Origin of the sequence: Actinomyces sp. zg328 (genome assembly GCF_009829635.1) — a bacterium.
GTDB classification, from domain to species: Bacteria; Actinomycetota; Actinomycetes; order Actinomycetales; family Actinomycetaceae; genus Actinomyces; species Actinomyces marmotae.
In genome coordinates this window covers 1-46,896 of record NZ_VWPE01000019.1, presented here as the reverse complement: position 1 = coordinate 46,896, position 46,896 = coordinate 1, and the positions used below count along the sequence as shown (strand labels likewise).

General features: G+C 72.5%; 43 protein-coding genes and 1 pseudogene. 8 read left to right on the top strand and 36 right to left on the bottom strand.

Going from position 1 to position 46,896, the window contains the following annotated elements; genetic code table 11:
• The 4 genes and pseudogenes from GVV75_RS08385 to rimP all read right to left on the bottom strand — a co-directional run.
• A pseudogene (locus GVV75_RS08385) lies at positions 1-432 on the bottom strand (translation initiation factor IF-2 N-terminal domain-containing protein); the annotation flags it as partial.
• A gap of 92 nt (positions 433-524) precedes the next feature.
• On the bottom strand, positions 525-860 hold the full coding sequence (locus tag GVV75_RS08380) for a YlxR family protein (RefSeq protein ID WP_159524256.1): 336 nt from the start codon (positions 858-860) through the stop codon (positions 525-527).
• Positions 861-971: 111 nt separating this feature from the next.
• The gene (nusA, locus tag GVV75_RS08375; RefSeq protein WP_159524257.1) at positions 972-2,018 is read right to left on the bottom strand and encodes a transcription termination factor NusA; all 1,047 of its coding nucleotides are present in this window, start codon (positions 2,016-2,018) and stop codon (positions 972-974) included.
• A gap of 61 nt (positions 2,019-2,079) precedes the next feature.
• On the bottom strand, positions 2,080-2,550 hold the full coding sequence (gene rimP, locus GVV75_RS08370) for a ribosome maturation factor RimP (protein WP_159626270.1): 471 nt from the start codon (positions 2,548-2,550) through the stop codon (positions 2,080-2,082).
• Positions 2,551-2,892: 342 nt separating this feature from the next.
• Between rimP and GVV75_RS08365 the strand changes: the two genes are divergently transcribed.
• On the top strand, positions 2,893-3,729 hold the full coding sequence (locus tag GVV75_RS08365) for a Tat pathway signal protein (RefSeq protein ID WP_159814310.1): 837 nt from the start codon (positions 2,893-2,895) through the stop codon (positions 3,727-3,729).
• 54 nt (positions 3,730-3,783) lie between these two features.
• Here the strand turns inward: GVV75_RS08365 and GVV75_RS08360 are convergent, their stop codons facing one another.
• The 11 genes from GVV75_RS08360 to pyrH form a co-directional block, all read right to left on the bottom strand.
• A complete protein-coding gene (locus tag GVV75_RS08360) occupies positions 3,784-5,595 on the bottom strand; it encodes a proline--tRNA ligase (protein WP_442858387.1) in 1,812 nt (603 codons plus the stop codon).
• Positions 5,596-5,702: 107 nt separating this feature from the next.
• Complete coding sequence (locus GVV75_RS08355; protein ID WP_159626276.1) at positions 5,703-6,659, bottom strand: GNAT family N-acetyltransferase; 957 nt, start codon at positions 6,657-6,659, stop codon at positions 5,703-5,705.
• 39 nt (positions 6,660-6,698) lie between these two features.
• On the bottom strand, positions 6,699-7,877 hold the full coding sequence (gene ispG / locus GVV75_RS08350; RefSeq protein WP_159524262.1) for a flavodoxin-dependent (E)-4-hydroxy-3-methylbut-2-enyl-diphosphate synthase: 1,179 nt from the start codon (positions 7,875-7,877) through the stop codon (positions 6,699-6,701).
• Between the two features lie 78 nt (positions 7,878-7,955).
• The gene (locus GVV75_RS08345; RefSeq protein WP_159814306.1) at positions 7,956-8,213 is read right to left on the bottom strand and encodes a hypothetical protein; all 258 of its coding nucleotides are present in this window, start codon (positions 8,211-8,213) and stop codon (positions 7,956-7,958) included.
• A 58-nt stretch (positions 8,214-8,271) separates the two neighbouring features.
• Entirely contained in the window at positions 8,272-9,597 is a 1,326-nt protein-coding gene (locus GVV75_RS08340; protein ID WP_159626280.1) for a M50 family metallopeptidase, read from the bottom strand.
• On the bottom strand, positions 9,594-10,871 hold the full coding sequence (dxr, locus tag GVV75_RS08335) for a 1-deoxy-D-xylulose-5-phosphate reductoisomerase (protein WP_159814318.1): 1,278 nt from the start codon (positions 10,869-10,871) through the stop codon (positions 9,594-9,596). Before dxr ends, GVV75_RS08340 begins: the two co-directional genes overlap by 4 nt.
• Positions 10,872-10,914: 43 nt before the next feature.
• Complete coding sequence (locus tag GVV75_RS08330) at positions 10,915-11,457, bottom strand: DivIVA domain-containing protein (protein WP_413227756.1); 543 nt, start codon at positions 11,455-11,457, stop codon at positions 10,915-10,917.
• A complete protein-coding gene (gene rlmN, locus GVV75_RS08325) occupies positions 11,454-12,626 on the bottom strand; it encodes a 23S rRNA (adenine(2503)-C(2))-methyltransferase RlmN (RefSeq protein WP_413227758.1) in 1,173 nt (390 codons plus the stop codon). The genes GVV75_RS08330 and rlmN overlap by 4 nt, the downstream gene beginning before the upstream one ends.
• A 158-nt stretch (positions 12,627-12,784) precedes the next feature.
• Complete coding sequence (locus tag GVV75_RS08320) at positions 12,785-13,723, bottom strand: phosphatidate cytidylyltransferase (protein ID WP_175994019.1); 939 nt, start codon at positions 13,721-13,723, stop codon at positions 12,785-12,787.
• Between the two features lie 67 nt (positions 13,724-13,790).
• Positions 13,791-14,348, bottom strand: coding sequence for a ribosome recycling factor (frr, locus tag GVV75_RS08315; RefSeq protein ID WP_159524267.1), 558 nt, complete (start codon positions 14,346-14,348; stop codon positions 13,791-13,793).
• 96 nt (positions 14,349-14,444) lie between these two features.
• Positions 14,445-15,203, bottom strand: coding sequence for a UMP kinase (gene pyrH, locus GVV75_RS08310; protein WP_159524268.1), 759 nt, complete (start codon positions 15,201-15,203; stop codon positions 14,445-14,447).
• A gap of 285 nt (positions 15,204-15,488) precedes the next feature.
• On the opposite strand from pyrH, the gene GVV75_RS08305 reads away from it, so the two are divergent.
• Together GVV75_RS08305 and GVV75_RS08300 are read left to right on the top strand one after the other, a co-directional pair.
• Entirely contained in the window at positions 15,489-17,237 is a 1,749-nt protein-coding gene (locus GVV75_RS08305; protein WP_159626282.1) for a sodium:solute symporter family protein, read from the top strand.
• A gap of 12 nt (positions 17,238-17,249) precedes the next feature.
• Positions 17,250-17,522 carry a hypothetical protein gene (locus tag GVV75_RS08300; RefSeq protein ID WP_159626284.1) on the top strand — a complete coding sequence of 91 codons (273 nt, stop codon included), beginning with the start codon at positions 17,250-17,252 and terminating at the stop codon, positions 17,520-17,522.
• Positions 17,523-17,694: 172 nt separating this feature from the next.
• Here the strand turns inward: GVV75_RS08300 and tsf are convergent, their stop codons facing one another.
• Together tsf and rpsB are read right to left on the bottom strand one after the other, a co-directional pair.
• The gene (tsf, locus tag GVV75_RS08295) at positions 17,695-18,534 is read right to left on the bottom strand and encodes a translation elongation factor Ts (protein WP_159524271.1); all 840 of its coding nucleotides are present in this window, start codon (positions 18,532-18,534) and stop codon (positions 17,695-17,697) included.
• 44 nt (positions 18,535-18,578) lie between these two features.
• Positions 18,579-19,448: a 30S ribosomal protein S2 gene (rpsB, locus tag GVV75_RS08290; RefSeq protein WP_159626286.1), complete on the bottom strand. Its 870-nt coding sequence runs from the start codon at positions 19,446-19,448 to the stop codon at positions 18,579-18,581.
• A 557-nt stretch (positions 19,449-20,005) separates the two neighbouring features.
• Here rpsB and GVV75_RS08285 point away from each other — a divergent pair.
• Positions 20,006-20,755, top strand: a complete 750-nt coding sequence (locus tag GVV75_RS08285; protein WP_236266111.1) for a M23 family metallopeptidase — start codon at positions 20,006-20,008, stop codon at positions 20,753-20,755.
• A 52-nt stretch (positions 20,756-20,807) separates the two neighbouring features.
• Here the strand turns inward: GVV75_RS08285 and GVV75_RS08280 are convergent, their stop codons facing one another.
• The 15 genes from GVV75_RS08280 to GVV75_RS08210 form a co-directional block, all read right to left on the bottom strand.
• On the bottom strand, positions 20,808-21,779 hold the full coding sequence (locus GVV75_RS08280; protein WP_201288742.1) for a tyrosine recombinase XerC: 972 nt from the start codon (positions 21,777-21,779) through the stop codon (positions 20,808-20,810).
• 38 nt (positions 21,780-21,817) lie between these two features.
• Positions 21,818-23,209: a DNA-processing protein DprA gene (locus GVV75_RS08275; protein ID WP_159814304.1), complete on the bottom strand. Its 1,392-nt coding sequence runs from the start codon at positions 23,207-23,209 to the stop codon at positions 21,818-21,820.
• Positions 23,206-24,786, bottom strand: coding sequence for a YifB family Mg chelatase-like AAA ATPase (locus tag GVV75_RS08270; RefSeq protein ID WP_159524274.1), 1,581 nt, complete (start codon positions 24,784-24,786; stop codon positions 23,206-23,208). The genes GVV75_RS08275 and GVV75_RS08270 overlap by 4 nt, the downstream gene beginning before the upstream one ends.
• Complete coding sequence (locus GVV75_RS08265; RefSeq protein WP_159524275.1) at positions 24,783-25,268, bottom strand: YraN family protein; 486 nt, start codon at positions 25,266-25,268, stop codon at positions 24,783-24,785. The genes GVV75_RS08270 and GVV75_RS08265 overlap by 4 nt, the downstream gene beginning before the upstream one ends.
• 203 nt (positions 25,269-25,471) lie before the next feature.
• Entirely contained in the window at positions 25,472-25,777 is a 306-nt protein-coding gene (locus GVV75_RS08260) for a DUF2469 domain-containing protein (RefSeq protein WP_017177022.1), read from the bottom strand.
• Between the two features lie 106 nt (positions 25,778-25,883).
• The gene (locus tag GVV75_RS08255) at positions 25,884-26,594 is read right to left on the bottom strand and encodes a ribonuclease HII (RefSeq protein WP_159814302.1); all 711 of its coding nucleotides are present in this window, start codon (positions 26,592-26,594) and stop codon (positions 25,884-25,886) included.
• Positions 26,595-26,597: 3 nt separating this feature from the next.
• Positions 26,598-27,491 (bottom strand): signal peptidase I, encoded by an 894-nt coding sequence (gene lepB, locus GVV75_RS08250; RefSeq protein WP_159814300.1) that lies wholly within the window; start codon positions 27,489-27,491, stop codon positions 26,598-26,600.
• 111 nt (positions 27,492-27,602) lie between these two features.
• On the bottom strand, positions 27,603-27,950 hold the full coding sequence (gene rplS, locus GVV75_RS08245) for a 50S ribosomal protein L19 (RefSeq protein WP_080462967.1): 348 nt from the start codon (positions 27,948-27,950) through the stop codon (positions 27,603-27,605).
• A 236-nt stretch (positions 27,951-28,186) separates the two neighbouring features.
• The gene (gene lepB, locus GVV75_RS08240; protein ID WP_159524278.1) at positions 28,187-28,972 is read right to left on the bottom strand and encodes a signal peptidase I; all 786 of its coding nucleotides are present in this window, start codon (positions 28,970-28,972) and stop codon (positions 28,187-28,189) included.
• Positions 28,969-30,447: a tRNA (guanosine(37)-N1)-methyltransferase TrmD gene (gene trmD / locus GVV75_RS08235; protein ID WP_159524290.1), complete on the bottom strand. Its 1,479-nt coding sequence runs from the start codon at positions 30,445-30,447 to the stop codon at positions 28,969-28,971. The genes lepB (GVV75_RS08240) and trmD overlap by 4 nt, the downstream gene beginning before the upstream one ends.
• Positions 30,448-30,478: 31 nt before the next feature.
• Positions 30,479-31,102, bottom strand: coding sequence for a ribosome maturation factor RimM (gene rimM / locus GVV75_RS08230; RefSeq protein WP_159524279.1), 624 nt, complete (start codon positions 31,100-31,102; stop codon positions 30,479-30,481).
• A gap of 245 nt (positions 31,103-31,347) precedes the next feature.
• Positions 31,348-32,292, bottom strand: a complete 945-nt coding sequence (locus GVV75_RS08225; RefSeq protein WP_159524280.1) for an aldo/keto reductase — start codon at positions 32,290-32,292, stop codon at positions 31,348-31,350.
• A 140-nt stretch (positions 32,293-32,432) separates the two neighbouring features.
• A complete protein-coding gene (locus GVV75_RS08220) occupies positions 32,433-32,669 on the bottom strand; it encodes an RNA-binding protein (protein WP_080462961.1) in 237 nt (78 codons plus the stop codon).
• A gap of 1 nt (position 32,670) precedes the next feature.
• Positions 32,671-33,156: a 30S ribosomal protein S16 gene (rpsP, locus tag GVV75_RS08215; protein WP_159524281.1), complete on the bottom strand. Its 486-nt coding sequence runs from the start codon at positions 33,154-33,156 to the stop codon at positions 32,671-32,673.
• A 288-nt stretch (positions 33,157-33,444) separates the two neighbouring features.
• Positions 33,445-35,013 carry an alanine/glycine:cation symporter family protein gene (locus GVV75_RS08210; protein WP_235905573.1) on the bottom strand — a complete coding sequence of 523 codons (1,569 nt, stop codon included), beginning with the start codon at positions 35,011-35,013 and terminating at the stop codon, positions 33,445-33,447.
• Positions 35,014-35,234: 221 nt separating this feature from the next.
• Between GVV75_RS08210 and GVV75_RS08205 the strand changes: the two genes are divergently transcribed.
• From GVV75_RS08205 to GVV75_RS08190, 4 genes are read left to right on the top strand one after another with little or no spacing between them, the layout of a single operon-like run.
• Complete coding sequence (locus tag GVV75_RS08205) at positions 35,235-36,257, top strand: ABC transporter ATP-binding protein (protein ID WP_159524282.1); 1,023 nt, start codon at positions 35,235-35,237, stop codon at positions 36,255-36,257.
• Positions 36,258-36,308: 51 nt separating this feature from the next.
• Entirely contained in the window at positions 36,309-37,175 is an 867-nt protein-coding gene (locus GVV75_RS08200) for an ABC transporter (protein ID WP_201288741.1), read from the top strand.
• Positions 37,112-38,398 (top strand): sensor histidine kinase, encoded by a 1,287-nt coding sequence (locus GVV75_RS08195; protein ID WP_236266110.1) that lies wholly within the window; start codon positions 37,112-37,114, stop codon positions 38,396-38,398. Before GVV75_RS08200 ends, GVV75_RS08195 begins: the two co-directional genes overlap by 64 nt.
• The gene (locus GVV75_RS08190; protein ID WP_201288740.1) at positions 38,395-39,030 is read left to right on the top strand and encodes a response regulator transcription factor; all 636 of its coding nucleotides are present in this window, start codon (positions 38,395-38,397) and stop codon (positions 39,028-39,030) included. Before GVV75_RS08195 ends, GVV75_RS08190 begins: the two co-directional genes overlap by 4 nt.
• Before the next feature lie 1,905 nt (positions 39,031-40,935).
• Here the strand turns inward: GVV75_RS08190 and ffh are convergent.
• The 4 genes from ffh to GVV75_RS08170 all read right to left on the bottom strand — a co-directional run.
• The gene (ffh, locus tag GVV75_RS08185; protein WP_159814298.1) at positions 40,936-42,663 is read right to left on the bottom strand and encodes a signal recognition particle protein; all 1,728 of its coding nucleotides are present in this window, start codon (positions 42,661-42,663) and stop codon (positions 40,936-40,938) included.
• A 132-nt stretch (positions 42,664-42,795) separates the two neighbouring features.
• The gene (locus GVV75_RS08180) at positions 42,796-43,641 is read right to left on the bottom strand and encodes a MerR family transcriptional regulator (protein WP_159626292.1); all 846 of its coding nucleotides are present in this window, start codon (positions 43,639-43,641) and stop codon (positions 42,796-42,798) included.
• A gap of 1,249 nt (positions 43,642-44,890) precedes the next feature.
• Positions 44,891-46,093, bottom strand: coding sequence for a signal recognition particle-docking protein FtsY (gene ftsY / locus GVV75_RS08175; protein WP_159626294.1), 1,203 nt, complete (start codon positions 46,091-46,093; stop codon positions 44,891-44,893).
• A 33-nt stretch (positions 46,094-46,126) separates the two neighbouring features.
• Positions 46,127-46,896: AAA family ATPase (locus GVV75_RS08170; protein ID WP_236266109.1), on the bottom strand; the 770-nt coding region annotated here is incomplete at its 5' end.

The following is a 46,896-nucleotide window of genomic DNA, read 5'->3' as shown; positions in this document are numbered from 1 at the left end:
CGAGGGCCGGGGGGCCGAGGGCGTCGCGGCCTGGGGCTTGGAGGGCTCCCGGGGGCTGTCCGGCGCGGGCGCCGGCTGAGGAACGGGCGCGGCCTCGGGCTCCGACGGGGCGGCGGGGGCCGGGGCGGGTGCGGACGGGCGCGCGCCGGGCTTGGGAGCCACCGGCCTCGCACCGGGCTTGGGCGCGGACGGCGCCTTGACCTCCCTCTTCGCCTCCGCGGGCTTGGCGGGCTTGGCGGCCTTGGGGGTCGCGGCCGCTTGCGCCGCGAAGTGCTCGCGCACGCGGCGCGCGACCGGGGGCTCAACAGCGGAGGAGGCCGCCTTGACGAACTCCCCCTGGTCCTTGAGCCACGAGAGGATCATCTTCGAGGTGATCTTCTTGCCAGTGGGGTCGAGCTCCTTGGCGAGCTCGTGAACGCGTGGTTTTGCCACTTTTCTCCTGTCAGGTTGCCCGCTCCCTGACAGGAGCGGGCGCTAGTAGAGGCAGCTCATCGCTGGGTACTCATCGGGTGCCCATCAGCTTCCTACCCGCCTTCGTTATCGGTGGTCCGGCCCCGGGAGGGACCGGTCGGATCATGCGCTCCCGAGGGCGCCGCGTGGGCGGCGAGCCAGTCGCGCACATGGGCCGCGTCGAGCGGGCCCTCGGCGCGCAGAGCGCGCCCGAGGGCGCGCCTGCGCTCGGCGAGATCGAGGCACGCCGGATCCGCGTGGATCCAGGCGCCGCGCCCTGGCATGAGGGCCCGGGCGTCGACCGCGAGCTCGCCGCTCGCGGTCAGGGCCAGCCGCAGCAACTGCGGCCTGGGGGCCTTGGCGCGGCAGCCGATGCAGGTCCGCTCAGGCACATGCGAGGAGGCTGTCACCGACTCACCGTGTCCTTCCGGGAACTCACCGCCCACCACTCCGGGCACGAGGGCGCCGCTCAGCGCCCCGCGACCCGCCCAGGGCCCGCGGAAATACTACCGAAAGCGCTGTCAGGAGCCGTCGTCGGGGGTTGAGGTACCTGTCACGTCGTCAGCGCGCGATCCATGGCCCGGGACGATCTCGCCGAGCTCGGCATCGGCGTGGATGTCGATCTTCCAGCCGGTCAGGCGCGCGGCGAGGCGGGCGTTCTGCCCCTCCTTGCCGATGGCCAGTGAGAGCTGGAAGTCCGGGACGACGGCGCGGGCGGTGCGCTCGGCGTCATCGACGACCGTCACGGAGGCCACCCGCGCCGGTGACAGGGCGTTGGCCACGAAACGGGCCGGGTCCTCGGAGTGGTCGACGATGTCGATCTTCTCCCCGCCGAGTTCGGCCATGACGGCGCGCACGCGCTGGCCCATGGGGCCGATGCAGGCGCCCTTGGCGTTAACGCCGCGGGTGCGGGCGCGAACCGCCATCTTGGTGCGGTGCCCGGCCTCGCGGGCGATGGCGACGATCTCGACGTCGCCGGAGGCGATCTCCGGGACCTCGCGCTCGAAGAGCTTCTTGACCAGCCCCGGGTGGGTGCGCGACAGGATGATCTGGGCGCCCTTCATGCCCCGGGAGATCTCAGTGCAGTAGACGCGGACGCGGTCCCCGTGGCGGTAGCGCTCGCCGGGAACCTGCTCGTGCGGGGGCATGATCCCCTCGTGCTCCTCGTCGAGGCGCACGTGGATGATCCGGGGGTCGCGGCCCTGCTCGACGACGCCGGAGATGAGCTCCCCGGTCTTATCCTTGAAGGCGCCCAGGACCTCGAAGTCACGGCGGTCCTGGATGCGCTGGACGATGACGGATCGGGCCGTGGCCTGCGCGATGCGGCCGAAGTCGTCCGGGGTGTCGTCGAAGAACTCGCCGGTGGGCTCGTCCTCCTCATCGACCTCCGGGGCCAGCACCGACATGTGCCCGGTCTTGCGGTCGATCTCGACGTGGGCGCCCCGGATGGCCCCGGGCACCTTGGAGTAGGCGCCGAGAATGGCGTCCTCGATGGCGGGCAGCAGGGCCTCGAGGTCGATGCCCAGCTCGTCGGCTGCGACGCGCAGCTCCGGCATGTTGATGTCCATGGTTCCTCTTGTCTGGTGCCGTGTGCTGATTCGGGGATGGGGGTCTGGACGGTTCGTATGGTCAGAAGACGACGATCATCCGCGCGCTGGCGATGTCGTCGAGGCGGAGCGCCGTGGCGGTGCCATCCGCCTCGATCGTGACGGCCTCGTCGTCAGCATGAGTCACGACGCCGGTCACGGTGAGGGGGGCAGAGCCCTCACCGCCGCCGGTGGTGACGGTGGCGCTGTGACCGACAGCGCGGCGGAAGTGCCGGGGGGTGCGCAACTCGCGCTCGGCGCCGGGGGTGGAGACCTCGAGGGTGTACTGGCCCTTGACCGGGTCGGCGTCGTCGAGGGCGGCGGAGACAGCGGCGGTGACCTCACCGATGCGGTCAAGGTCGAGGTCACCGGGGCCATCGGGCAGGTCGACGATCACCCTGACCACCGAGTGCTTGCCGGCCCGGGTGGTCTGGACGCCCTCGAGGAAGAGGCCCTCGGCCTCGACGACGGGGCCCAGCAGATCGGTGAGCCGCGACGCGAGCGTGTCCGTCATGGTGTCCCTCGTTCCTCATTGGCGTGGCGCCGGCTGGACGCCGGCATCGTGCTGGCGCGATGCCGGCGGGCACCGCGCGTTCGGTCGGGCCAATCGTACCCGCCCTCCACGGATGGCCGAGCGGGTGGGCGGCACCGTGCCGCGGCATGGGAGGATCGGTCCGTGAACGACACCGCGCGCCCACGCTCCCCGCTCTCTTCCTCCCAGGCGGCCCGCTCTCTTCCTCCCAGGCGGTCCGCCCTGGTCAGAATGGGCGCTGCCGTGCTGGGGATCGCCGCTATCGCGGGGACCGCGGCATGCGAAGTGCCGTTGGCCCCCTCCGATCCGGATCCGCTGCCGACGATGACGGGTGATGAGGCCTCGCGCGAGGCCCTGGCCCGTCGTGCCGCGCTCATCGGCTCCACCGCGCGCGCCGTCATCGCCCGGGGCGGGCAGGACGGCGCGAGGGCGGAGGTGATCGCGCAGGAGGCGGATGCCCAGCTCGCCGCCCTCGGGGGCGTCTGGGAGCCCTGGCCGACCGGCGCCCCAACGGGCCACCCCACCGCCACGCCCGTGGAGACGGCGGCCGGGACGGCCACGACCGAGGATCTGGTCACAGCGCTGGGCGACGGCGCGGCGTCGGCGCGCTCGGCGCTGGGGACCGCTCAGGACAAGGGCCTCGCGAGGCTCGCCGCCTCGCTGCGCATCGCGTGGTCCCTGCGCCAGGAGGCCCTCTCCCCCGGCTCGGTGGCGGCGTCCGCGCGATCGGCCTCGACGACGACCTCACCGCTGCCCGACAACGCCCTGGCGCTCTACGACCAGTTGCGCTACACCGGTGAGTTGCTGGCGGCGCAGTCGGCCTCGGACCCGACCGCGCGGGGGCGCTCCATCGAGGACGCCGGGGCCGCCACCGCGGTGGTCAACGCCTCGATCACAGCCGGGGGCCCGGCGACGGCGCGGCCCGCCGACCCGCGCCAGCCGGCCTATGGCGCGCCCGCAGGGGCCGACTCCGCGGACTCCCCTTCCGGCCAGTGGATCGGCTCGCTGTGGCGCTCGATCATGGTCGAGGAGATGTCGATCGCCGTCTCCGGCTCGGGCGATCAGCGCCTGGTGGCCTCAGACGCCTCCGTGGCCGCCGCGCTGCGGGCGGCCTCCTGGGGGGTCGAGAGCGCCGAGGCGCTGCCCGGCACCCAGGGCTGAGGCGCCCGCCGGCACCGGGAGGCCGGCGGGAGCGCCGCCGCGCCCGCCACCGGTTTATCGGGCGAGGGCGTCGCGCACGAGCGCGCGGACCCGCTCGGCGGCCTGGTCAGCGGGCACGCTGTGGCGCTCGCCGCTGCGGCGGTCACGGATCTCCACGGTGCCCTCCTTGGCGAGGTCGCGGCCGACCACGATGGTGTAGGGCAGGCCCAGGAGTTCGGCGTCGGCGAACTTGACGCCGGCGGAGACCTTCCTGCGGTCGTCGTAGAGGACCTCGACGCCGTCGGCGTCCAGGGCGGTGGCGATCCCCTCAGCGGTGGAGAAGACGGCGTCGTCCTTGCCCGTGGCCAGGACCTGCACGTGGAAGGGGGCCACGGCGATGGGCCAGGCCAGGCCGCGCTCATCGTGGTTGGCCTCGGCCAGGGCCGCCATGACGCGCGAGACGCCGATGCCGTAGGAGCCCATGGTGACCACGCGGGACTTGCCGTTCTCGTCCAGGACGCTCAGCCCCAGGGCCTCGGAGTACTTGCGGCCGAGGGCGAAGATATGGCCGACCTCGATGCCTCGGGCGAGGCTGAGCGGGCCGGAGCCGTCGGGGGCGGGGTCGCCCTCGCGGACCTCGGCGGCCTCGATGGTGCCGTCGGCGGTGAAGTCGCGGCCCATGACGAGTCCGAGCACGTGCTTCTTGGGCTCGTTGGCGCCAGTCACCCAGCTGGAGCCGTTGACGACGCGGGGGTCGACGAGGAAGCGCGCGGAGCCCACGAGGCGCTCAGTGCCGTCGTCGGCCTTCTCCACGCGGCGCAGGGGCGAGTTGGGGCCGATGGCCTGCGGGCCGATGTAGCCGCGCACGAGCTCGGGGTGCCCCTCGAAGTCCGCCTCCTCGGCCATGGAGACCTCGGCGGGGGCGACGGCCGCCTCCAGGCGCTTCATGTCGAGATCGCGATCACCGGGGATGCCGATGACGAGGAGTTCGCGCTCACCGTCGGGGTGGGTGAGGGTGACGACGAGGTTCTTAAGGGTGTCGGCGGCCTCCCAGGCCCGCCCGTCGGAACGCGGGTAGGCCTCATTGCACAGGGCGACGAGGGTGTCGATCGTGGGGGTGTCCGGCGTATCGACGACGCGCGCCTCGGGCGCCCCGGTGGCGTCGATCTCATCGGGCACGACGGTGGTGACGGCCTCCGCGTTGGCGGCGTAGCCGCCGGCGGAGCGCACGAAGGTGTCCTCCCCGATGGGTGAGGGGTGGAGGAACTCCTCAGAGTGGGAGCCGCCCATGGCGCCGGACATGGCGTTGACGATGACGTAGTCCAGGCCCAGCCTCTTGAAGAGCCGCTCGTAGGCGTCGCGGTGGAGCTGGTAGGAGGCGTCCAGGCCGGCCTCGTCAATGTCGAAGGAGTAGGAGTCCTTCATGACGAAGTCGCGGCCGCGGATGATGCCGGCGCGGGGGCGGGCCTCATCACGGTACTTGGTCTGGATCTGGTAGACGATGGTGGGCAGGTCCTTGTACGAGGAGTACATGTCCTTGACCGCCAGGGTGAACATCTCCTCATGGGTGGGGGCCAGGAGGTAGTCGCCGCCCTTGCGGTCCTTGAGGGTGAACAGAGTGGGGCCGTACTCGGTCCAGCGGCCGGAGGCCTTGTAGGGATCGGCGGGCAGCAACCCGGGGAAGTGGACCTCCTGGCCGCCGATGGCGTCCATCTCCTCACGCACGATCGCCTCCACCTTGCGCAGGGTTCGCAGCCCCAGCGGCAGCCAGGTGTAGATGCCCGGCGCGGCGCGGCGGATGTAGCAGGCGCGCACGAGGAGCTTGTGGCTGTCGACCTCGGCGTCGGCGGGGTCCTCACGCAGGGTACGGATGAAGGCGTTCGACATCGTCTGTAGCACGGGGCGATCCTACGTGGTCGGCCCGCAGGCGCCCGAATCAGGGTGGGATGGGTGGAGCCGCCACGGCGCGGCCCGGGATGGAGCCCCCTGATGGATCAGAGCAGCACCGTGGCGAAGGCGCCATGCTGGGTGAAGCCGAGCGAGCGGTAGAGCGCCCGCGCCGGGGCATTGAAGTCATTGACGTACAGGCTCACCCCGCCGCCGGGCCCCACGTGCTCCTGTCGCACGGCGTCGACGGCGGCGGCCAGCGCCACGCCGCCCACTCCCCTGCCCCGCAGGTCCGGGCGCGTCCACACGCCGGTGAGCTGGGCGACCGCGCCGTTGGGCGCGTGCCAGATCCCGCCGACGTCGACCTTGAAGGCCACTCGCGCCGGGCCCCCGGGGCGCGCGGGGCGCCCCTGGCCGTCGTCGAGGAGCACGTAGCTGCGGCCCTCGCCCACGAGCCAGGAGACGTGGCGGGCGTAGGAGCCGCCGGAGGACATGGGGTCGTAGCCGACCTCCTCTGTGAACATGGCCACCGAGGCCGGCAGGACGAGGGGCTCCTCCTCGGGGCGCGCCTGGCGCGTCCCGCGCGCGACCCAGTCGAGGAAGGGGCGCCGGGCCACCGCCCGGGCGGCTAGCCCCCCGGGTGGGCTCGGCGCGATGAGGACGGGCTGGTTCCACCGCGCCTCCCGGTAGCGCATCCCGGCCGCCTCCAGGCGATCCCACAGCAGCGAGACGTCCTCGGGGCTGCCGAGGATCGATCCGTTGCGCGTCAGGCGCGGGCGGGCGTGCTCGGCGAGCGCCCGGGCGCCAACGCGGCCCGCCCCGGGCAGGCCCAGATCAGGGCGCGGGGCCAGACCCATGACGATGAGGGAGCCCGTGGACCAGGCGGCGGCGTCGGGGGCCGCGGGCCGTCCCAGGACGACGACGTCCCCCGATCCCCATTGCCTCCAGCGCTCGAGTTGCTGGGCGAGCGGCAGCGACAGGACGGGGTCGCGGGAGCATAGGGCGAGCACGCCCCCGGCGCGGCGGGGGCTCACGGGGGTCAGTCGGCGCGTGAACAGGGGCATTCCGATGCGGGCGGGCCGCGCCCGCCGGACCGCCGTCCCTCAGACCGTCAAGACCGAGGGGGCCGTGCCCTTGAGGGCGTCCTCGCCGAGCTCGGCGCGCATCTGCTCGGCCATGGCCTCGGCGTGCCTGATGAGGGTCTCGACGACCTGGTCCTCGGGGACGGTCTCGACGACCTTGCCATGGACGAAGATCTGGCCCTTGCCGTTGCCCGAGGCGCAGCCGAGGTCGGCCTCGCGAGCCTCTCCGGGACCGTTGACGACGCAGCCCATGACGGCCACGCGCAGCGGGGCGCTGATGGACTTCAGGCCCTCCTCGACGGACTCGGCGAGGGTCCACACGTCCACCTGGGCGCGGCCGCAGGAGGGGCAGGAGACGATCTCGAGCTTGCGCTCGCGCAGGCCCATGAACTCCAGGAGCTTGGTGCCGACCTTGACCTCCTCGACCGGCGGGGCGGACAGGGAGACGCGGATGGTGTCCCCGATGCCCTGAGCCAGCAGCGTGCCGAAGGCGGCGCAGGACTTGATGGTGCCCTGGAAGGCGGGGCCGGCCTCGGTGACACCGAGGTGGAGCGGCCAGTCGCCCTTCTCGCTGAGCATCTGGTAGGCCCGCACCATGGTGACGACGTCGTGGTGCTTGACCGAGATCTTGAAGTCGTGGAAGCCGCACTCCTCGAAGAGGCCTGCCTCCCAGACGGCGGACTCCACGAGGGCCTCCGGGGTCGCCTTGCCGTGCTTCTTGAGCAGGCGCGGGTCCAGGGATCCGGCGTTGACGCCGATGCGCAGGCTCACGCCGGCGTCGGAGGCGGCCTTGCAGATCGCGGCGACCTGGTCGTCGAACTTGCGGATGTTGCCGGGGTTGACGCGCACGGCCCCGCATCCGGCCTCGATCGCCTGGAAGACGTACTTCGGCTTGAAGTGGATGTCGGCGATGACGGGCACGCGGGACTGCTTGGCGATGATGGGCAGGGCCTCGGCGTCCTTGTCCGTGGGGCAGGCGACGCGCACGATGTCGCAGCCGGAGGCGGTGAGCTCGGCGATCTGCTGGAGGGTGGCCCCGATGTCGTGGGTCTTCGTCGTCGTCATCGACTGCACGGTGATGGGGGCGTCGCCGCCGACGGCGAGGTCGCCGACCCGGATCCTCCGGGTGGGCCTGCGGGGGGCGAGAACAGGGCGCTCCTCACGCACGGAGGGGATGCCAAGGGCGATCGCTTCAGTCACGCGCCCCAGTATGGCACCGCGCTGCGCGCGCGCACGACGACGGAGGGTGTGGTGAGCGCGATGCCGCGGCCAACCAGGTCACCCGGCGGTGTCACCCGAATGGGGCTGAGGCGGGCCACCACCGCTCTGACGGGCCGAGTGGAGGTCCGCCACGACGGTGACGAGCAGGAGGACGGCCCCGATGAGCGCGCCGAGCACGAGCGTGCCCACGATGAGACCAGCGGTCGCCTCGGGCGCGCCCCAGGCGCGGAGGATCGAAAGAGCCTGAACATCATCGGCATCGGGCAGGAAGAAGGCCATGAGATCCAAGGTGAACTCCTGCGCCGCGATGGCCATGATAAGCCGCCGTGCCGCGATGCCGGCCCGTCAGCAGGCTACCGCCTGGTCAGAGCCCCTATCCGGTGATCGGGGCGACGAGGTCGACCCACACGAGGACGACAGTCATGACGATGAGGATGCCGAAGACCACCTGGCCCACGGGCAGCATGCGGGCGGTGTCCACGGGGCCGGGGTCGGGACGCCCGTGCGCCAGCGCCCAGCGGCGCCGGGCCCCCTCCCAGAGCGCGCCGGCCACATGACCGCCGTCGAGGGGCAGCAGGGGGATGAGGTTGAAGGCGAAGAGCGCCAGGTTGAGGGAGCCGAGCAGCATGAGCATCTGGGAGACGCGCAGCTCCAGCGGGACGCTCACCGAGGACGCGCCCGTGCCGGCACTGGACACCTCGCCCGCGATGCGCCCGACGCCCACGAGGCCGATGACGCCGCTGGCGGAGCGCTCCTCGTGGCCGAGCCCGGCGGCCACCGCGTGGTAAAGGCCCACCGGCAGGGTGGCGATCGCCTTGACGGTGCCGGTGACGGCCTGGCCGATGGTGGATGGGAGCTCGCCGATCGGCAGGGGCACCGCCCCGTGGACGGGGCTGATACCGACATAGGGGCGGGTGGTCGTCGTGGGGTTGCCGTCGGAATCGAGCACGGGGTTGCCCCGGGGGTCGAGGACCTTGCGCTGGACCTCGACAGCGGTGACGGTCAGGGTGACCTCGGCGCCGTCGCGCTGGACGACGACGGGCACGGGGCGCGTGCCGGAGGCGGCGATAGCGGCCTGGACGTCCTTCCAGGAGGAGGTCCGCGCGCCGTCCCAGGAGCGGATCTCATCGCCCGCCCGCAGGCCCGCCTGGGCCCCGGGCGCCGTCGGGTCGGTGTCCGCGCAGGCAGTGCCGGAGTCGACGTCGGAGGTCAGGCAGGCTGAGACGCTCTTGAGCGTGGTGGTGCCGCCCGGCAGGCCGATGCCGCACAAGGCGACGGTGAGCAGGAGGACACCCAGCACGAGGTTGGTGAGGATCCCGCCCGCCATGACGAGGAGTTTGCGGGGCACGCTCAGGAGGTAGAAGGCGCGGTGCTCCTCGCCCGGCTCGATCTCCGCCAGGGCCTCGGCGCGGGCCTCGGCGATCTGGGAGCCGGGTTTGTCCGGGCGGCCCGGCCTGGCCGGGGGGATCATGCCGACGAGCTTGACGTAGCCGCCCAGCCAGATCCATTTCACCCCGTACTCGGTCTCCCCCCGGCGCGTGGACCAGGCACGGGGCCCGAAGCCGATGAAGTACTCGGGGACCTTCACTCCGAAGCGCTTGGCGGGGATCATGTGCCCGAGTTCGTGAAGAGCCACCGAGATGCCGATGCCGATCACGAGGACGAGGATGCCGAGGGCGTATGCGAGGGCCTGAGTCATGCGCGCAGTCTGCCACGGGAGGCGATGAGCTCGTCGGCGCGCGCCCGCGCCCATGCCTCCACCTGCGCGACCTCGTCGAGCCCGGGCGTGGCCAAGCCCTCGTGCTCGCCCAGGACGGCGGCGTCGATGCCCACGATGTCCATCCATTCCAGGCCGCCCGCCAGGAAGGCGGCGACGGCCTGCTCGTTGGCGGCGTTGAGGACGGCGGGGTGGGTGGCTGAGGCGGCCACGGCGGAGCGCGCCAGGCCGACGGCGGGGAAGGCGTCGTCGTCGAGGGGCTCGAAGCCCCAGGCCACAGGGGCGCTCCAGTCGTTGGGGGCCACCAGCCCGGCCAGGTCCGGGCGCTCGGGCCAGGTCAGGCCCAGCGCGATGGGCAGGCGCATGTCCGGAGGGGAGGCCTGGGCGATCGTGGCGCCGTCGATGAACTCGACCATGGAGTGGATAACCGATTGGGGGTGGACGACGACGTCGATGCGCTCGGGCGGGATGTCGAACAGGAGGTGCGCCTCGATGAGCTCGAGCCCCTTGTTGACGAGGGTGGAGGAGTTGATGGTCACCACCGGGCCCATCGCCCAGGTGGGGTGGGCCAGGGCCTGCTCGGCGGTGACACCGGCGAGCGAGGCGCGGTCGCGCCCGCGGAAGGGCCCGCCGGAGGCGGTCAGGATCAGGCGGCGCACCTCGCTGGTCCCGGTGACGACGGGGCTGGTCAGGCCCTTCTCGTGACGCCCGGAGGCCAGGGCCTGGGCGATCGCGGAGTGCTCGGAGTCCACGGGGACCACCTGGCCGGGGCGGCGCAGCGCCTCCCTGACCAGCGCCCCGCCGACGACGAGTGACTCCTTGTTGGCCAGGGCCAGGCGTGCCCCGCTGGCGAGCGCGGCCAGGGTGGGGCGAAGGCCCACCGAGCCGGTGATGCCGTTGAGGACCGTGTCCCCCTCCCCTACGCCGGAGGCCTCGATGGCGTCCGCGGCGGCGTCCGGGCCGGTCAGGATCGTGGTGACGGGGTCGGGGCGGCCCAGGCGCTCAGAGGCGGCGGTCAGGGCCTCGCGCAGCGCCCGCTCGATTCCCGGGCGCCCATCGGCCAGGGCCACGAGCGGGACGGCGAAGCGCAGGGCCTGCTCGGCCAGGAGATCGAGGCGGGAGCCGCCGGCGGCCAGCGCGGCGACACGGGGGGCGCCCCGCCCGAGGCGCCGGGCGACCTCGAGGGCCTGGGTGCCGATGGATCCCGTGGAGCCCAGGAGGACGAGGGCCCCGGGGGCGCCAGCGCGGGCGGTCATGCTGCTCATGCTCGTCCCCTTCCGGACGCGGCCCGGGCGGGCATCACTCGACGGAGAAGACGACCTCGACGACGCGCGCGAGGTAGCGGTCGACGCTGGACTCGTCATAGGCCTTGGAGCCGCGCGCGCTGCCGAATACGGCCGTGCGGACCTCGGCGGAGGTCAGGGGCGCCTCCGAGTCGAAGTAGGCGGCGATGCGGTCCATGAGGGCGTCCACGTCGGCCTTGGAGTAGCCGTGGCGGCGGGCCGGGGCGAAGCGCTCCCCAGCGGGGCGCAGGAGGCGGGGGTAGAGCGTGGTGGCGAGCTCGGCCACCTGGTCCATCCAGGCCTGGCGCCCGTTCTGAGCGACGAACTCGGCCCGGCGCCGCTGTAGGAAGGCAGTCTCGAGACGGTCGAGGGCCGCGTCGACGGCACCGGGCTCGTAACCCCGGCGCACGATGTCAAAGGCGACAGTGCGCACGCCCTCGGAGTCCATCTCGTCGAGGTCCTCGGACTCGTAGATGTCCTTGGCCGTCTCGAAGTAGCCGTCCACCTGCGAGGGACGGTATCCCCGGCGGAAGAACGACGTCCTGGGGAACATGGTCATGACCTGATCCTCTCCTGCTTGAGAACCTCCGCCGCCAACTGGCCGCAGGCGCCGTCGATGTCGCTTCCGCGCGTGTCGCGCACGGTGGTGGTGATGCCGGCGCGCCGAAGCGTGCCCACGAATAAATCTTGCACACTGGGCTCGGAGCACGTCCAGATCGAACCCGGCGTGGGATTGAGCGGGATCGGGTTCACATGCGCCCAGCCGCGGCCCCGCCGGTTCAACTCATCGGCGAGCATCTGGGCCCGCCAGGCGTGGTCATTCATGTCCTTGATCAGGGCATACTCGATGGATACGCGCCTGCCGGTGGCGCGGAAGTAGTCGTGGGCGGCGTCGAGGAGTTCGCCGACCCTCCACTTGGAGTTGACCGGGATGAGGGCGTCACGCAGCTCGTCGTCGGGGGCGTGGAGGGATACGGCGAGCGTGACGGGCATCCCCTCCCCCGCCAGTTTGCGGATGAGCGGGACGAGGCCGACAGTGGAGACCGTGATGCCGCGCGCGGACAGGCCGAAGCCCTCCGGCGACGGGTCGATGAGGCGGTGGAGGGCGGCGACGACGTTCCTGTAGTTGATCATCGGCTCGCCCATGCCCATGAAGACGACATTGCTCAGGCGCGCGGGGCCGCCGGCCAGGGCGCCGTCGGCGCACACGCGGGCGGCGTGGCGGACCTGCTCGACGATCTCGGCGGTGGTGAGGTTACGGGTCAGGCCCATTTGCCCGGTGGCGCAGAAGGGGCACGCCATGCCGCAGCCGGCCTGGGAGGAGACGCACAGGGTGGCGCGGTCCTTATAGCGCATGAGCACGGATTCCACGCGCACCCCGTCGTGGAGTTCCCAGAGGTGCTTGAGGGTGCGGCCGCGGTCGGCGCGCATGATCCTGACCTCGGTGATGAGCTCGGGCAGGAGCTCGCCGGCCAGCTGCTCGCGCACGGAGGCGGGCAGGTCCGTCATCTCAGCGGCGCGGCGGGTGAAGCGGGTGAAGTAGTGGCGGGAGAGCTGGTCAGCGCGGAAGGCGGGCAGGCCGGCCTCGGCCAGCGCTGCCCTCCTGCCCGCGAGGCCGAGGTCGGCCAAGTGGCGGGGGGCCTTGCCACGGGCGGGCGGGACGGCGAAGGACAGGCGGGGGCGCGCGTCAGGGGTGGTGGCGCCCTCGGGAGGCTGGTCCGTTGGCATCACCTGGACCTCGCCGGGCGCTGGACCGCTGGCCCGGCGCCGCAGGGCGACGGGCTCGGGGCGCCCGGCGCGGGCGCGGCCGACGGTGGGGCTCACGGGGCTCGGGGTCCTTTCTCTCGATTGTCTCGCTGGTGCCATGGTCTCGTCCGGCGCGGCTCTCACCAGGGGATGAGGGTGAACAGGTACACGATGGGCGCGGTGACCAGAATCGAGTCGAGCCGATCCATGAGGCCGCCGTGCCCGGGCAGGAGCGTGCCCATGTCCTTCAGGCCGAGATCGCGCTTGAGGAGGGACTCCCCCAGGTCCCCGAGAGTGGCCACGATCGTGCAGCAGGCGCCGAGCGCGGCGCCCGCCCACAGCGGCCCGTCGAGGAACGCCACGCAGGCCGCGCCCGCCCCGACGGCGGCGATGAGGGAGCCGGCGAACCCCTCCCAGGATTTCTTCGGGGAGACCGCGGGGGCCATGGGGTTGCGGCCCATCGTGATGCCGACCAGCCAGCCCCCGGTGTCGTTGGCGATCGGCAGGGCGAACAGGGTGATGACCTTGGCGACGCCGTGGTCCTGGGCGGCGAGCAGCACGGCGAAGCTGGCGAGGAACGGGAGGTAGGTGGCGGCCAGGACCGAGGCCGTGGCATCCACGGAGCGCGAGCGCCGGGCCTCGTCGTGGGCGTCGGTGCGCGGCACGTCGTGGGGGCTGGCCTCGAGGATGGTGCCGTCCTCGGCCTCGGCGCGCTCCACGAAGGACCACAGGACGCAGGCCCCGACGGTCGCCAGGTAGGCACCGAAGGCGCCCTCGGCGCCGAGGGTCCAGGCGGTGATGGCGATGCCGGCGGACCCCACCCACAGGGGCAGGAGAGGCAGGGCGATGCCCTTGCGAGCGAATGCGCCCGCGAGTTCCCACAGCGCCCCGCACACGGCGAGGATGACGACGCCGACGAAGTACTTCTTCTCGAAGACCAGGGAGGCCAGGATCCCGGCGATGAGGACCGCGGAGACGCCTATCGCGGCCGGCAGGTTGCGGCCGGCCCGGCCCGTGGCGGGCAGGGGCGCGCGATTGCGTGTCGGTGGCGGTGTCAGCAGAGCGCTCAGAATGGTCACGAGGGGTTCTTCGGGTCGGGGTGGGGGCCTCCGTCAGCCCCGCGAGGGGCCGGCGGGCTCAGGCGGATCAGACGGAGAGGAGCTCCTCCTCCTTGGAGGCCAGGGACTTGTCGATGGCGTCGACGAAGCGCTTGGTGAGCTGGTCGAGTTCGCCCTCGGCGCGCTTGACGTCGTCCTCGCCGGCCTCGCCGTCGCGCTTGATGGCCTCGAGTTCCTTCTTGGCCTTTCCGCGCACGCCGCGGACCTGGACACGGGCCTCCTCGGCGCGCGAGCGGGCGAGTTTGACGTAGTCCTTGCGGCGCTCCTCGGTGAGCGCGGGCAGGGCGACCCGGATGACCGTGCCGTCGTCGGTGGGATTGACCCCGAGGTCGGACTCGCGGATGGCGGTGGTGATCGCCTTCATCGCGGAGCGGTCGAAGGGGCTGACGATGACCGTGCGGGCCTCGGGGATCGTCAGGGAGGCGAGCTGCTGGAGGGGCGTGGGGGCGCCGTAGTAGTCCACCAGGATCGAGTTGAACATGGAGGGGTTGGCGCGGCCGGTGCGAATGGCGGCGAGCTCGCCCTTAGCGGCCTCCAGGGCCTTCTCCATCTTCTCCTCGGTGGAGAGCATGACGTCGTCGATCATCGTTCTTCCTTCGCTTGGGAGGTGTCTGGGTGGTCATCGCGCCGCGGCGCGGCACGTGCTGGATCTGACTGGACCGGTTCTCGCGCGCCCCGCGGCTCAGGGCCTCCCCCCGGAAACGAGCGTGCCGATCTTCTCACCCAGGAGGGCCTTGGTGATGTTGCCGTCCTTGCCCATGCCGAACACGCGCATCGTCAGGCCGTTATCGCGCGAGAGCGCGAAGGCGGAGGCGTCGACGACGGCGAGCCCGTCCGCCAGGGCGCGCTCATAGGTGAGGTGGTCAAGCTTGACGGCACTGGGGTCCTTGCGGGGGTCGGCCGTGTACACGCCATCGACTCCGTTCTTGCCGACCAGCAGCTCGTCGCAGCCGGTCTCCAGGGCCCGCTGGGCGGCGACGGTGTCCGTGGAGAAGTAAGGCAGGCCCGCGCCCGCCCCGAAGACGACGACACGCCCCTTCTCCAGATGGCGGATGGCGCGCAGCGGGATGTAGGACTCGGCGACCTGCCCCATGGCGATGGCGGTCTGCACGCGGGCGGGCACCCCGGCCTTCTCGATGAAGTCCTGCAGGGCCAGGGCGTTCATGACGGTGCCGAGCATGCCCATGTAGTCGGCGCGGGCGCGCTCCATGCCGCGGGCCGACAGCTCGGCGCCGCGGAAGAAGTTGCCCCCGCCGACGACGACGGCGACCTGGACCCCGGCGCGCACGGCGTCGGCGATCTGCGTGGCGGCATCGGAGACGACGTCGGGATCGAGGCCGATGGAGCCTCCACCGAAGACCTCGCCCGAGAGCTTGAGCAGGACGCGCCGCGGGTGGTGGCCGTGCGCGACGCGGTCGTCTCTGCTGCTCTTGTCTGCCATCTCTGCCTCTCTGCTTGTCTGCCTGTGTCGTGGATCGCCCGCGCGGCCGCCGGGGGACGCCCGTGCTCGGGCGGGACGGTGGTCGCGGACGGGCCTTGAGCCGTCCGGTAGAGACTACCCGCTCGCGCCGTCGCGGGAAGCCCGCATGGGGCGGCGGGGCGGTGGAGCGCGGGCGGGGGACCCGGGCAGATCGGTGGGCCAAAACGGTCACGATCCGTTAACACGGGCGTTAGGCTCGCGGAGGAGACCCACTCACGTGTCTCGGCTCACACCCAGGAGGCGTTGATGACCACATCCCACCTGATCCCATCCCTCGCCGCATCGAGCTCTTCCACGCTGCTGGAGGCCCGCTGGTACGACTACTTCCCCATTATCGTCTACTTCGCCTTCGTCGTGGGAGTCGGCTTCATGGCCAAGCGGCGCATGGCCTCCTCCGATGACTTCCTCACCTCCGGCCGCTCCCTGCCCGCCTGGGTGACCGGCATCGCCTTCGTGTCGGCCAACCTCGGCGCCGTCGAGATCATGGGCATGTCCGCCAATGGCGCCCAGTACGGCCTGCCGACCTTCCACTACTTCTGGATCGGCGCCATCCCGGCCATGATCTTCCTGGGCCTGGTCATGATGCCCTTCTACTACGGCTCCGGCGTGCGCTCCGTGCCCGAGTTCATGCTCAAGCGCTACGGCCGGGCCGCCCACCTCATCAACGCCCTGTCTTTCGCGCTGGCCCAGCTGCTCATCGCCGGCGTCAACCTGTACCTCCTGGGCTCGATCGTCCACCGCCTGCTGGGGTGGCCGCTGTGGGTGGCGCTCATCGTCGCCGCCATCATCGTCTTCAGCTACATCAGCCTGGGCGGGCTGTCCGCCGCCATCTACAACGAAGTCCTCCAGTTCTTCGTCATCATCGTGGCGCTGCTGCCGCTGACCCTCGTCGGCCTCAACCGCGTGGGCTGGTGGAGCGGCCTCAAGGAGAAGATCACGGAGGCGGCCACCACCCACGGCACCGGGGCCTACGCCGACCCCAGCGCGCAACTGCACTCCTGGCCCGGCAACCTGCTGTCCGGCTTCGATTCCTCGGCCCTGTCCGTCTTCGGCATCGTCTTCGGCCTGGGCTTCGTCCTGTCCTTCGGCTACTGGACGACGAACTTCGTAGAGGTCCAGCGCGCCATGGCGGCCGACTCGATATCGGCGGCGCGCTCAGCCCCGATCATCGGCACCTTCGCCAAGATGGTCGTGCCCTTCCTCGTCATCATCCCGGGCATGGTGGCCGCGGTCCTCGTCTCGGAGATCATCGGGCTCAAGCAGTCCTCGCTCAGCGGCGCGACCGCCAACGGGGAGATCACCTACAACGACGCCGTCCTGCTGCTCATGCGCGACGTCTTGCCCAATGGCCTGCTGGGCCTGGCGATCACCGGTCTGCTGGCCTCCTTCATGGCGGGCATGGCGGCGAACATCTCCGCCTTCAACACCGTGGTCACCGTGGACCTCTACGAGCGCTACATCAACACGAGGGCCGATGACGCCACCTACCTGCGCATGGGCAAGCTCACGACGGCGGTCGCCACCACCGTCGCGATCTTCACCGCGCTCATCGCGTCGAACTACTCCAACCTCATGGACTACCTCCAGCAGCTCTTCTCCATGTTCAACGCGCCACTGTTCGCCACGTTCATCATCGGGATGTTCTGGCGCCGGGCCACGAGCCACGCGGGCTGGTCCGGGCTGGCCTGCGGGACACTGGCGGCGCTCGCCCTCAACGTGGCGTCCTGGACCGGGCACCTGACGCTGCCCGGCCAGGGCCTGGCCTTCCTCGCCGCGGGCACGGCCTTCGCTGTCGACATCCTCGTGACCGTCGTCGTCTCGTTGATAACGACGCCCAAGCCCGCCGTGGAGCTGGAGGGCTTCGTCTACTCCCTCACGCCGCACGAGGCGCGCACAGACCCGAACGAGGCGTCGCTGCCCTGGTTCCGCAAGCCGGTCCCGCTGGCGGTCTGCGCGGGCGCGCTCGTCATCCTGCTCAACTCGATCTTCCACTGAGGAGCCACGGACATGTCATTGCTGTCAAAGATCCTGGCCGATATCCGCACGGTCATCGCCGCGGTCCTCGGCATCTTCGGCCTCTTCCTGCTTGTCTGCTCGGGATTCCTCAACGGGGAGGACGAGATGGCCAAGACGGGCGGCGTCAACGCGAACCTGTGGGCGGGCATCGCCCTCGTCGTCGTGGCGGTGCTCATGGCCCTGTGGTGGGGAGCCTCCCCCGGCGACTCCGGCAAGGGGTCGGACGGTTCGCCGTCCGATCCCGGAGCCCAGCGCCAGGGCTGAGGCCGCCCGCTCCTCAGTTCCCCCGTCGCCACGTCGCGCTGCGCGGCACTGCGCCGCGCTGCGCGGCACTGCGCCGCACTGTGCGGCACTGCGCCGCGCGCGCCACGGCCCCCGGTCCACGAGGGACCGGGGGCCGTGCTCTTGCTGACCGCTGGTCAGCGGGCTTTAGCGATCAGGCGCCGACGCGGAAGCGGACGAAGCCGACGAGCTCGCCGCCGGTGGCCTCGACGACCTTGCCGACCGTGGTCTTGGGGTCCTTGGCGAAGGCCTGCTCAACGAGGCAGTTCTCCTTGAAGAAGCCGCCCAGGCGGCCCTCGACGATCTTGGCGATGGCCTGCTCGGGCTTGCCCTCGGCGCGGGTGGTCTCCTCGGCGATGGAACGCTCCTTGGCCACGACGTCGGCGGGGACGTCCTCACGGGTGAGGTAGGCCGGGGAGTAGGCGGCAGTGTGCATCGCGACGTCGTGAGCCGCCTCGGCGGCCTTGGCGTCGGTGCCGACGAGCACGCCCACCTGGGCGGGCAGGTCGGGGTTGGTGCGGTGCAGGTAGAGCTCCACCTTGGGGGCGCTCAGGCGGCCGACGCGGCGCACGACGATCTTCTCGCCGATGACGGCCTGCATGGAGTCGGTGAGGTCCTTGACGGTGGAGCCGTCGACCTCGACCTCGGCCAGGGCCTCGGCGGACTCGGCGCCGGAGGCCAGGGCGGCGGAGAGGACCTTGTCGGCGTAGCCGAGGAACTTCTCGTTCTTGGCCACGAAGTCGGTCTCGGCATTGATCTCGACGAGCACGCCGGTCTGGCCGTCGGCGTCGTCAACGACCTTGGCGGCGATGAGGCCGGCCGAGGCGGCGCGGCCCTCGCGCTTGGCGATGCCCTTGAGGCCCTTGACGCGAATGATCTCGATGGCCTTCTCGACGTCGCCGTTGGCCTCGTCGAGGGCCTTCTTGACATCGAGCATGCCGGCGCCGGTCTTCTCGCGGAGCGCCTTGATGTCAGCGGTGGTGTAGTTCGCCATGGATTCTCCTGGTGTTGAAGCGTGGGGAATGTCGTCAGGGGCGCTCAGGCGCGCTCGGCCGGGGCCTGGTCGGCGGCCTCGGCCGGGGCGGCGGCGGGAGCCTCAGCGGGCTGCTCGGCCGTGGCGGCCTCAGCGCCGGCGAGGAGCTCGGCCTCCCACTCGGGCAGCGGCTCAGCCTCGGGGGTGCCGACCTCGGCCTCGGAGCCGGTGCGGGCGCGGCCGGCGGAGCGGGCGAGGAGGCCCTCGGCGGCGGCGTCGGCGACGACGCGGGTGAGCAGGCTGACGGAGCGGATGGCATCGTCATTGCCCGGGATGCCGTAGGTGACCTCGTCGGGGTCGCAGTTGGTGTCGAGGATCGCGATAACCGGGATGTTGAGCTTGGAGGCCTCGGAGATGGCCAGGTGCTCCTTCTTCGTGTCCACGACCCACACGGCGGCGGGGAGCTTGGACATGTCGCGGATACCGCCGAGGGTGCGGATAAGCTTGTCCTTCTCACGGCGCATCATGAGCAGCTCCTTCTTCGTGCGGCCGGAGCCGGCCACGTCGTCGAAGTCGATCTGCTCGAGCTCCTTCATGCGGTCCAGGCGGGCGCGCACGGTGGAGAAGTTGGTGAGCATGCCGCCCAGCCAGCGCTGGTTGACGTAGGGCATGCCGACGCGCTGGGCCTGCTCGGCCACGGCGGCCTGTGCCTGCTTCTTGGTGCCGACGAAGAGGATGTTGCCGCCGCGGGCGACGGTCTCCTTGACGAAGTCGTAGGCGGTGTTGATGCCGTCGACGGACTTCGTGAGGTCGATGACGTAGATGCCGTTGCGCTCGGTGAGGATGAAGCGCTTCATCTTGGGGTTCCACCGGCGGGTCTGGTGCCCGAAGTGGACACCGGACTCGAGGAGCTGGCGCATGGTCACGACTGCCATGACTCGTCCTTTCGCGCGGCCGGGAGGTTGCCCGGTCCGCCATGTGTCAGGGGGCGCCGCCGATCAGCGACGGCGTCCCATGGGTTCTTTGAGTTGATCCCCTGTGCCCGGACGCGCCGGGTCCGCCCTGGAGCGGGCGGATAGGGCCTGGTGCCCGCGACGCGCGGCCACCCGCCTGCGCCCCCGGTGATTCGGGAGGGCCGTGCGGGACCGCGACCGCGGCGTCCGAAAGGACGTTCCCAGAGCCCGGGGGCGCTGGGTGCGGGCACGCGAAGTCGGTCGCCGCTCCCCGGGGCCATGAGGATCCGGGCCCGCGCCGGACCGGTGTTCCCGAGGGAGCCCGACCAGCGCGCATCACAGCGAACCGCGCCCGTGAGGTTATCACAGTGACATCGACCTTTCCGCATCGTGCCGGGCAATGATGCCACTGCCCGGGTGTCTTTCTCGTCACGGGGCCAGCCCTCGCCCGGGAACCACAGGCATGGAGGCGCTTCGGCTCCCGGCGCTCCTGTGAGCGCGCGACGCCGGGGCGCGCTGAGGAGCCTGAGCATGGGGCCATGCCGATCTCGCCGCCCGTTTCGCCACCCGCCTCACCGCCGGCCTCGCCCGCCGCCCCCTCCCCGCTCCCCCGCGCCTCCCCAGGGCCGCGCCGCGCGCTGCGCCTGCTGGTCACGTCGCTCGCTGCTGTGGCCCTCGCGGCGCTTATCCCCCTCCCCGCCGTCGGCGCCCCACCCGCGGGGCCCGGCGCCGAAGTGGCGGCGCGCGGCGCGGTCCTCCCCGTGAGCGCGCCGTTGGAGCGCGCCAAGGACGCGCATCGGCGCGCGCGCTACGTGTGGCCCACGGGTGGGCCAGTGGCGGTGGTCGAGGGCTTCGATCCTCCCACCGTCGTATGGGGCGCGGGGCACCGCGGCGTCGACCTGGCGGTGGCCGCGGGCAGCCCCGTGCGCGCGGCGGGCGCGGGCGAGGTGGCCTTCGCGGGGATGGTGGCGGGGCGCCCCGTGGTCTCGATCGATCATGCGGACGGGATCCGCACCACCTATGAGCCGGTGGCGCCGAGCGTGGCCGCGGGCGACGCGGTGGGCGCCGGCCAGGTGATCGGGACCCTGCTGCCCGGTCACCGCTCCGACGGCGTCGATGCTCTCCACTGGGGCGCCAGGACCGCCAGGAAGTCCTACATCAACCCCTTGCGCCTCCTGCGCCCGCCTGTCATCCGCCTCAAGCCCGCCGCACCAACCGGTGCCATCCGCGCTGACCGGTGCCATCCGCACCCACCGGTGCGGGCAGGACGCCCCACTCGGCGGAAATAGCACCACTCAGGGCGGCACGCACCTGTCGATGGGCGCCGCCCTGGGCGCGTCCTCAGGCCCGGGGGAAGGCCTGCTCGTAGACGGCGCGCAGGCGCTCAGCGCTGACATGCGTGTAGCGCTGGGTGGTGGCCAGGGATGAGTGGCCCAGGAGCTCCTGAACGCTGCGCAGATCCGCGCCCCCGCTAAGGACATGCGTCGCGGCAGAGTGCCGCAGCCCGTGCGGGCCCAGGTCCGGGACCCCGGCGGCCGCGGCGGCACGGTGGACCACCTCGCGGATGGCGCGGGCATCCACGCGCCCGCCCCTGGCGCCGAGGAACAGAGCGGTGCCGGTGCGGGGGCGGACGAGGGCGGGGCGCTGATCGAGCCATCGCCCCAGGGCTCGGGCAGCCGGGGCGCCGTAAGGGACGGTACGCTCCTTGCCCCCCTTGCCCAGGACGCGGATGGTGCGCCTGGCGTCATCGACGTCCCCGAGGTCCAGTCCGGCGAGCTCGGAGACCCTCATGCCGGTGGCGTAGAGGATCTCCAGGAGGGCGAGGTCACGCGTGGCCAGGGGACGCTCGGAGGGTGGGGCCTGGCTGGCGCGCTCGGATGCCGCGGACAGGAGCGCGGCGGCCTGCCCTGTGGTCAGGACGGTGGGAAGGCGGTTGTCCACTCGCGGGGAGCGCAGGCGCGCGGCGACGTCGGAGCGGAGGAGGCCCGAGCGCTGGGCCCAGGTGGAGAAAGCGCGGATCGCGGCACTGCGCCGGGCCATGGTGGCCCGCGAGCGCCCGGCGCCGGACATGCCGGCGAGCCAGGCGCGCAGGTCGGCCAGGTCGAGGCTGGCCAGGGCGGGCCCGATCGGCTCGGCCTCCCCCGCGCCCGCCCCGAGGAAGTCGAGCAGGTCCTCCAGGTCGCCCACGTAGGCGCGCACCGTGTGCTCCGACAGGCCTCGCTGCAGGCTCAGATGCCGGAACCAGGCGTCCAGGAGCTCCCCTCGCGAGGAGGGCAGGTCCTTCCCCGCCCCGGGGCCGTGGTCGCCGCTCATGCGCCCAGGGTAGAGGACCGGGCCCGGACCGCTGGCGCTCAGCGGCTCCGGGCGGGCCGTCGCCAGCGGGCGCCATCTCTCTGGGCGCGGCCGGCCAGCTCGAGCGCGCCCAGGGCGGCCAGGGTCTCCCGCTCGGACAGCCCGGCGGCCCGGGCGACGGATTCGATGCTGGCCGCCGCACGCGCGGGCAGGGCGTCGACGACGGCGGCGGAGATGGCGTCGAGCCCGTCGAGCAGGCCGGGCCGGCGCGCCGCGGAGAGCGCCTCCTTGGGGGCATCGGCGTCCGCGGCTCCCAAGGGGAGGAGCAGCTCGAGGGCCTCCTCGACGTCGGTGACGCAGGTCGCCCCCTGGCGCAGGAGGCGGTGGCAGCCTCCTGAGGCCATGGAGGTCACCGGCCCGGGAACGGCCCCCACGGGGCGCCCGATCTCCATGGCGTGGTGGGCGGTGGACAGCGCGCCCGAGCGCCAGGCCGCCTCCACGACGACGGTGGCGCCCGTCATCGCGGCGATGATCCTGTTGCGGGTCAGGAAGCGGTGCCGAGCGGGCTGGCTGCCGGGCGGCACCTCGGCCACGAGGGCCCCATGGTCCACCACCGCCTGGAGCAAGGCCGCGTTGCCGGCCGGGTAGAGGCGGTCCACTCCCCCGGCCGACACCGACAGCGTGGGCCCCGCGGTGAGCGCCCCCCGGTGCGCGGCGGCGTCGATGCCGAAGGCGCCGCCGGAGACGATGAGCGCGCCGCGCTCGGTGAGCCCCCGCGCCAGGTCGATGGCCATGCGCTCACCGTAGGCGGTGGAGTCCCGGGCGCCGACGAGCGCGAGGGCGCGACCGGCCCCGCGCCCCGCGGCCATGCGGTCCTCCCGCGCCGGCAGCCCCGGCCAGCTCTGCCCGGCGCCCGCCTCCTGGCGGCCCACGAGCAGGGCGGGGTCCCCGCGCAGCCAAAGGCAGAAGGGGGGATGCTCGAGGTCATCCAGGCCCGGTGGCCACCAGGGATCGCCGGGGACCACGAGCGAGCCGCCCAAGCGCTCCAGGACATCGAGCTCACGGCGGATGTCCAGGCCCGCGAGCCGGGGCGCCCACCGCCCCACCGCGACCTCCCATCGGCGGGGCGTGGCGCTCACCAGGAGGGGCTCCGGTAGCGGCGGGGGCTCAGGGCTCCCCGAGCCGCGCTCGGCCATGTGGCGCACCCAGGCCAGGGCCTCGGGCGCGCCGAGGCCGGCCACGAGGAGGGCCGCGGCGTGGTCGGCCGGCTCGGCGAGCCGCGACCAGGTGGCGCGGGCCAGGGAATCCGACTCATCGGTCGGCTCGGCCGGTCGCGCCTGCCGAGGCCCGGGAACCGGCGCGCCGCCGCGTGGCGCGGCCCCATCGATCGGCGTGGCGCGGTGGGAGGCGGCGTCGGGGCCGGAAGCAGCGGTGGTGTCGCGGGCGCTCATGGGCGGGCTCCTCGTGTGCGCAGGGCCAGGGCAGCCCCGAGGTCGGGCGGGGTGGGGCGGTCGCGCTCAGCGAGATCGGCGAGAGTCCAAGCCAGGCGGAGAACGCGGTCGACACCGCGAAGAGTGAGGTCGCCCCGGTCGAGGGCCTCCATGAGAGGGCGCATGAGGGCCGGATCGGCCCCTCCCTCCTCACTGCGCAGGTAGGAGCCCGGAACCTGGGAGCTCAGGCGCCAGGGGGTTCCCGCCAGTCGCGCCGCGGCCCGCTCGCGTGCGGCGAGCACCCTGGCGGCCACCGCGGCGCTCGACTCCCCGGGCGCGCCCGAGGCGAGGTCGGCGGCGCTGACCGCGTCGACCTCCACCTGGATGTCCACCCTGTCCAGGAGCGGCCCGGACAGGCGGGAGAAGTAGCGGCGCCGCTGGAGGGAGGTGCAGGCGCACTCCAGGCCCTTGCCGCTGGCGCGCCCGCAAGGGCAGGGGTTGGCGGCGAGCACGAGTTGGAACGCCGCGGGGTAGTCGGCCCGCCCGCCGACGCGGTCGATGCTCACCTCCCCGGCCTCCAGTGGCTGGCGCAGGCAGTCCAGGACGCTGGCGGGGAACTCCGGCGCCTCGTCGAGGAAGAGGACGCCCCGGTGCGCCAGGGACACGTCCCCCGGGCGGGGCAGGCCGGAGCCCCCGCCGATGATGGCGGCGCGCGTGGCGGTGTGGTGCGGGCAGCGCATGGGCGGCTCGGCCAGCAGGCCGGAGTCAGCGTTGAGCAGGCCCGCCAGGGAGTGCAGGGAGGTGACTGTGACGGCGTCGCTCTCGGCCAGGGGAGGCAGGATCGAGGGCAGGCGCTCGGCGAGCATGGTCTTGCCCGCCCCGGGCGGCCCGACCATGAGCAGGTGGTGCCCGCCGGCGGCCGCGACCTCGAGCGCATGGCGGGCCTGGGCCTGCCCGACGACGTCGGCGAGGTCGGCCCGGTGGCCGGGGCCCGCGCGGCCGCCCGCGGGGGCGGCGATGACGGACGGCGGGCGCTCCTGGGCGCCGCGCATGATCTCGACGGCGGCGCGCGGCAGGCGCCCGCCGTAGCCCTGGACGAGCTCGCCGAGGTGGTGGACCGCCTGGATGCTCGCTCCCGGCACCAAGCGGGCCTCCGACGCGCAGGCGGCGGGGACCACTACGCGGCTCACGCCGGCCTCGACAGCCGACAGGACCGCGGGGAGCACGCCGCGCACAGGATGCACGGCGCCGTCCAGACCGAGCTCCCCGATGTAGGCGACCCGGGCCATGGTGGCCAGGGCGCGGGGCGGCAGGGCCCCGCGCGCGCCGAGCACGGCCAGGGCCAGGGCCAGGTCGAAGCCGGTGCCGGTCTTAGGCAGGTCCGCCGGGGAGAGATTGACGGTCAGGCGCTGCTCGCCCCAGGTCGTGCCGCAGACGGTGAGGGCGGCGCGCACGCGCTCCCGGGATTCCCGGATCGCGGCGTCGGGCAGGCCCACAAGCATGAAGCCCGGCAGGCCTGGGGCCGCGTGGGCCTCGACGTCGACGAGGTGCCCCCGCAGCCCGGTGAGGGTGACGGCCAGGGCGCGCGCGATGCTCATGATCCGCACACCGCCCTGTGGTGGCGCAGGAGCGCGGGGGCGCCCTCGCGCAGGATCACGGAGACCACGTCCAGGCGGAGGCGGTGCGGCGGGGCTCCCCGCCGGCCGGCCCAGGCGATGGCCAGGCGCCGTAAGCGCGCCTCCTTGGGAGGGGTGACAGCGGCGGCGGGCGGCCCGGCGCGCAGACTGGATCGGGTCTTGACCTCGACGATGACCAGAGCGCCGGCGGGGTCCTCGGCGATGATGTCGAGCTCGCCGCGAAGCCCGGACCCGGCGGGCGCGCGCCAGTTGCGATCGAGGATCCGCCAGCCGGAGTCGCGCAGGTAGTCGGCGGCGATACCCTCGCCCCGCTGGCCGGTCAGGCGCCGCCTCTCCGCGGGGCTCGGGGGCGCGGCGGGCGGCGCCTCCCGCGCGTTGGGCGGGATCGGTGGGCTGAGGCGCGCTGCCGGTGGAGCGGGGATGGGCGGGTTCGTCGGGGTCATGGTGGTCACCTCCGTGACCACGGTGCCCCTTCGTCGGCCTGGCTCGCGCCCGCCGTCCCCAGGAGGGGGCGGGACCCGCGCGCGGCGGCCCCGGTGGTTCCCGGCGCATGGCGCCGCGATGGCGCCGCGATGGCGGCGCGCGGGCCTCAGGCGCGCCGAGCCCCCGCCGGTCCGGGCAACCGCCGCCGCGATGGGTCAGGCGCTCAGGAGGGGATTTCCATCTCCGGCTTGGACAGCTCCTCGACGTTGACATCCTTGAAAGTGACCACGCGCACGGACTTCACGAAGCGGGAGGAGCGGTAGATGTCCCACACCCACGCGTCCTCCAGGCTCAGCTCGAAGAACACCTCGCCGCCGTTGGTGCGCACCTGCACGTCCACGGAGTTGGCCAGGTAGAAGCGGCGCTCCGTCTCGACGACGTAGTCGAACAGCCCCACGACGTCCCGGTACTCCCGGTACAGATCGAGCTCCAGATCGTTCTCGTATGCCTCAAGGTCCTCTGCACTCACCGGGCCATCATGCCCGCCACCGCCACCCCGGCGCGAGCGGAGGGCGGGTTGCGTCGCCCACCCGCGCCCCCCTGAGCCCCCGCCCACCACGGCGGGCGCGCGGTCCTCAGCCCAGCCCGGGCAGACGCCAACTGCGCCGATGCTGCTCGCTGGCACCCAGCTCGGCCAGGCCCGCCTGGTGCGCGGCCGAGCCGTAGCCCTTGTTGGAGGCCCAGCCGTAGCCGGGGTCGGGCAGGGCGGACATGATCGCGTCGCGCTCGACCTTGGCAAGCACGGAGGCGGCTGCGACCACGGCGCAGCCCGCGTCGGCCTTGACGCGCATGACCACGCCGGGGATGTCCTCGTCGGGGATGGCGGAGCCGTAGTCGCTCCGGAGCGCGATCTGATCCGGCTGGTCGAGGGCGGACAGGAGGTCCTCGGCGGGAGGGGCCAGCCAGTTCGCGGTGCCGTCAAGGATGATGACGCCGGGCAGGTGGCCGCGCTCGCGGACCCGGGCCAAGGCTCGCCGCCCGGCCAGGCGCAGGGCGGCGGCGATGCCGAGGGCGTCAATCTCAGCCGGTGAGGCGTGGGCGATGGCGTGGTCGGTGAGCCATGCGGCGCAGGGGGCTGTCAGGGCCTCGCGCCGGGAGGCGCTGAGCATCTTGGAGTCGGCCAGGCCCTCGGGGAAAGCGTCAGCGGTGCTCCGGGAGACCACCGCGAGGCCGACGGTGACGGGGCCGGCCAACGCGCCCCTGCCGACCTCGTCGAGGCCGCCGACGAACTCATGGTCCCTCAGGAGCGAGGCCTCCAGGGCGCGGTCGGGTCGAGTGCGCGGCATGGGTCAGGCCGCGCGGGCCATGCCCGCGGGCGCGTCCTCCCGGACGGGCGCGGCGGCGGCCGGATCGGCGGCGGGGACGTCCTTGAAGGCCTCGCGGCCACCGGCCAGCGTGCCCCAGTGGGCGAAGGGCCACACGATCCTCTTGGCCACGCCCACGACGTCGGTCAGGGGCACGGCGCCTCCATGGGCGTCGGAGGTGTGGAATCTGGAGTCGGCGGAGTTGGAGCGGTTGTCCCCCATGACCCACACGCAGCCCTCGGGAACGACGACGTCGAAGGGCGTGCTGGACGGCGAGGTACCCGGACGGAGGTAGGGCTCGTGGATCTGGACGCCGTTGACGGTCAGGCCGCCCTGGCCGTCGGCGACGACGTGGTCCCCCGGCATCCCGATGACACGCTTGATGAGATGGTGCCCGGAGCCCTCGGGCAGGAGGCCGATCGCGATGAAGAGGCCGCGCATCGCGCCCTTGAGGCCCGTGGGGTCGGTGGTGTTGAGCCAGGAGTCGGGGTCGCGGAAGACGATGATGTCCCCGCGGCGCACGTCCTTGGAGTCGTACATGGTGACGGCCACCCGGTCCCCGTTGACGAGGGTGGGCTCCATGGACGCCGAGGGGATCTCGAAGGTCTGGACGACGAAGGACTTGATGAGCGCCGAGCCGGTCAGGACGACGGCGACGACGATGAGGCTCGAGAGCAGGCGCCGCCAGGGGCTGGGGGCTGAGGGCGCGGGGGCCGAGTCGGCCAGGCGCGTGCCGGTGGCGTTGGCGACCGGCTGGCGGGGAGGGAAGGCGGGCGGGAGGGGGCGGGGGGAGTCCTCGCCGTCCTGGCGGGGCTCCTCGTCCGCGGGATCATCCCGGGAGGCGCCCAGGACGATGATCGGCTGGCGCTGGTCGGTCACAGGGCCTCCTCTCGATGATCGTGATGGCTGGCGTTGACGGGGCGGCGCCATGCGCCGGATGGAGTCAGCGCCCGGGGCTCGGGGCCCCGGGCGCTTGAGGGAGAAGCGGGATCAGGCCTCCCGGCGCTCCTTGATCTTGGCGGCCTTCCCGCGCAGGTTGCGCAGGTAGTACAGCTTGGCGCGGCGCACGTCACCGCGGGTGACGACCTCGATCTTGTCGATCGAGGGGGTGTGCACCGGGAAGGTGCGCTCAACGCCGACTCCGAAGGAGATCTTGCGGACCGTGAAGGTCTCGCCGATGCCGCCGCCGTGACGGGCGATCACGACGCCCTGGAAGACCTGGACGCGGGAGCGATTGCCCTCAACGACCTTGACGTGCACCTTGACGGTGTCGCCGGGGCGGAAGCTGGGGATGTCGTCGCGCAGCGACTTGGCGTTGATCTCGTCGATCAGGTTCATTGTTCTCTCCTGCGCACGCGCCACTGGTCGTGAGCGCTTGGTCAGTCGGAGCCGCACCATCCCATGATGGATGGGGCCGCCCCGGAGCGTGTGCCCGACGGGTCCTGCGATGCTGGGACCTCCCCAGTGGCGGAGGCGCCCCGAGTCCCGTGGGCGGGCCCAGTCTGCCACAGGGCCACGGGCCACGGCGATGACGCCCATGCCCAAGTGCGCGACCTCACGCGGGGCCCGCGGCGTCAGGAGGCGGGGGGAACGCTGGAGAACGCCTCCCGGCCGTCGCTCAGGCCTCCCCAGCGGGAGACCGGCCAGACCACGCTCTTGGCAACGCCGACGACGTCGTCGAGCGGCACGAAGCCCCCGTTGGCATCATCCTGGTGGTGGCGCGAGTCCTCGGAGTTGGAGCGGTTGTCTCCCATGACCCAGATCTTCCCCGGCGGGACGACGACGTCGAAGGCGAGCTCGGAGGGGGCTCGGCCGGGTTTGATGTAGGGCTCGCTGACCGGGATCCCGTTGACGGTGATGGGGCCGACGCCGTCGGCGACGACATGGTCCCCCGGCATCCCGATGACTCGCTTGATGAGGTGGTCGCCGGTGCGGTCGGGCAGGAGGCGCGCGGCGATGAGGGCGTCCCGGGCGAGGCCCGCGAGACCGGTGGGCTGGGGATCGTTGAGCCAGTCACCGGGGTCGGCGAAGACGACGATGTCGCCGCGGTGGATGTTGGTGGCGTCGTACCTGGTCACCACCACCCTGTCCCCATTCTTGAGGGTGTTCTCCATGGATCCGGACGGGATGATGAAGGACTGGGCGATGTAGGACTTGAACAGGGCGGCGCCGATGATGCCGACGATGAGGAAGGCGACGACGATGAGCCGGCCGCGCCAGCGGTCGGCTCGGCTCCGCCCGGCGCCGTCGGCTCCGTCAACGGCGTCGGCGCCGTCGGCCCCCTCGGCGGCACCGGCGGGCTCGGTCTCGGCGTCCGGGCCGGCTGGGGCGTCCTCGGCTCTGGTCAACGCGTCGCTCATGCGCGCGGCTCCTTCCTGGGGCTGGGCTCGCCAGCGGGGGCGAGGGTCAGGGACATGACGACGTCGCGGCACGCGGTTCCGCCCACCTCGTAGACGCGCGTTCCGCGCGCTGAGAAACCGGCGCGCTTGTACGCCTTCCGCGCGCGCCGGTTGCCCTCGTGGGTTCCCAGCCAGATCTCGGTGGCGCCGGCGCGGGCCGCGCTGGCGAGGGCGTGGGAGATGAGCACTGGGGCCAGGCCGGAGGCGCGCAGCCGGGAGTCGGCGTAGACCTTGGACAGCTCGGCCACGGCCCTGCCGCTGGCCGCGTCGGGCGCGGCGATGCTGGGCGGGCGGGCGTCGAGGCCCTCGGGAAGGGCGCCGTCGGCGTCGCGGGTCTCCAGGAGGAAGACCGCGTAGCCGACGAGTTCGCCGGGGGCGATCGGCTCGGCATCGGAGCCGGCCGGCGAGCCCTCGGGCAGCTCCGCGACGGCGACGCCGGCGCGCTCGTCGGCGATCCACTGGGCGAAGCGCTCGGGAGTCAGGGCGCGGGCGACATGCGCGGCGATCTCCTCGGGGGCGAGGAAGGGCGGGCAGGCGTCCGGGAAGGTCCGCGCGGCTAGGGCGGCGAGGGCCCGGGCATCGTCGGGCTCGGCGGGGCGCAGGCGCATGGGCGCGGGGCCGAGGGACCCGGCGGGCACCACCCAGCCGTGGCGGGCGAGGGCGGCGCGGTCCTGGGAGTCGAGGGTGGTGGGATCCAGGGCGCGGATCATGTCCGGGCGGCGGGCGGCGGTGCGGGCGATGGCCTCGTCGCGACGCGCGCGGGCGATGCGGGCATGGTCCCCGGAGAGCAGCACCTCGGGAGCGTCGAGCCCCCGCCAGGCGACGGGGCGGGTGAGCGCCTCATGCTCGAGCAGGCCGAGGGCGCTGTGGGACTCCTCGACGACGGAGGCGGGGTTGCCGAGGACGCCCGGCAGGAGCCTGGCGATGGCCTCGATCATGACGATGGCGGCCGCCTCTCCCCCGTTGAGGACGTAGTCGCCGATGGACAGCTCGCGCACCTCGATGCCGCGCGCCGCGTAGTGGCGGGGCACGCGCGAGTCGATGCCCTCGTAGCGCCCGCAGGCCACGATGAGGCGGTCGGCCCCGGCGAGGTCCTCGGCGGTGCGCTGGGTGAAGACCTCCCCGGCGGGGGTGGGGATGAGGAGGACGGCGCGGCCCGCCCCGAGCGCCCCGCCCGGAGTCTCAGGGCCCCCCGGCACCTCAGCGCCGTCAGCCAGGACGGCGTCGAGGGCCTCCCCCCACACGTCGGGCCTCATGACCATGCCGGCGCCACCGCCGAGCGGGGTGTCGTCCACGGTGCGGTGGCGGTCGTGCGCCCAGTCGCGCAGGTCGTGGACACGCAGGTCAATGAGGCCGTCCTCCCGGGCGCGCCCGATGAGGGACAGGTCCAAGACGTCGAGGAAGGCCGGGAAGATGCTGACGACGTCGATGCGCATCCGCCGGGACCGCGTGGAGGCTCCGCCCGTGTCAGTCATGATCACCGCCGTCGGCCGCCTGCCCGGCACTGCGGGCGCCGCGAGCACCGCGGGGACCCGATGCCCCGGCGGTCTCCTCACTGACCTCCGCGGCGCCTATGCCCGGGAAGAGGCCTCCGGGCGGGTCGATGATGACCAGCCCGGCCTCGGGGTCGACCTCGGGCACGAGCGCCTCGACGAAGGGGACCGCGACGCGCTGCCCACTGGGCGTGGTGATGATGAGGCGGTCCTGGGCGACGCCGGGCTCGAGATCAGTGACAGCGCCGAGCCCAGTACCATCGATGTGGCGGGCGGCCAGGCCCACGAGCTGGTGGCGGTACCAGGCGTCGTCGTCCTCATCCTCGGGCTCGGCGTCGGTGTCGATGAGGAGGCGGTGGCCCCGCAGGGCCTCCGCGGTGCTGCGGTCGGGGGCCTCGGCGAAGACCGCGAACCAACGGGTGCCGTCGAAGCGCAGGCGCTCCACGGTGAGGTCGGCAGCCGGTTTCCCGGAGCGGTCCTGGGTGGCCAGGACGGCGCCGGAGGCGAGACGGCCCCGCGGGTCGTCGGAGCGGATCTCCAGGCGGACCTCGCCCTTGAGGGCGTGGGCGGGGCCGATGATGGCGACAGTGAGCTGCACCTGGTCTCCTGGGTGGGCGTGGGTCGGCGGCGCGATCGATCCGCCGTGTCGGCCACCAACCTACCGCGCCGCCCGGCTGGGCCCCCGCGCCAGCGCGAGGAGGGGTGAAGGTCACTCCCCGCGCTGGGGCATCCCCGGCGCCGGTCCTGACGGGTCCCCTCCTGCTCACGTGCGGGGCACCAGGCGGTGCCCGGACGGCGCCGCGCTGATGCGGCCCCGCCCGCGGGCCGCATCGGCGCGGGCCCTCAGGCGATCGCGTCGGACAGGCGCGTGAGGCGATCGGCCTCCTCGGGGGCCAGGGCGAGGTCGAGCGCGGCGGTGATGGCCGGGAGCTGGGCGAGGGAGCGGGCGGAGGCTAGGGGCGCGACGACGCCGGGGCGGTCGCGCAGCCAGGCGAGGGCCACCGAGGCCGGCTCCACGCCGTGGGCGGCGGCGATCTCGACCACGGCGTCAACCACGTCGAAGCACTCGGGGCGCAGGTAGTCGGCGACCATTCCGGCGCGATCGCCGGTGGGGGCCTCGTCGCGCCGGTACTTGCCAGCGAGGAAGCCCGCGGCCAGGGAGAAGTAGGGCACGAGGCTAAGGCCGTGCCGGGCGGCCACCTCGCCGCGGCCGCCGGGGCCCTCGACGTCGCCTCGGCGCACGAGGTTGTAGTGGGGCTGGAGGGCGACAGGGGCGGCGGCGCCCTGCTCGGCGGCGAGCGCCATCCACTCCTCGATGCGCTCAGGGGCGTAGTTGGACAGGCCGACGTGGCGGATCTTGCCAGCCGCGCGGATCTCCTCGAACACGGCGACGGTCTCAGCCAGGGGCACGCCGGGATCGTCGAAGTGGGCGTAGTAGAGGTCGATGGCCTCGACTCCCAGGCGCTCCAGGGACTCGTCGACGGCGAGGCGCACGTTGTTGGGGGCCAAGCCCTTCCGGTCGGGCTTGGTGGAGACCTTCGTGGCGATGACGAGATCGTCGTGGTGGCCCCGCGCGCGCAACCAGGAGCCGATGACGGCCTCCGACTCCCCACCGCGGTTGCCACTGGCCCAGTGGGAGTAGCCGTCAGCGGTGTCGATGAAGTTGCCCCCGGCCTCCGCGTAGGCGTCGAGCAGGGCGTGGCTGGTGGCCTCGTCGGCGGTCCATCCCAGGACGTTCCCGCCGAATCCGATCCTGGCGACGTCGAGGTCCGAGTCTCCTATGCGCATGAGTCTGTCTCCTTCGTCGAACTGCGCGCCACGGCCCGGATGAGGCCGGTGAGAGGCACAACGCCGTTGCCCGGCCCTCCATTCCTTGGAGGGCCGGGCAACGGCGTGGGAAGCGCGGGGGCCTCGCGGCCGGGCCGCGCTCAGCGGCGGTCGGTGTCGACGACGTCGACGCGCACCGGCGAGTCCGCCAGCGCGCCCACGACCGTGCGCAGGGCCCGGGCCGTGCGGCCCGAGCGGCCGATGACGCGGCCGAGGTCCTCGGGGTTCACGCGCACCTCGAGGAGGTCGCCGCGGCGCAGCGACCGGGGGGTGACGGTGACGTCGTCGGGATTGTCGACGATCCCGCGGACGAGGTGCTCGAGCGCGTCAGCGAGCATGTCAGGCCTCCTCGGCGGGGGCCTCGGGAGCGGGCTCCTCGGAGGAGCCCTCCGCGGCCTTGGCCTCGGCGGCCGCGGCGTCGGCCGCCTCCTTCTCAGCGTCGGCCTTCGCCTTGGCGGCTGCGGCCTTGCGCTTCTCGGCGTCGTCGGAGACGGCCTTGACAGCGGCCTCCTTGGCGGCCGCGGCGGCCTCAGCGTCCTTGACCTTCAGACGGCCCTCGGCGCCGGGCAGGCCCTTGAACTTCTGGTAGTCGCCCGTGATCTTGAGCAGGTTGAAGACGGTGTCGGAGGGCTGGGCGCCCACGCCGAGCCAGTACTGGACCCGCTCGGAGTCGATGCGGATGAGCGAGGGCTCCTGCATCGGGTCGTAGAGGCCGACCTCCTCGATGACACGGCCGTCGCGCTTCTTGCGGGAGTCGAGGACGACGACCCGGTAGAAGGGGGCGAACTTCTTGCCCATGCGCTTGAGGCGAATCTTGACTGCCACTTGGTTGAACTCCTGGTTCTGGATGGTTTGGCCCGCGCCGATCCCCGGTGGGGTCAAGCAACGGTTTCCGGCGGGAGCCGAGACGCGAGGGCGCGAGGGAGAGGGGCCTCGCGCGCTCGAGTGCACAGGGGATTGTGCCAGATGCCACCAAGAGGCCGCCACCGCGAGCGCCTCCGACCGGCCGCGGCGTGGTGCGAGATCGCCCACAGGGCGCCCCGCCGGGCCCGTAGGCCCGTAGGCCCATAGGCCCGTAGGCCCGTAGGCCCGTGGGCGAGGATCCCGGGCCGCTCAGGCCTCCTCGTCGAGGCTGGCCACGCGCGCGGCGGCCTTGTCCGCCGTCCAGATGTCGCCGTCGAGGGCCGCGGGCAGGCCGGCGCGCTCAGCGACGAAGGCCGGCTCGGCGACGCCGTCGGATCGCTGGCGGTCGTAGTCGCGCAGAACGGCGAAGACCCAGCGGCTCAGCCAGAGCACGGCCACGAGGTTGAGGATGGTCATAAGGGCGAGGGCGACGTCGGCCATCACCCAGGCCAGGTCGAGGGCGACGACCGCACCCAATCCCGTGGCCGCCGTCATCGCCAGGCGCAGCGCCACGCCGGCGCGGGGCCCGCCGCCGAGATAGCTGAGGTTGATCTCCGCGAAGTTCGAGTAGCCCAGCACCGAGGAGTAGGCGAAGGTCGCCACGACGAAGGTCATGAACCACAGGACCCATCCGCCGGGCAGGGCGTCAGCCAGGGCGTGCTGGACGAGCGTGGTCTCGGCCCACTCGGGCGCGACCCCCGGGGTGTAGATCGAGGGCGAGGCCAGCAGCACGGTCAGGCCGGTGGCGGTGCAGATGACGATCGTGTCGATGAAGACGCCGAGGGACTGGATGAGTCCCTGGACCACGGGGTGGGCGACGTCGGCGGTGGCCGCGCCGTTGGGCGAGGAGCCCTGGCCCGCCTCGTTGGAGAACAGGCCGCGCTTGGTGCCGTTGAGGAAGGTGGCGAACAGGCCCCCGCCCACGCCCGCCAGGCCCGGCCGCAGGCTGAAGGCGCCGGCGATGATGTCCCCGAAGACCCCGGGGACGCTGGGCAGCGAGACGATGATGACGACGGCGACCACGGCGATGTAGGCCAGGGCCATGAGGGGCACCAGCCACTCGGTCACCCTCGCCACGAAGCGCATCCCGGCCAGGAGGATCGGGGCGGTCACGGCCATCAGGACGATCGCGGTGGTCGTGGTGGACACGTGGTGGGAGGATTCGAGGGTGGCCGCGATGGTGTTGGACTGGACCATCGGGAAGATGAGCCCGTAGGAGAAGATGAGCATAAGCGCGAAGACGATGCCCATCGCCCGGCCGATCCCGCCGCGCCCGGCGAGGGCCAGGCCCCGCTGCATGTAGTAGGCGGGCCCGCCCCGGAAGATGCCGTCGGCGTTGCGGACCTTGAAGACCTGGGCAAGCGTGGACTCGGCGAAGGATGTGGCCATGCCGAGCAGGGCCACCACCCACATCCAGAACAGGGCGCCGGGCCCGCCCAGGGTGACCGCCAGGGCGACGCCGGCGATATTGCCGGTGCCCACGCGCCCGCCCAGGCCGATGACGAAGGCCTGGAAGCTGGACAGGGATCCGCGCTGGTGCCGCGAGCGCAGGACCAGGCGGAGACTGCGGGCGAAGAGGCGCACCTGGACCCCGCGAGTTCCCAGGGTGAGGAAGAGCCCGGTGCCGAGCAGGATCCACACGAGGATCTTGCCCGACACGAAGCCCTCGAAGGCGCCCAGCGACTCGGTGAGCCGCTCGGTCAGCGGCGGGTGCGAGGCCGCGGCGGTGATCGCCGCGGGGAGGGCGACCGGGAGGGCGAGGGGCATGGCGATGGGCATGAGGGGTCCCGTCAGTCCGGATCCGAGTGAACCCCGTGAGACTAGCTGAGACCGTTGAGCGCCGCGTCCTCAGGTCCGGCCCTTGGCGGGCACGGGGATGTCGGCCGGGAGGGCGCGGGGAGGGCCGCCGGGAGGATGGTCCCGCCCGCGTGACATCTGTCATCGGCGGGTGGTGACAGCCCTCAGTACCCGGCGCCGCCCATCGCGCCGACGATAGGACCATGACACAGCACATGCCGGGCGGCCCAGGCGCCCTGAAACCCCCTGGTCACTCGCCCACCCCGGACCCGCGCGCCGGCAGGAGCGCGCAGCCCCCGGCCGTCGAGGTGACCGGCCTGGTCAAGACCTTCGGGACGGTGCGCGCCGTCGACGGCATCGACCTGCGCGTGGCCCCCGGCGAGGTCGTGGCCTTCCTCGGCCCCAATGGCGCCGGGAAGTCCACCACCCTGGACATCATCCTCGGCTTCTCCGCCCCCGACGCCGGGGCCGCCCGGGTCTTCGGCCTCAGCCCAGACCAAGCGGCCAGGGGGCTGCGCACCGGCGCGATCCTCCAGGAGGGGGGCCTCCTGCCCGACTACACGGTGGGTCAGACGATCCGCTCTGTGGCCGCCATGCGCGGGGCCCGTCACGATGTCCCGGCCGTCCTGGAGCTCTCCGGGATCTCCCCGATCCTGGGCCGTAAGGTGGCCAAGTGCTCCGGGGGCGAGCGCCAGCGCCTGCGCCTGGCCCTGGCCCTGCTGGGCAACCCGGACCTCATGGTGCTCGACGAGCCCACCGCCGGCATGGACGTCACCGCCCGCCGCTCCTTCTGGGCCGCGATCCGCGAGCGCGCCGCCGGGAGCAAGTCGGTCCTCTTCGCCACGCACTACCTCCAGGAGGCCGCGGACTTCGCCGACCGGATCGTCATCATCCACCACGGCCGGATCATCGCCTCGGGCTCGGTGGACGACGTACGGGCGCTCGGCGAGGGCACCATCGTCACCGCCACCTGGCCTGGCATGCCCGGAGCGGCCGCGCTCGATGAGGCGCTGGCCGAGGCGCGCGCCTCGCTCCAGGGCGTCGCGGTGCGCGGCGAGCACATCGAGGTGCGGACCACCGCACCCGACGACGTCGCCCGCATCCTGCTGACCCGCACGCCCGCCCACCACTTGGGGATCACGGCCCTCAGCCTCGACGACGTCTTCGCCGATCTCGTCGAGGAGCCCGCGCCGGTCGGAGGATCGGCCGCCCCTCCGGCGCGATAAGCGCTCGCGCGCGCCGGCCCACGACCATCCCGACACCGCCCGGAGACCACCATGAGAACCGATACCAGCACTGAAACCAGCACTGAAACCAGAACCGCGATCAACCCGGTCCAGGGCGCCCCGCGCCCCGGGCCCGGCCCGGCCCCCTCGGAGCGCCCGAGCCTGATCCCCTACCTGCTCTGCGAGCTGCGCACGACGATCCTGAGGGCTGACACGATCATCTTCATCGTCGTCATACCGCTGGGCATGTACCTCCTGTTCGGGACCATGGCCTCCTACAGCGATGTCGATGCAGGCCGAGGCAATGTCAACGCCGTCATCATGATCAATATGGCGGCCTTCAGCGCTGCCATGGCGGCCACAACCGTGGCGGGGAGCAGCGCCGTCGAGCTCGCGAGGGGATGGGGCCGCCAGATGGGGCTGACCCCCGGTGGGATGCGCGCGTACTACCTGGTCAAATCCGCGGCTGGGGTCCTGCTGTCACTCGTGCCCACCACCTTGCTGTTCGGCGCCGGGGCCATCATGGGCGCGCGCTGCGACACGCCCCTCGTCTGGATCAACTCCTTCCTGGGCTGCCTGCTGCCGACGATCCCCTTCTCCCTGTACGGCCTGGCCATCGGCATGTGGTTCCCCTCCCAGGGCGCCGTTGGGACGGCCGCCGCCTCGGTGACGGTGTGGGCCTTCCTGTCCAACATCTTCATGCCGCTGTCCGGGGCGCTGCTCACGATCGCGCGCTACACGCCGCTCTACGGAGCCGCGACCCTCGCGCAGCGCCCCATCATGGGCGATGTCATCAACACCGCGACGGGCGTGGTCCACGAGAGCCCGTGGATACAGGTCACTAACCTCGTGGCATGGACGCTCATCATCGCCGCCGTCTGCCTGCTCTCCCGCCGCCGGGCCACGGCGCGGCGATGAGCGGGAGGCCCCCCGGCCAGGCCCCGACCTCGTCGCCGGAGCCGAGTTGGAGGGACTGGCGCGCCACCTGGCCCGGCGCGCCCGGGTGGCTCGGCGTCGACTGGGAGGCCTCCATCTGGATCGGCTTCCTCCTGCCGATGATCGCCTTCCTCCTGGCATCGCGGGCCTCGCTGTGGGCGAAGATCCTGGGGGCCTGTGGCCTAGCGGCCTTCGCGGTGATCTACGTGATCGAAGTCAGCCTCATCGCCAAGCGGGCTAACTTCGCCCGCCTCGCCCCGGCCTCGAGGCCGCGCGAGGAGCTCGCCCCCGCGATCCGCCCACTCGTCCTCCTGGGACTGTGCGCGGTCGCGTCCACGATCGCGATCACCTGGTACTCCACGGTGTTCCTCCCCTACTTCTGCGCGATCGTCCTGTTCACCACCAGGCTGCGCACGGGCCTGATGGCCAGCGCGGGAATGTGCCTGGCCGCGCTGGCCGCGCTGGTCGTCATCCTGGCCGTGGGCCCGGGCGAGCCGGGGCTGGTGTACATGACGCTCGGCTGCATCACGTCGTCGGGGTTCGTGGTCCTCTCCCGCTTCTTCGCCGAGCAGGAGGCGCAGCGCGCCCGGCAGGCCCGCGCGGAGGCCGCGATGGCCGAGCGCGAGGAGATCGGGCGGGACGTGCACGACATCCTCGGTCACTCGCTCACGGTGCTGACCCTCAAGGCGGAGGTCGCCCAGAGGCTCCTGCGCCGGGATCCCGAGGCGGCTGAACGCGAGCTCGCTGAGGTCATCGATCTCTCACGGGCCGCCCTGGCGGACGTGCGGGCGACCGCCACGCGCCTGCGCACCCCGGATCTGGCCAGTCAGATCGAGTCCTCCCGCACGGCCTTCGCGGCGGCCGGCATCGACGCCGAGTTCACCGGCAGACCCGAGGACCTCCCCTTGGGGCAGCGCGAGCTGGCCTCCTGGGCGCTGCGCGAGGCCACGACGAACATCCTGCGCCACGCGGGCGCCACAGCGGTCAGGGTGGCCCTCTCGCCCGGGCGGGTCGTGGTGGCGGACAATGGGCGCGGGCTCAATGGGGCTCCCGAGGGCAACGGGCTGCGGGGTCTGCGCAAGCGCGTGGAGGCCTCGGGGGGCGAGGCTCGGTTGGTGAGCCCGGCGCCGCATCCCATCCCCAGCCCGGGCGGAGCCGGACCGGGCGGAGCCGGACCGGGCACCGAGATGGAGGTCCTACTGTGAAGGCGACGGATTCCGAGCGCGGCGGCGTCATCCGCCTGCTCATCGCCGATGACCAGGCGCTGGTGCGCGGCGCGCTGGCGACCCTGCTGGGACTGGAGGCGGACCTGGAGGTCGTGGCGCAGGTGGGATCCGGCACCGAGGTGGTGGCCGCGGCCCGGGAGCACGGCGCCGATGTGGCGCTGCTGGATATCGACATGCCCGACGGCGATGGCCTGGCCGCCGCCGCCGCCCTGACCGCCTCGGGCCTGGCCTGCCGCAGCCTCATCGTGACCACCTTCGGGCGCCCGGGGTACCTGTCGCGGGCGCTGGAGGCGGGGGCGAGCGGCTTCCTGGTCAAGGACACTCCCCCGGAGCAACTGGCGGACGCGATCCGTCGCATTCACGCGGGGCTGCGGGTCATCGACCCAACCCTCGCCCAGGAATCGGTGCTCCTGGGTCCCAATCCGCTCACCGAGCGGGAGAAGGAAGTGCTGCGCCTCGCGGCCCGGGGCGACGACGCCCATGGGATCGCCGCGGGCCTGCGCCTGGGCGACGGGACGGTGCGCAACTACCTGTCGAGCGCGATCGCCAAGACCCACGCGCGCAACCGCACCGAGGCCGCCCGCACCGCCGAGCGCAACGGCTGGCTGTAGGCGCGGGCGACTGAAAGAGCGCACGGCTGTCAGCCTCCCCAGCACTCCAAGCTCGCACTGTTGATGACAACCTCTCCACCCTTCCCCACCGGACTCGGCTCACTGGGCGCGTAGCACTGGTTGGGGCCTGGTTCCCGTGGCGTCGGTGTTCAGGACCCGCTCCTTGGCTCACTGATAGCGGGTAACCAGCTCCTGGACGCCTCGTGGCGGTATGACCGGGGTGTCGAAGGCACCGCTGAGCCATTGTAGACAACAGTCGACCATCATAAGCAGCGAAGAACTGCCATAAGCAACCGCCGACCGCCGTAAGCACCGATCAACCATCTTGAGCACCGCGGGGAGCACTGCCCCAAACCTCCCAGCGCTGCTCTCGACGCCAGGCCGAGAACATCACGAACACGCCTCAAAGTCGTGAGCACCGGGTGGGCCATCTTTGGCATCGCTGAGTGATTGTGGGCACCTTTGGGCCATCGTAAGCACCGCTGGGCCATCGTGAGCACCTCTGGACCATCGTGAGCACCGCGGGGAGCGCTGCCCAAAACATCCCAGCACTGCTCTAGACGCCCCAGCGCTGCCCCAAACCTCCCAACGCTGCCCAAGGCTTCCCAGCGCTGCTCTCGACACCAGGCCGAGAACATCACGAACACGCCCCAAAGTCGTGAGCACCAGGTGGGCCATCGTCGGCATCACTAAGCCATCGTAGGCACCGCTGAGCCATCATGAGCACCTCTGGACCATCGTGAGCACCGCGGGGAGCGCTGCCCAAAACATCCCAGCACTGCTCTAGACGCCCCAGCGCTGCCCCAAACCTCCCAACACCGCCCCAAACCTCCCAACACCGCCCCAAACCTCCCAACGCTGCCCAAGGCCTCTCAACGCTGCTCTCAACGCCAGGCTGGGAAGATCATGGACGCGCCCCAAGATCGTGGGCACCGGGTGGGTCACTGTGAGCGCTGCTGAGACATTGTGGACAATGGAGAGCCGTCGTGAGTACCGCTAAGCCATTGTGGATAAAGGCCGACCATCATAAGCAGCGGAGGACTGCCGTAAGCAACTGCCGACCGCCTTAAGCACCGCGGGGCCATCGTCAGTACCTCGGGGACCGCTGCCCAAAACATCCCAGCATCGCTCTAGAGGCCCCAGCGCTGCCCTCGACGGCCCAGCACTGCTCTCGACGCCGGGCCGAGAACATCACGAACACGCCCCAAAGTCGTGAGCACCGGGTGGGCCATCGTCGGCATCGCTGAGCCATTGTGGGCACCTCTGGGCCATCGTGAGTATCGCTCAGCCATTGTGGATAAAGGCCGACCATCATAAGCAGCGGAGGACTGCCGTAAGCAACTGCCGACCGCCTTAAGCACCGCTGGGCCATCGTGAGCACCGCGGGGAGCGCTGCCCCAGACCTCCCAGCGCTGCCTGAGACCTCCCAGCGCTGCTCTCGACGCCGGGCCGGGAACATCACGAACACGCCCCAAAGTCGTGAGCACCGGCTGGCCGCTGTAAGCACCGCGGGGCCATCGTGGGCACCGGGTGGAATGTCATCGGCGCGCGGCGGGGCTGCCGACGCGCCCCCGGGACGCGCCCATGACCCCAACGCACGGCGGCAACTGGGCCACGACCAACCCGGTCACGACACCCACAACGAGCAAACGACGCCTGACACGCCAACACGTGCAATGTGGGCACCCACGGAGGCATCAGCGGTGCGTTCCGCACTGAACGGTGCCGTTCGCGCCCACTGGTGCGTCCTGCCCGCACCAGTGGGCGCGAGCCGCACCACCCAAAGGGGGGAAAGCCACCACCCCACACGAACAGCACCACCCAAAGGGGAAAAGCCACCACCCTGCGCGAGCCGCACCACCCCACGCAGCCCCGCTCTCAGCCCCCCGTCTCAGCCCCCCGCTCTCAGAGCCCGAGGCGGCGGCGCAGGTCCTCGGGGAGCGCTGCCATGGCGTCGGCGACGTCGCCACTGGAGGCCGCTGCCTGCTGGGGCTGCGCGGGGGCGGCCTGCTGTCCCGGCATGATGCCGTAGCCGCCAGCGACACTTCCGGCACTGCCGGCACTGCCGGTGCTGCCCGCGCCCGCTCCCCCGCCTGCCCCTTGGCCTAGCCCGAAGGAGGATCCGGCCACCGGCGCGGCGGGCGCCTCCTGGGCCCCCCGCGCGATCTCCTTGGCCTGGCGCGCCGCCTTGGCGGGGTTGCCGGAGCGGCCTTTCTTCCCGCCCTTGCCCTTCTTCTTGGCCTTGGGCGCCTGACGGGCCTTGGAGTGCTTGCCCATGGACGGCAGCGATCCCAGGCCGGGCATTCCACCTGGGCCACCCGCGCCTCCCATGCCGCCCGACGCCATGGCCTCCATCATCTTTTTGGCCTGCTCGAAGCGGTCGACGAACTCGTTGACCGCCTGGACGGTGGTGCCCGAGCCCTTGGCGATACGGGTGCGGCGCGAGCCGTTGAGGATCGTGAGGTCTTTGCGCTCCGCGGGCGTCATGGAGCAGACGATCGCCTCGATGCGGTCCACCTCGCGGTCGTCGAAGGCCTCGATGGCCTCGCGCATCTGCCCCATGCCGGGCATCATGCCCAACAGCTTCTTCATCGAGCCGAGTTTGCGGATCTGGCGCAGCTGGGTGAGGAAGTCGTCGAGGGTGAACTCGCCCTTGGCGAGTTTGGTGGCGGCGTCCTCGGCCTCCTTGGCGTCGAGGGTCTTCTCCGCCTGCTCGATGAGGGTGAGCAGGTCTCCCATGTCGAGGATGCGGCTGGCCATGCGGTCGGCATGGAAGCGCTCGAAGTCGTCCAAGCCCTCACCCGTGGAGGAGAAGAGCACGGGAGCGCCGGTCACCCCGCGCACGCTCAGCGCCGCGCCACCTCGGGCATCGCCGTCGAGCTTGGAGAGCACGACGCCGGTGAAGCCGACGCCGTCACGGAAAGCGACCGAGGTGTTGACGGCGTCCTGCCCGACCATCGCGTCCAGGACGAAGAGGATCTCGTGAGGGGCGACGGCGTCGCGGATGCGCACCGCCTGGTCCATCATCTCCGCGTCCACGCCCAGGCGGCCGGCGGTGTCCACGATGACGACGTCGTAGCCCTTGGCGCGGGCCTGCTCGACGCCGCTGGCGGCCACCCGCACCGGATCGCCGACGCCGTTGCCGGGCTCGGGGGCCCAGATGTCCACGCCCGCGCGCTCGGCGACGACGCCGAGCTGCGTGACGGCGTTGGGGCGCTGGAGGTCGGAGGCCACGAGCAGGACGCGCTTGCCATCGCCCTTGAGCCAGCGCCCGAGCTTGCCGGCGAGCGTCGTCTTACCGGCGCCCTGGAGGCCGGCGAGCATGATGACGGTGGGGCCGCGGTCCGCCCAGTTGATCTCGCGGGTGGCGCCGCCCAGGACCTCGATAAGCTCGTCGTTGACGATCTTGATGACCTGCTGGGCGGGGTTGAGCGCCTGGGATCGGGCGGCGTCGACGGCCTTCTCTCGCACGGCGGCGGTGAAGGCGCGCACCACGGGCAGGGCGACGTCGGCCTCGAGGAGGGCGCGGCGGATCTCGGTGACGGTCGCCTCGACGTCGGCCTCGGTCAGGCGGCCCTTGCCGCGCAGGGAGTTGAAGGAGGCGGTGAGCCGGTCGGAAAGGTTGCCGAACACGGGGGTCCTTCCTGGGGCGCGGGCGCGCCGGTCGGGGGGTGCGGGCCCGGGCGGCATGGCGCCGCCCGGGCATCGCGCTTTGCTGCCGCCCAGGATAGCGGCCGGGGCAAGCGTGCTCCCCCACCCCGCGCGTCACTCCCAGGCGGCGGAGCCCGGGTCCACCCCCTGGGCGAGGGCGGAAGCGTCGATGATGTCCTTGAGCCAGGCGGCCAGGCCCTTCCCCTTGGCGTCGTAATAGGCGGTGAAGCGCTGGTCGCTAACGTATCCGCGGGCGATGAGCACCTGCCTGGGCACGGTCATCTCGATCCAGCGGTTCAGCTCCTCCCGATGGCGCTCGGCCAGGGCGTTGGCCTCCTGGCTGCCGGGAGCGACGCCGCGGCGCATGGCGTCGGCGAGATCGGCCTCCAAGCGCTTGGCCTCGTCGGCCGCCCGCGCCCAGTCGTCCGGCGTCATGGCGGCCTTGCGGCGCTCCGACTCCACCCAATCCTCGGTGCCGCCCCAGCGCTCCTCGGCCTCGGCGGTGTACTCCTCGCTCCACTGGCCGTGCCAGGCCTGGGCCCGCTCGGCCCCGCTCATGTGATTCCCCATGGTCTCCGCCTCCATCATGGTGTCGATGACGCGGACCATCCGCGTCAGGCGGGAGATCCGCTCGGACAGGAGTCGGCGCTGCTCCATCAGGTGCTCGGCGGCCGTCGCCGGGGCGCCGTCGAGCAGCTCGCCGATCGCGGCCAGGCCCATGCCGGTCTCGCGGTAGACGAGGACCTGCTGGGCTCGGTCGAGGTCGGCGTCGCTGTAGAGGCGGTAGCCGGACCAACTGCGCCCCGAGGGGGTGAGCAGGCCGATGGCGTCCCAGTGGTGGAGCGCGCGCACGCTCACGCCCAGCAGCCGCGCAGCATCGCCAACCGTGCGGTCGGCCTCCGACCCGTGACCGGGGGCCGGGGCCGGTGCTGGGGCGCTGAAGCGGGGAGCGTCGTTCATGCCCTGAGGATCTCTCATGCGATGCAGCCTGCCGCCTCACGCCGCGTGAGGGTCAAGCGGTGGCCCTCAACCAGCCGAGGACGGCGCGCACTCGCCGATTCCTTTCCTCGGGAGGCAGATCGAGCTCGACGAGGATATGCGCCACGCGCTTGGCCAGCGCGCCGTCGGCTCACCACGGCAGGGCGGCTGGCGCGCTCAGGCGGATCATCGCGCCCCGGCCCACCGGGGAGTCGATGGCCAGCTCGCCGACGACGGTCACCATCCTTGGGCGATCCCCGCCAGGCCCGTTACCTTGTTGGTGGTTGCTGGCCGAAGGAGCGCTGGTGGCTGGGCCAGCGGTGGTCGGCATGATGGCTCACCCCCCTGCCCATCGAGTGATTCCCGGGGCCTGAGCCACCCCTCGTCGCGCGACGCGTTGGTGACCGCCGATCAGGGAAGCGACCCGTTTTTCAGGCCTGACGCGCCCCCGGGAACGGGACCGGTCACCGAAAAGCTGATTCACCCTGCGAAGTCAGGGACCATCCATCATGGGCGTCAACGACATCGGCGTGCTCATCGGCATCGGAGCGCTCATCGGCATCAAGGCCGGCAAGCCCGACCACTGGGACCCAAGGACCGCCACCCCAAGCCAGCCACCGCGGCGCGCGCGGCCCCCGGCCCACGAGCGAGCACGGACCAGCACGAGCCGCCCCAGCCCCGGGATACCGCCTCACCCTGCAGAAACCGCCTCACCCCCGGGATACCGCCCCACCCCACACAAACCGCCTCACCCCCGGGATACCGCCTCACCCCGCAGAAACCGCCTCAAACTGCGAGAATGAGGGCGCAACGCCGGGCCGAGACGGTATCCCCGGGGGCAGACGGTATCCCGGGGGCGAGGGCGCAGGATCGCAGGACGCTCAGTTGCCGATGGGTTGGAACGGAACCGCCCTGGAGCACGTCGGGATCGCCACCCAGGCTGGGGCCTTGCCCGAGCGCCTCAGCGGCGGCGAGCGCCAGCGGGTGGCGATCCGCCCGCGTCCTCGTCTCCCGACTGGCCATCGTCCTGGCCGATGAGCCGACGGACGCGCTCGATGTCGTCTCAGCGCGGATCGTCCTGGACTGGTTCGCCCCGATCGCCTCCGAGGGGACCTGCGTCCTCGTGATCGCCCATGACCCCGCCGCGGCGGCCCGGGAGCGGCGCGTCATCGTCATGGACGGCGGGCGCGGGACTGAGGCGGCGCCCACCGGCGCCCGCCGGCGCCCGTCCTCAGGCCAGGAGGGCGTCGACGAAACCCTCGGGATCGAAGGGGGCCAGGTCGTCAGCGCCCTCGCCCAGGCCGACGAGCTTGACGGGAACGCCGAGCTCGCGCTGGACGGTGACGACGATGCCGCCCTTGGCGGTGCCGTCGAGTTTGGTGAGCACGATGCCGGTCACGCCCACGGCCTCGGAGAACACCTGGGCCTGTCGCATGCCGTTCTGGCCGGTGGTGGCGTCGAGGACGAGGAGGATCTCGCCGACCGGGGCGATCTTGCCCATGACGCGCTTGATCTTGCCGAGCTCGTCCATGAGGCCGGCCTTGTTCTGGAGGCGCCCGGCCGTGTCGATGAGAACGACGTCGGCGCCCTGGCCGGCGGCCGCGCGCACGGCGTCGAAGGCGACGGAGGCGGGGTCGGCGCCCTCGCGCTCGGAGCGGACGACCTCCACGCCCACGCGCTGGCCCCACGTGGACAGCTGCTCGGCGGCGGCGGCGCGGAAGGTGTCGGCGGCGCCCATGACGACGGCCTTGTCCTGGGCGACGAGGACGCGAGCGAGCTTGCCGCAGGTGGTGGTCTTGCCGGTGCCGTTGACGCCGACCATGAGGATGGCGGCGGCGGGCGCGGCGCCCGCGGGCAGGTCAGCGCCCTCGGCGGGCGCGGGCCGGGTGAGGTTGAGGGAGCGGTCCATGGCGGGGTCGACGAGTTCGAGGAGCCCGGAGCGCAGGACGCCGCGGATGGCCTCGGGGTCGGAGGTCCCGAGCACCTTGGCCTGGGTTCGCAGCCCGTCCATGAGCTCCATGGTCACCTCGACGCCGAGGTCGGAGGTGAGCAGGGTGTCCTCGATCTCCTCCCAGTCGGACTCGGACAGGTCGCCGCGGGACAGGACGGACAGGACGGCCTTGCCGAAGCCCCCGGAGCCGGCCAGGCGGGCGCGCAGGCGCTGCATGCGCCCGGGGATGGACTCGGGCCGCTCCAGGGTGGCGACGGCGCCCCCGGCGCCCTCCCCTGCCCCAGGGGCTTCGCCGGGGGATCCTGGCCGCTCCCCCGCCCCCTCCGGGCCGGCGGTGGGAAGGGCCTGATCACGATCCAGGGGCTTGTGGGCGCTGACCTCGGGGGGCGCTTGGCCGCGGCGGCGCCGGCCGGAGACAAGCCAGAGCCCTCCCACCAGGGTGAGGACGGCGAGGACGGCAATCACGATGAGCATCGGGTCCATGCCCCCATCATGCCCGATGCCCCGCGCCCCGTGTCAGCCCCCGGTGGCCGGGGCGCCGCCGGCGCCCCGATCGCGCGCCAGGCGCTGGGAGACGGCCTGGGTGACGCCGTCGCGCATGGTGATGCCGTAGAGGGCGTCGGCGACCTCCATGGTGCGCTTCTGGTGGGTGATGATGATGAGTTGGCTGGACTCGCGGAGCTCGGTGAAGATCTCCAGCAGGCGCCCCAGGTTCGTGTCGTCGAGGGCCGCCTCCACCTCATCCATGACGTAGAAGGGCGAGGGGCGCGCCTTGAAGATCGCGATGAGCAGGGCCACCGCCGCGAGCGAGCGCTCCCCGCCGGAGAGCAGGGAGAGGCGCTTGACCTTCTTGCCCGCCGGGCGCGCCTCGATCTCGATGCCCGTGGTGAGCATGTCGCCCGGGTCGGTGAGCACGAGGCGGCCCTCGCCGCCGGGGAAGAGGCGGTCGAACACGGAGGCGAACTCACGGGCCGTGTCCTGATACGCGGAGGTGAAGACCTCCTGCACGCGCGCGTCGATCTCCTCGACGATCCCCAGCAGATCCGCGCGCGAGCGCTTGAGGTCGGCGAGCTGCTCGGCGAGGAAGCGGTGACGCTGCGCCAGCGCGGCGTGCTCCTCGAAGGCCAGGGGGTTGACCTTGCCCAGGCGGGCGAGATCGCGCTTGGCGCGGGCCAGGCGCCTCTCCTGCTCGGCGCGCGCGTAGGGCCGCCCGGGGCGGGCCGTCGGGGTCCGCGGAGCGCGCCGCGCGCCGGGCCCCTCCCCCGGCTCGGCGGCCCCCGGCTCGG

What these genes read in the sequence shown, in the direction of transcription:
- nusA (WP_159524257.1), bottom strand. Translation starts at nt 2,018, where the DNA reads ATGGACATCAACATGCCGGAGCTGCGCGTCGCAGCCGACGAGCTGGGC.
- rimP (WP_159626270.1), bottom strand. Translation starts at nt 2,550, where the DNA reads ATGACGGACACGCTCGCGTCGCGGCTCACCGATCTGCTGGGCCCCGTC.
- GVV75_RS08365 (WP_159814310.1), top strand. Translation starts at nt 2,893, where the DNA reads ATGACGGGTGATGAGGCCTCGCGCGAGGCCCTGGCCCGTCGTGCCGCG.
- GVV75_RS08360 (WP_442858387.1), bottom strand. Translation starts at nt 5,595, where the DNA reads ATGTCGAACGCCTTCATCCGTACCCTGCGTGAGGACCCCGCCGACGCC.
- GVV75_RS08355 (WP_159626276.1), bottom strand. Translation starts at nt 6,659, where the DNA reads ATGCCCCTGTTCACGCGCCGACTGACCCCCGTGAGCCCCCGCCGCGCC.
- GVV75_RS08345 (WP_159814306.1), bottom strand. Translation starts at nt 8,213, where the DNA reads ATGGCCATCGCGGCGCAGGAGTTCACCTTGGATCTCATGGCCTTCTTC.
- GVV75_RS08340 (WP_159626280.1), bottom strand. Translation starts at nt 9,597, where the DNA reads ATGACTCAGGCCCTCGCATACGCCCTCGGCATCCTCGTCCTCGTGATC.
- dxr (WP_159814318.1), bottom strand. Translation starts at nt 10,871, where the DNA reads ATGACCGCCCGCGCTGGCGCCCCCGGGGCCCTCGTCCTCCTGGGCTCC.
- GVV75_RS08330 (WP_413227756.1), bottom strand. Translation starts at nt 11,457, where the DNA reads ATGACCATGTTCCCCAGGACGTCGTTCTTCCGCCGGGGATACCGTCCC.
- rlmN (WP_413227758.1), bottom strand. Translation starts at nt 12,626, where the DNA reads ATGCCAACGGACCAGCCTCCCGAGGGCGCCACCACCCCTGACGCGCGC.
- frr (WP_159524267.1), bottom strand. Translation starts at nt 14,348, where the DNA reads ATGATCGACGACGTCATGCTCTCCACCGAGGAGAAGATGGAGAAGGCC.
- pyrH (WP_159524268.1), bottom strand. Translation starts at nt 15,203, where the DNA reads ATGGCAGACAAGAGCAGCAGAGACGACCGCGTCGCGCACGGCCACCAC.
- GVV75_RS08305 (WP_159626282.1), top strand. Translation starts at nt 15,489, where the DNA reads ATGACCACATCCCACCTGATCCCATCCCTCGCCGCATCGAGCTCTTCC.
- GVV75_RS08300 (WP_159626284.1), top strand. Translation starts at nt 17,250, where the DNA reads ATGTCATTGCTGTCAAAGATCCTGGCCGATATCCGCACGGTCATCGCC.
- tsf (WP_159524271.1), bottom strand. Translation starts at nt 18,534, where the DNA reads ATGGCGAACTACACCACCGCTGACATCAAGGCGCTCCGCGAGAAGACC.
- rpsB (WP_159626286.1), bottom strand. Translation starts at nt 19,448, where the DNA reads ATGGCAGTCGTGACCATGCGCCAGCTCCTCGAGTCCGGTGTCCACTTC.
- GVV75_RS08285 (WP_236266111.1), top strand. Translation starts at nt 20,006, where the DNA reads ATGCCGATCTCGCCGCCCGTTTCGCCACCCGCCTCACCGCCGGCCTCG.
- GVV75_RS08280 (WP_201288742.1), bottom strand. Translation starts at nt 21,779, where the DNA reads ATGAGCGGCGACCACGGCCCCGGGGCGGGGAAGGACCTGCCCTCCTCG.
- GVV75_RS08275 (WP_159814304.1), bottom strand. Translation starts at nt 23,209, where the DNA reads ATGAGCGCCCGCGACACCACCGCTGCTTCCGGCCCCGACGCCGCCTCC.
- GVV75_RS08270 (WP_159524274.1), bottom strand. Translation starts at nt 24,786, where the DNA reads ATGAGCATCGCGCGCGCCCTGGCCGTCACCCTCACCGGGCTGCGGGGG.
- GVV75_RS08265 (WP_159524275.1), bottom strand. Translation starts at nt 25,268, where the DNA reads ATGACCCCGACGAACCCGCCCATCCCCGCTCCACCGGCAGCGCGCCTC.
- GVV75_RS08255 (WP_159814302.1), bottom strand. Translation starts at nt 26,594, where the DNA reads ATGCCGCGCACTCGACCCGACCGCGCCCTGGAGGCCTCGCTCCTGAGG.
- rplS (WP_080462967.1), bottom strand. Translation starts at nt 27,950, where the DNA reads ATGAACCTGATCGACGAGATCAACGCCAAGTCGCTGCGCGACGACATC.
- lepB (WP_159524278.1), bottom strand. Translation starts at nt 28,972, where the DNA reads ATGAGCGACGCGTTGACCAGAGCCGAGGACGCCCCAGCCGGCCCGGAC.
- trmD (WP_159524290.1), bottom strand. Translation starts at nt 30,447, where the DNA reads ATGCGCATCGACGTCGTCAGCATCTTCCCGGCCTTCCTCGACGTCTTG.
- GVV75_RS08225 (WP_159524280.1), bottom strand. Translation starts at nt 32,292, where the DNA reads ATGCGCATAGGAGACTCGGACCTCGACGTCGCCAGGATCGGATTCGGC.
- GVV75_RS08220 (WP_080462961.1), bottom strand. Translation starts at nt 32,669, where the DNA reads ATGCTCGCTGACGCGCTCGAGCACCTCGTCCGCGGGATCGTCGACAAT.
- GVV75_RS08210 (WP_235905573.1), bottom strand. Translation starts at nt 35,013, where the DNA reads ATGCCCATCGCCATGCCCCTCGCCCTCCCGGTCGCCCTCCCCGCGGCG.
- GVV75_RS08205 (WP_159524282.1), top strand. Translation starts at nt 35,235, where the DNA reads ATGACACAGCACATGCCGGGCGGCCCAGGCGCCCTGAAACCCCCTGGT.
- GVV75_RS08200 (WP_201288741.1), top strand. Translation starts at nt 36,309, where the DNA reads ATGAGAACCGATACCAGCACTGAAACCAGCACTGAAACCAGAACCGCG.
- GVV75_RS08195 (WP_236266110.1), top strand. Translation starts at nt 37,112, where the DNA reads ATGGACGCTCATCATCGCCGCCGTCTGCCTGCTCTCCCGCCGCCGGGC.
- GVV75_RS08180 (WP_159626292.1), bottom strand. Translation starts at nt 43,641, where the DNA reads ATGAACGACGCTCCCCGCTTCAGCGCCCCAGCACCGGCCCCGGCCCCC.
- ftsY (WP_159626294.1), bottom strand. Translation starts at nt 46,093, where the DNA reads ATGGACCCGATGCTCATCGTGATTGCCGTCCTCGCCGTCCTCACCCTG.